The sequence below is a fragment of the Gammaproteobacteria bacterium genome (genome assembly GCA_016195665.1).
Taxonomy (GTDB): Bacteria; Pseudomonadota; Gammaproteobacteria; order SURF-13; family SURF-13; genus JACPZD01.
Genome location: JACPZD010000037.1, coordinates 1 through 57,671 on the forward strand (window position 1 = coordinate 1; position 57,671 = coordinate 57,671).

The 57,671-nt window shown below is 58.2% G+C and carries 55 protein-coding genes and 3 pseudogenes (1 of these 58 running past the window's edge); 30 read left to right on the forward strand and 28 right to left on the reverse strand.

What is annotated here, in order from left to right; translation table 11 throughout:
* On the forward strand, positions 1-111 hold a 111-nt coding region (locus tag HY028_10495; GenBank protein ID MBI3345264.1), incomplete at its 5' end, for an IS3 family transposase.
* A 76-nt stretch (positions 112-187) separates the two neighbouring features.
* On the opposite strand, the gene HY028_10500 is transcribed toward HY028_10495, so the two are convergent.
* Both HY028_10500 and HY028_10505 read right to left on the reverse strand, forming a co-directional pair.
* Positions 188-6,550 (reverse strand): type IV secretion protein Rhs, encoded by a 6,363-nt coding sequence (locus HY028_10500; protein ID MBI3345265.1) that lies wholly within the window; start codon positions 6,548-6,550, stop codon positions 188-190.
* A 69-nt stretch (positions 6,551-6,619) separates the two neighbouring features.
* Entirely contained in the window at positions 6,620-8,161 is a 1,542-nt protein-coding gene (locus tag HY028_10505) for a putative Ig domain-containing protein (protein MBI3345266.1), read from the reverse strand.
* Positions 8,162-8,476: 315 nt separating this feature from the next.
* Between HY028_10505 and tsaB the strand changes: the two genes are divergently transcribed.
* Genes tsaB through recJ form a run of 4 tightly spaced genes read left to right on the forward strand, consistent with a single transcriptional unit; the run spans position 8,477 to position 12,658 of the window.
* On the forward strand, positions 8,477-9,160 hold the full coding sequence (tsaB, locus tag HY028_10510; GenBank protein MBI3345267.1) for a tRNA (adenosine(37)-N6)-threonylcarbamoyltransferase complex dimerization subunit type 1 TsaB: 684 nt from the start codon (positions 8,477-8,479) through the stop codon (positions 9,158-9,160).
* A gap of 55 nt (positions 9,161-9,215) precedes the next feature.
* Positions 9,216-9,884 carry a class I SAM-dependent methyltransferase gene (locus tag HY028_10515; GenBank protein ID MBI3345268.1) on the forward strand — a complete coding sequence of 223 codons (669 nt, stop codon included), beginning with the start codon at positions 9,216-9,218 and terminating at the stop codon, positions 9,882-9,884.
* A 6-nt stretch (positions 9,885-9,890) separates the two neighbouring features.
* A complete protein-coding gene (locus tag HY028_10520) occupies positions 9,891-10,934 on the forward strand; it encodes a hypothetical protein (protein ID MBI3345269.1) in 1,044 nt (347 codons plus the stop codon).
* A gap of 14 nt (positions 10,935-10,948) precedes the next feature.
* On the forward strand, positions 10,949-12,658 hold the full coding sequence (gene recJ / locus HY028_10525) for a single-stranded-DNA-specific exonuclease RecJ (GenBank protein MBI3345270.1): 1,710 nt from the start codon (positions 10,949-10,951) through the stop codon (positions 12,656-12,658).
* A gap of 40 nt (positions 12,659-12,698) precedes the next feature.
* Here the strand turns inward: recJ and HY028_10530 are convergent, their stop codons facing one another.
* From HY028_10530 to pdhA, 9 genes and pseudogenes are all read right to left on the reverse strand, one after another.
* Entirely contained in the window at positions 12,699-13,580 is an 882-nt protein-coding gene (locus HY028_10530) for a peptidase S11 (protein MBI3345271.1), read from the reverse strand.
* 208 nt (positions 13,581-13,788) lie between these two features.
* A pseudogene (locus HY028_10535) lies at positions 13,789-13,875 on the reverse strand (CDGSH iron-sulfur domain-containing protein).
* A gap of 236 nt (positions 13,876-14,111) precedes the next feature.
* Positions 14,112-14,420, reverse strand: coding sequence for a pyrimidine/purine nucleoside phosphorylase (locus HY028_10540; GenBank protein MBI3345272.1), 309 nt, complete (start codon positions 14,418-14,420; stop codon positions 14,112-14,114).
* A complete protein-coding gene (locus HY028_10545; protein ID MBI3345273.1) occupies positions 14,417-15,634 on the reverse strand; it encodes an argininosuccinate synthase in 1,218 nt (405 codons plus the stop codon). Before HY028_10545 ends, HY028_10540 begins: the two co-directional genes overlap by 4 nt.
* A 5-nt stretch (positions 15,635-15,639) precedes the next feature.
* On the reverse strand, positions 15,640-16,050 hold the full coding sequence (locus HY028_10550; protein ID MBI3345274.1) for a type II toxin-antitoxin system VapC family toxin: 411 nt from the start codon (positions 16,048-16,050) through the stop codon (positions 15,640-15,642).
* Positions 16,047-16,268: an AbrB/MazE/SpoVT family DNA-binding domain-containing protein gene (locus HY028_10555; GenBank protein ID MBI3345275.1), complete on the reverse strand. Its 222-nt coding sequence runs from the start codon at positions 16,266-16,268 to the stop codon at positions 16,047-16,049. Before HY028_10555 ends, HY028_10550 begins: the two co-directional genes overlap by 4 nt.
* Before the next feature lie 33 nt (positions 16,269-16,301).
* Positions 16,302-19,469 (reverse strand): FAD-dependent oxidoreductase, encoded by a 3,168-nt coding sequence (locus HY028_10560; protein ID MBI3345276.1) that lies wholly within the window; start codon positions 19,467-19,469, stop codon positions 16,302-16,304.
* A 243-nt stretch (positions 19,470-19,712) separates the two neighbouring features.
* Positions 19,713-20,684: an alpha-ketoacid dehydrogenase subunit beta gene (locus HY028_10565; protein ID MBI3345277.1), complete on the reverse strand. Its 972-nt coding sequence runs from the start codon at positions 20,682-20,684 to the stop codon at positions 19,713-19,715.
* 24 nt (positions 20,685-20,708) lie between these two features.
* A pseudogene (gene pdhA, locus HY028_10570) lies at positions 20,709-21,743 on the reverse strand (pyruvate dehydrogenase (acetyl-transferring) E1 component subunit alpha).
* A gap of 100 nt (positions 21,744-21,843) precedes the next feature.
* On the opposite strand from pdhA, the gene HY028_10575 reads away from it, so the two are divergent.
* Complete coding sequence (locus HY028_10575; GenBank protein ID MBI3345278.1) at positions 21,844-23,355, forward strand: leucyl aminopeptidase family protein; 1,512 nt, start codon at positions 21,844-21,846, stop codon at positions 23,353-23,355.
* A gap of 130 nt (positions 23,356-23,485) precedes the next feature.
* Here the strand turns inward: HY028_10575 and HY028_10580 are convergent, their stop codons facing one another.
* Both HY028_10580 and HY028_10585 read right to left on the reverse strand, forming a co-directional pair.
* Positions 23,486-23,782: a helix-turn-helix domain-containing protein gene (locus HY028_10580; GenBank protein ID MBI3345279.1), complete on the reverse strand. Its 297-nt coding sequence runs from the start codon at positions 23,780-23,782 to the stop codon at positions 23,486-23,488.
* Complete coding sequence (locus HY028_10585; protein MBI3345280.1) at positions 23,772-24,098, reverse strand: type II toxin-antitoxin system RelE/ParE family toxin; 327 nt, start codon at positions 24,096-24,098, stop codon at positions 23,772-23,774. The genes HY028_10580 and HY028_10585 overlap by 11 nt, the downstream gene beginning before the upstream one ends.
* On the opposite strand from HY028_10585, the gene HY028_10590 reads away from it, so the two are divergent.
* Entirely contained in the window at positions 24,097-24,234 is a 138-nt protein-coding gene (locus HY028_10590) for a hypothetical protein (protein ID MBI3345281.1), read from the forward strand. The genes HY028_10585 and HY028_10590 overlap by 2 nt on opposite strands.
* 335 nt (positions 24,235-24,569) lie before the next feature.
* Complete coding sequence (locus tag HY028_10595; GenBank protein ID MBI3345282.1) at positions 24,570-25,031, forward strand: sel1 repeat family protein; 462 nt, start codon at positions 24,570-24,572, stop codon at positions 25,029-25,031.
* Here HY028_10595 and HY028_10600 read toward each other — a convergent pair.
* Entirely contained in the window at positions 24,969-25,757 is a 789-nt protein-coding gene (locus HY028_10600; protein MBI3345283.1) for an inositol monophosphatase, read from the reverse strand. The genes HY028_10595 and HY028_10600 overlap by 63 nt on opposite strands.
* 2 nt (positions 25,758-25,759) lie before the next feature.
* Complete coding sequence (locus HY028_10605; protein ID MBI3345284.1) at positions 25,760-26,095, reverse strand: DUF3301 domain-containing protein; 336 nt, start codon at positions 26,093-26,095, stop codon at positions 25,760-25,762.
* 48 nt (positions 26,096-26,143) lie between these two features.
* On the opposite strand from HY028_10605, the gene pyrC reads away from it, so the two are divergent.
* Positions 26,144-27,181: a dihydroorotase gene (gene pyrC, locus HY028_10610; GenBank protein MBI3345285.1), complete on the forward strand. Its 1,038-nt coding sequence runs from the start codon at positions 26,144-26,146 to the stop codon at positions 27,179-27,181.
* 81 nt (positions 27,182-27,262) lie between these two features.
* On the opposite strand, the gene grxD is transcribed toward pyrC, so the two are convergent.
* Both grxD and orn read right to left on the reverse strand, forming a co-directional pair.
* Complete coding sequence (gene grxD, locus HY028_10615; GenBank protein MBI3345286.1) at positions 27,263-27,589, reverse strand: Grx4 family monothiol glutaredoxin; 327 nt, start codon at positions 27,587-27,589, stop codon at positions 27,263-27,265.
* Positions 27,590-27,659: 70 nt separating this feature from the next.
* On the reverse strand, positions 27,660-28,205 hold the full coding sequence (gene orn / locus HY028_10620) for an oligoribonuclease (protein MBI3345287.1): 546 nt from the start codon (positions 28,203-28,205) through the stop codon (positions 27,660-27,662).
* 89 nt (positions 28,206-28,294) lie between these two features.
* On the opposite strand from orn, the gene HY028_10625 reads away from it, so the two are divergent.
* Genes HY028_10625 through HY028_10645 form a run of 5 tightly spaced genes read left to right on the forward strand, consistent with a single transcriptional unit; the run spans position 28,295 to position 30,624 of the window.
* Positions 28,295-29,548: a M48 family metallopeptidase gene (locus HY028_10625; GenBank protein ID MBI3345288.1), complete on the forward strand. Its 1,254-nt coding sequence runs from the start codon at positions 28,295-28,297 to the stop codon at positions 29,546-29,548.
* A 10-nt stretch (positions 29,549-29,558) separates the two neighbouring features.
* A complete protein-coding gene (locus HY028_10630; GenBank protein MBI3345289.1) occupies positions 29,559-29,864 on the forward strand; it encodes a cytochrome c in 306 nt (101 codons plus the stop codon).
* Positions 29,865-29,873: 9 nt separating this feature from the next.
* Positions 29,874-30,212 (forward strand): 4a-hydroxytetrahydrobiopterin dehydratase, encoded by a 339-nt coding sequence (locus HY028_10635; protein ID MBI3345290.1) that lies wholly within the window; start codon positions 29,874-29,876, stop codon positions 30,210-30,212.
* A 41-nt stretch (positions 30,213-30,253) separates the two neighbouring features.
* Positions 30,254-30,445, forward strand: a complete 192-nt coding sequence (locus HY028_10640) for a type II toxin-antitoxin system HicB family antitoxin (GenBank protein ID MBI3345291.1) — start codon at positions 30,254-30,256, stop codon at positions 30,443-30,445.
* Positions 30,442-30,624, forward strand: coding sequence for a type II toxin-antitoxin system HicA family toxin (locus tag HY028_10645; GenBank protein MBI3345292.1), 183 nt, complete (start codon positions 30,442-30,444; stop codon positions 30,622-30,624). The genes HY028_10640 and HY028_10645 overlap by 4 nt, the downstream gene beginning before the upstream one ends.
* A 56-nt stretch (positions 30,625-30,680) precedes the next feature.
* On the opposite strand, the gene icd is transcribed toward HY028_10645, so the two are convergent.
* Entirely contained in the window at positions 30,681-31,937 is a 1,257-nt protein-coding gene (gene icd / locus HY028_10650) for an NADP-dependent isocitrate dehydrogenase (GenBank protein ID MBI3345293.1), read from the reverse strand.
* A 159-nt stretch (positions 31,938-32,096) separates the two neighbouring features.
* On the opposite strand from icd, the gene sufB reads away from it, so the two are divergent.
* From sufB to fsa, 7 genes are all read left to right on the forward strand, one after another.
* A complete protein-coding gene (gene sufB / locus HY028_10655; protein MBI3345294.1) occupies positions 32,097-33,533 on the forward strand; it encodes a Fe-S cluster assembly protein SufB in 1,437 nt (478 codons plus the stop codon).
* A complete protein-coding gene (sufC, locus tag HY028_10660; GenBank protein MBI3345295.1) occupies positions 33,530-34,321 on the forward strand; it encodes a Fe-S cluster assembly ATPase SufC in 792 nt (263 codons plus the stop codon). The genes sufB and sufC overlap by 4 nt, the downstream gene beginning before the upstream one ends.
* Entirely contained in the window at positions 34,318-35,643 is a 1,326-nt protein-coding gene (gene sufD, locus HY028_10665) for a Fe-S cluster assembly protein SufD (GenBank protein ID MBI3345296.1), read from the forward strand. Before sufC ends, sufD begins: the two co-directional genes overlap by 4 nt.
* Positions 35,644-35,678: 35 nt before the next feature.
* A complete protein-coding gene (locus tag HY028_10670) occupies positions 35,679-36,893 on the forward strand; it encodes a cysteine desulfurase (GenBank protein MBI3345297.1) in 1,215 nt (404 codons plus the stop codon).
* Positions 36,893-37,378 carry an SUF system NifU family Fe-S cluster assembly protein gene (locus HY028_10675; GenBank protein MBI3345298.1) on the forward strand — a complete coding sequence of 162 codons (486 nt, stop codon included), beginning with the start codon at positions 36,893-36,895 and terminating at the stop codon, positions 37,376-37,378. The genes HY028_10670 and HY028_10675 overlap by 1 nt, the downstream gene beginning before the upstream one ends.
* 2 nt (positions 37,379-37,380) lie before the next feature.
* Positions 37,381-37,923, forward strand: a complete 543-nt coding sequence (locus HY028_10680; GenBank protein ID MBI3345299.1) for a NifU N-terminal domain-containing protein — start codon at positions 37,381-37,383, stop codon at positions 37,921-37,923.
* Positions 37,924-38,012: 89 nt separating this feature from the next.
* Positions 38,013-38,660, forward strand: coding sequence for a fructose-6-phosphate aldolase (gene fsa / locus HY028_10685; protein ID MBI3345300.1), 648 nt, complete (start codon positions 38,013-38,015; stop codon positions 38,658-38,660).
* Between the two features lie 5 nt (positions 38,661-38,665).
* On the opposite strand, the gene HY028_10690 is transcribed toward fsa, so the two are convergent.
* The 3 genes from HY028_10690 to HY028_10700 all read right to left on the reverse strand — a co-directional run bounded on the left by HY028_10690 (position 38,666) and on the right by HY028_10700 (position 40,997).
* Complete coding sequence (locus HY028_10690; protein ID MBI3345301.1) at positions 38,666-39,598, reverse strand: NADP-dependent oxidoreductase; 933 nt, start codon at positions 39,596-39,598, stop codon at positions 38,666-38,668.
* A gap of 18 nt (positions 39,599-39,616) precedes the next feature.
* Entirely contained in the window at positions 39,617-40,315 is a 699-nt protein-coding gene (locus tag HY028_10695; protein MBI3345302.1) for a pirin family protein, read from the reverse strand.
* Between the two features lie 337 nt (positions 40,316-40,652).
* Entirely contained in the window at positions 40,653-40,997 is a 345-nt protein-coding gene (locus HY028_10700) for a hypothetical protein (GenBank protein ID MBI3345303.1), read from the reverse strand.
* Between the two features lie 149 nt (positions 40,998-41,146).
* Here HY028_10700 and HY028_10705 point away from each other — a divergent pair, with 149 nt between their 5' ends.
* From HY028_10705 to HY028_10725, 5 genes are all read left to right on the forward strand, one after another.
* Entirely contained in the window at positions 41,147-42,859 is a 1,713-nt protein-coding gene (locus tag HY028_10705) for an acetolactate synthase 3 catalytic subunit (GenBank protein MBI3345304.1), read from the forward strand.
* Position 42,860: 1 nt separating this feature from the next.
* The gene (gene ilvN, locus HY028_10710) at positions 42,861-43,355 is read left to right on the forward strand and encodes an acetolactate synthase small subunit (protein MBI3345305.1); all 495 of its coding nucleotides are present in this window, start codon (positions 42,861-42,863) and stop codon (positions 43,353-43,355) included.
* Positions 43,356-43,454: 99 nt separating this feature from the next.
* Entirely contained in the window at positions 43,455-44,471 is a 1,017-nt protein-coding gene (gene ilvC, locus HY028_10715) for a ketol-acid reductoisomerase (protein ID MBI3345306.1), read from the forward strand.
* Between the two features lie 32 nt (positions 44,472-44,503).
* Complete coding sequence (pssA, locus tag HY028_10720; protein ID MBI3345307.1) at positions 44,504-45,328, forward strand: CDP-diacylglycerol--serine O-phosphatidyltransferase; 825 nt, start codon at positions 44,504-44,506, stop codon at positions 45,326-45,328.
* A gap of 396 nt (positions 45,329-45,724) precedes the next feature.
* Positions 45,725-47,275, forward strand: coding sequence for a 2-isopropylmalate synthase (locus HY028_10725; GenBank protein MBI3345308.1), 1,551 nt, complete (start codon positions 45,725-45,727; stop codon positions 47,273-47,275).
* 103 nt (positions 47,276-47,378) lie between these two features.
* On the opposite strand, the gene wrbA is transcribed toward HY028_10725, so the two are convergent.
* On the reverse strand, positions 47,379-47,972 hold the full coding sequence (gene wrbA, locus HY028_10730; GenBank protein MBI3345309.1) for an NAD(P)H:quinone oxidoreductase: 594 nt from the start codon (positions 47,970-47,972) through the stop codon (positions 47,379-47,381).
* Positions 47,973-48,059: 87 nt separating this feature from the next.
* On the opposite strand from wrbA, the gene HY028_10735 reads away from it, so the two are divergent.
* A complete protein-coding gene (locus tag HY028_10735) occupies positions 48,060-48,362 on the forward strand; it encodes a DUF4398 domain-containing protein (protein MBI3345310.1) in 303 nt (100 codons plus the stop codon).
* An 18-nt stretch (positions 48,363-48,380) separates the two neighbouring features.
* Here the strand turns inward: HY028_10735 and HY028_10740 are convergent, their stop codons facing one another.
* The 4 genes from HY028_10740 to HY028_10755 are packed head-to-tail and all read right to left on the reverse strand — an operon-like array spanning position 48,381 to position 52,757.
* The gene (locus HY028_10740; GenBank protein ID MBI3345311.1) at positions 48,381-50,381 is read right to left on the reverse strand and encodes an EAL domain-containing protein; all 2,001 of its coding nucleotides are present in this window, start codon (positions 50,379-50,381) and stop codon (positions 48,381-48,383) included.
* A gap of 47 nt (positions 50,382-50,428) precedes the next feature.
* Positions 50,429-51,130 (reverse strand): DnaA regulatory inactivator Hda, encoded by a 702-nt coding sequence (hda, locus tag HY028_10745; GenBank protein ID MBI3345312.1) that lies wholly within the window; start codon positions 51,128-51,130, stop codon positions 50,429-50,431.
* A gap of 8 nt (positions 51,131-51,138) precedes the next feature.
* Entirely contained in the window at positions 51,139-52,203 is a 1,065-nt protein-coding gene (locus HY028_10750) for an AI-2E family transporter (GenBank protein MBI3345313.1), read from the reverse strand.
* Positions 52,200-52,757 carry a CDP-alcohol phosphatidyltransferase family protein gene (locus HY028_10755; GenBank protein ID MBI3345314.1) on the reverse strand — a complete coding sequence of 186 codons (558 nt, stop codon included), beginning with the start codon at positions 52,755-52,757 and terminating at the stop codon, positions 52,200-52,202. The genes HY028_10750 and HY028_10755 overlap by 4 nt, the downstream gene beginning before the upstream one ends.
* 151 nt (positions 52,758-52,908) lie before the next feature.
* Here HY028_10755 and purM point away from each other — a divergent pair, with 151 nt between their 5' ends.
* Genes purM through HY028_10770 form a run of 3 tightly spaced genes read left to right on the forward strand, consistent with a single transcriptional unit; the run spans position 52,909 to position 55,363 of the window.
* The gene (purM, locus tag HY028_10760; GenBank protein ID MBI3345315.1) at positions 52,909-53,979 is read left to right on the forward strand and encodes a phosphoribosylformylglycinamidine cyclo-ligase; all 1,071 of its coding nucleotides are present in this window, start codon (positions 52,909-52,911) and stop codon (positions 53,977-53,979) included.
* Positions 53,980-53,981: 2 nt separating this feature from the next.
* A complete protein-coding gene (locus HY028_10765) occupies positions 53,982-54,650 on the forward strand; it encodes a phosphoribosylglycinamide formyltransferase (GenBank protein MBI3345316.1) in 669 nt (222 codons plus the stop codon).
* A gap of 2 nt (positions 54,651-54,652) precedes the next feature.
* Positions 54,653-55,363, forward strand: a complete 711-nt coding sequence (locus HY028_10770; GenBank protein ID MBI3345317.1) for a DUF3108 domain-containing protein — start codon at positions 54,653-54,655, stop codon at positions 55,361-55,363.
* Between the two features lie 330 nt (positions 55,364-55,693).
* On the opposite strand, the pseudogene HY028_10775 reads toward HY028_10770, so the two are convergent.
* Together HY028_10775 and HY028_10780 are read right to left on the reverse strand one after the other, a co-directional pair.
* Positions 55,694-56,987: pseudogene (locus tag HY028_10775) on the reverse strand (adenylosuccinate synthase).
* Positions 56,980-57,671 carry the 3' portion of an ATP phosphoribosyltransferase regulatory subunit gene (locus HY028_10780; protein ID MBI3345318.1) on the reverse strand. Its footprint extends 508 nt past the window's final position, so 692 of the gene's 1,200 nt are visible here — the last part of the coding sequence; its start codon lies off the right edge, out of view; the stop codon is at positions 56,980-56,982. Before HY028_10780 ends, HY028_10775 begins: the two are co-directional and overlap by 8 nt.

The following is a 57,671-nucleotide window of genomic DNA, read 5'->3' on the forward strand; positions in this document are numbered from 1 at the left end:
AGAAGCGCCCTCTTCGAGTGGATTGAAGTGTTTTACAATCGAGAACGGCTACATCAAACACTCGGTTACGTGAGTCCGATGCAGTATGAAGAAAACGCTGTTGTCCCCTAACCCTGTGTCCGTGAAATCGGGTATGCCTCATGTTCATTGTATGACTATCGTATTGATTGCTGCAGGATTGTACAGTTCAGATAGTCATACAATGAACTTGACCCCTCTGCTCAGTGCCCGTATAGCCGTATTGAGGTATTGCACCGGTTGAGGCGAGCTTGTTACCCCAGGCGTCAAAGCGGGCTGTGCCGTCGCTGCCGCCGGTGGCGTTGGTCAGTGCGATGACGCTGCCCAGGCCGTCCTGATGGTAGTACTGATTGGCTGTAGCAGTGCTGCGGATGAGCGGGTTATCGGTGCCGGGGCCGTGGGTGTAGCGGGCCAGCGGACTGGTCCAGCCGCTGTATTCGGCCTGGATGTCAGAGCCGTTGTAGAGATAGTTTGTGCTAGTGGCCCCGACGGTCTTTTGGATTCTTCTGCCTTGGTCGTCGCATTGGTAGCTCTGATTGGCCTGGCCGGTCTTACTCACTTGGCTCAGGCGATTGAGGGCGTCGTAGCTGAGGCTGGTGAGGGTGGCCCCTTCGCTCTTGGTGAGTAGGTTGCCGTTTGGGTCGTAGCTCAAGCTGGCAAGGAGTGCGCCGGTGGGACTGCCTTGGCGGATTTCTTTGAGCTGGTTGGCTGTGTCGTAGACATAGGCTGTCGTGTTGACGCCGTCGGTCTTTTGGCTGCGGTTGCCGAGGGTGTCGTAGCTGTAGCCTTCGATGAGGGTGCTGGGGACGACGGCGTTGTTTCTGACTTCGCTGAGGCGATCAAGGGCGTTGTAGAGGTATTGGTATTTGGTGAGGGTGGCGCCGATCTGTTCGGTGTGGGTGAGGCGGTTGCCGGCGGCGTCGTAGCTGTAGTCGTGTTGCGTTACGACGCTGGCGCTGGTGCTGCGATTTTGCACCTGGCTTAGGGTGTTGTCGGGGTTGTAGGTGTAGCGTGTGCTGACGCCGCTGGGGAGGGTCTTTTGGGTGAGTCTTCCGGCGGCGTCGTAGGTGAAGCCGATGAGTTGGGTCCCGGCGCCGATGCCGGTGAGGCGGCCGACGCTGTCATAGAGGTAGTCGGTGGCGACTCCTTCACCGTCGGTAAGCCGGGTGAGGAGGCTGCCGGGGCTGTAGCGGTATTGGAGGGTCTTGTTGCCGCGGGAGTCATTGAGGGTCTTGAGCCGGTGGGCGCTGTCGTAACTGTAGCGGTAGGTGACGTTGGGGCCTTGGACTTGGGTGGCGAGGCCCAGGGGGTTGCGGGTGTAGCTGACGGTACCGGCGGCGCTGCTCTGGGTGAGGAGTTGGTGGCCGTAGCCCCAGGTGTAGGTGGTCACTTGGCCTTTGGCGTCGGTGACGCGGGTGACGTTGCTGAAGATGTCATAGGCGTACTGGCGGCTGCGGCTTAAGGGGTCGGTGTCTTTGAGCAGGCGGCCGAAGTCGTCGTAGCTATAGGTCATTTGGGGGGTGAGGACGTCGCTCGCGGGGTTGGTGCCCGTGGCGTCGGTGCGGCCGGCCTCGACTTTGGTGCGCTGGCCAAGATTGTTGTAGCTGTAGCGGGTCACGGGACGTATTGTACCCAATAGGGCATCGGTGTATTGAGGCCCGACGATGCGGGTGGGTCGGTTGAGTTCGTCGTAGGTGGTGAGGGTGACGCGGCCCAGGGGGTCGGTGACGCTGACTACGTTGCCGTTGGTGTCGTAGTCGAACTGGGTGATGCGGCCGAGGGCGTTGATCTGTTGCTTTAATCGGCCGTCGCGCTCGGGGCCGTAGTAGGTGTAGTTGATGCTGTTGCCGTTGGGGTCGGTGATGCTGCGCGGCTTGCCGTCGAGGTCCAGGGTGCGGCTCACGGCGTTGCCCTGCTGGTCGTAGGCTTTGGTGATGTGGTTGTTGGGGTCGTATTCAAAGGCCAGGGTGTAGCTGTCGGGGTTGGTGATCTTGGTGATGTTGCCCGCGGTGTCGTACTGGTAGGCGGTGGTGAAGCCGCCGGCGTTGGCGCCGGTCAGTGTGCGATCGGACAGGTCGTAGCTGGCGCTGGCTTGATCCACCAGGGTGGGGACGCCCGCCACCGGGACGGTGAGCCCGGTGTTGCTGGGATTGCCGTTGGGGTCGTATTGGTAATCCCGCAACTGGCCGGCGGTATCGGTGCCTTTGATCACGCGGTCCACATCGTCGTAGACGAATTGGGTGGGGTACCAGTCCTCATTGAGGCCGGTCTTGACGCGGCCGAGGGGGTCGTAGCTTAAACTGGCGCTGTCGAATTCGGTGGCATCTATGAGGCCGTCGCCGTTCTTGTCGCCACGGCGGGTGATGCCTACCGGATTGAGTCCCTGCACCAGATTGACGGTGTCGTTGTAGCTGTATTCCAGGGTCGGGCCGGCCTGGGCGGTGAAGTCACGCACTTGTTTGCCGGTCAGGACGTTGCCAAAGCTGTCGTAGCTGTTGAGGGTCCAGGCGAGGAGATCGGTCGCCACGGGGGTGTACGTGGTGGGATCCAGCGTCGCGCCGATGCCGGCTTTGAGCCTGACGGTCTGTAACGGGTTGCCCTTGGCGTCGTATTTCACCAGGGTGTAGTTGCCGCGCGCGTCTTTGATCTTGCCGGGCTGGTTGTAGGTGTTGAAGTAGCTGTATTCGACCGTGGCCCCGGAAGGCTGGGTGATGCGGGTGACGTTGCCATTGGTGTCATAGGCGTACTGGGTGAGATAACCGGGCGGGCTGAGCTTGGAAAGGCGGTTCATGACGTTGACGCTGTCATAGGTGTAGGTGCGCTCGGCGCCGTTTTCCTCCACGATCTTGACGGGGTTGCCGTTGGCGTCAAAGTAAAACGTGCGGGTATAGCCCCGCTCGTTCACGCCGATCGCTTCACGGCGGAAGTCATTATAGGTGAAGCTGGTGGTCTCCCCCAGGGTGGTGTAGTGCTTGAAGACCCGGCCGTTTATATAATACTCGAAGGTCATGCCGTTGCCGCGCGGCAGGGTGTAGCTTTTCATCACATGATTGAGCAGGGTGTCGCTGTAGTAGCTGTAGCTGACCGGCGGCTGGGCGCCCGCAACGGCGAGCGGATTCTTGTAGGTCACCAGATTGCCCGCCGCGTCATAGACATACTGCTGGCGGCGATTGGTCCAGTCTTTGACTTCGATGAGGCGATTATTGACATCGTAGGTGAGTGTGAGACTACGACTGAGGGAGTCCGTGACCGTGGTTAAATTGTTTCCGGTATAGGTCAGTGTCAGGGCATTGCCGTTGCGGTCAACGATCTTTGAAAGCTTGGCCTTTTGTGCAACCGTGCCGGCGATATTTCCAAAGATGTAGGTGAGCCCGTTCTTCTCCCTGATACTGTATGTCCCATCGGCGTTACGAGCAGTGTTGAAGAAGTATCCCTTGGGCGGGACAAAAACACTGCCCACGGCGACGCCTGCGGTCGAGCCTGCTACCAGAATAAACTTCTTGCTGCCGGTACCATCGGTCCAGGTCACCGATGATGTGATGCCGTCGGTATCGGCCGAATCCGTAACGCCATTGGTGTTATGGTCATTGAAGGTCAGGGAATGATTAAAACTGTGTGTCCAGCCAAAGCCGAGCGGCCCGTCCTTGGCATCGCGGCTATTGTAACTGCGTTCAAAAACCACCGGCAGCCCTCCCCGGCCCTTGATAGCGAGATCGCGCTCGGTGTGATACATATTGCCGCTCACCATGTTGACCGGGTCGCCTGCAAAGGTCGAGTATGAGGTTGTGCCAAAATCAATACCTGAACTGAAATTATTGGTGACAGGGTCGGCAAAGCTATACAACGAGGGCATATTTGTGGGGTCGCTAGTGGTAAACCCGCCCGCATAACTTCCATTGATGATATAGGCGCCACTCATGGTTTTTGCGACCGTATCATTCTTCTCCGCCACCCAAACCGCGCCACGCCAGTTGTTATACTGGATTAAACTGCGCGGCGCAGTGACGGTATATCCGGCATTGATATAGCTCTGAACTGACGCCACGTAACTCGCAGGATAGTTCAAGGTGGTATTGGTGTTGCTGGTAAGCTTGGGGATCTCGGTGGCTTGATTGGCGCTGGTGATGGTCAATATTGCAATGCCCATCTCCTTGGCAAATTGCAGACCCCGCACGGTGCTCACCGCATCCATCCGGGCGTTCTCCTGCCAAATGTAGGCCTCAAAGGCAGAGGAGGAATAACCGCTGAGCTGGAACGTCTTCCACACCAGTGCGCCTGTGCTTAAATCCACAGTGCGTGACTGACCCCCCGGGACATCAATGAGAAAGCCTTGCCGCGTTATCGCGAAAGGCAGATCAAAAAGATATTTCACCTTCATCTGCGTGGCGGTAAGTCCAAGATGATTACCGCTCTCGCCCGAGCCGCCATCCAGCTCACCAATGCGTTTAGCGCTATCCGTGATGTAACGCATGTATTTGAGTCCCACCAGATGCAGATACTCGCCTTCGGTTTCTTCCAGGTTGGTATTGGGGCTCGGCGTGTTACGCACACTGGCGAGGAGTTTGGCGGCACGTTCGCGCAACAGTCTATCGGAGGCCTGGAAGGCATAGCCCTGCAAGGCGTGATAATTGGCGGCGTTGATATTATTGAACGTGATGGTCTTTATCAGGGGACTGCTCCGCTCATTCAGGCGCAAGTCCATGGTCAGACGGTTTTGTGTGGTGCAAAAGCCGACCGCCGTAGTGCCGACTGATTGATCTACACCTTCGGCCTTGATCACCGGCACCACATTGATGGTGCAGGGCAGGGCCGCCAATAGATCGGGATTGGCCTTCCACGTGTCGAGCGCGCTTTGATCGGTGGTGGTCAGCCCCTTAAACGAAAGAGTGGTACGTTTCAGCACCGTGGTGGGCAAATCCAAAGTCACCGCAGGCGCCAGAGCGGTTCCGGCTGAATTGGCGCTGGTGATTGTAAGCTTGTAGCGGTGGGCATCGGGCAGTGCGGCGACCTCGGCGGTCAGACCGGTTCCCCAACTGGTAAACTGCACCACGGTATAAGGCAGCGTGGCGGGCAACACATCCACTTGTCTGGGGAGCAACGTCCCCAGATAGCCGACATCGGACAGCGTATTATTGCTGTAATTGGGGGGCAGTGCTTTAATGCTGGCGCTAACCTGCTCCTCGTATTTCTCGTGGGGCAGCGTATTGGTACGGCGCGCCATGTAGGTGGTGTAGTCAAACGCCACGTTCGTGGCGATACCCGCCTGATAGGTTTTATCCTTAAAGCTGGGATCCAGCGGGATCCAACGGTGGCCTGACTTGTCTATGGCGTTGCCGCGGTAATTGCCATAAGGCACACAGGCCTCCACCCAGACGTGCGCTATTTGCATCCCCACCGTTGCGCCGGCGCCGCTGACCACTTTGCCATAAGTAGGATTCAACCCCTGACCCACCATGGCTATTGCCGCATCGTAGGTTTTCGCGCCGATCCAGCGCGGCCCGCGCAGATCCGTGATTTGGATCGTTCCTCTGACATAACGTGTAGGGATATTTGACGCCCTCAATAAGGCGATCAATAAAGAAGCTTGATCGGTGGGGCCACCCGCCTTGCTGTAAAGCGTGCCCATGGTTCCTTTGAGCGAACCCCAGTAGGGTTCAAATTTTATCTCATTGGAGACATATTGATAAATCTGCACCGGTGAATAATTCAATTTTTCCGCCAGCGCCCGAATTTCCGGGGTGAGTGACACGTCGCTGGTTTCGGCCAAATCCGCAGCGGTGTAGCTACAACTTGCCGCCTCGGTAGGTGTGGGGTCGGGCGCCACAGCCAGCAGGTTGTTACCCAGAAAGGCGTACATGTTGCCGGGCGTATAGGGTGAGGCGAAGTACTGCGGCGTAGTTGGGCTGGCGGGCAATTCACGTGACGCGGGCGGTTCTTGCTGAGTGAAGGTGGGAACCGGCTGCTGATTGGCGAGATCCGCCTGTTCCTTCACTTTCCCGTGCAACTCTTTCAGTTCTGCCTTCAGTTTGCCTAAGGCAAGGCCTCTCCCATTTTTTTGTTTGCTGTTGTGCACGCTGTCCAGGGCATTCGTAATTCGATCAAAGCGCTGCTCAACGGCTTGCAGGGTGGCGTCGAGTACAGCCGCTTTGCCATTTAGGCCTTGTTGTGCAAGTTTGCCCCGCGTTTCAGCAAAGTAAGCCTTGATCTCTTTGCGCAATTCAGCAAACTCGTGAAGCTTGCTGCGGATCACCATGCGCTTGGTATTGAGCGCCTCCTCTTCCTCAGACGGACTTTTGGTCTTTTTATCCTCCGCCTCGACTTGGTTGGCGAGTTCGGACACCTCATCCAGATGCTGACTCAGCTGATCGGTCAACGGATTGCCGCCAAGCTTGACGCGATCAGTCACTACTCGTTGGATGATGTCTTCGGGAAGTGGAGCGGAATCAGCCGGCGCGGCGAGTGTCGCGCCCGAACCGGCGGCAAACAGCACGATAACAAAACTCATCCGCAAAATCATGTTGGGTAGCTTCATACCATTCTCCCTTCACCTCCTGCGCATGGACGCTAAGGAGGTCAGCCGATTATTTCGATTGTTAGAAGCCTAAAAAATCTCCAGCGCAGCGGCCTTGTTTCTGATCCGCACTACGTCGTCTTGATTGATCACGCCGTTCGGCGCCCCGGCCGGGGCGACGTCACCATGGCTGAGTTGAGTCGGGGTAGGCGTAACCAGACCGGTGGCAATCTGCTCGGCCAAGGCGGTATCAGCCGGACCTACCCAGCCATCACCCGTAAGGTCGCCGTCGGCAATACCTGTGGCGGTATTCGAGACTGAGATCAGCGCAAGAAAAGTTCGGGTAGTAGCGGTCGCATCGGTGACCGAATAGCTGAAGTTATAGAGACCTAATGTAGTAGGTGCACCGCTCACCTGCCCCGTCGCGGCGTTCAGGGTCAATCCCGGCGGGAAGCTGCCGGCCACTGTCTTCCAGGTGTAAGGCGCCGTGCCGCCGCCCGACGGCAATAACAGGCTGTATGATTGATTCAATACCGCCTGCACGGCGGGGACGAGCGGAATCGTCGTACCCGGGGCGCCTTGCCCGTTGCCATCTACTAACCAACCGCTGTCCGCGACGTTAGGATTGGTGCGCAGAATCAGCTCGATGGCGTCGGGGACACCGTCTTTGTCGGTGTCCGTCAGCGGCGTCGCCAATGCCGGCAGAGCTTTGAGCGCCAAACCTGTTTGCAGCGGGTCATTATTCCAACTTCCGTCCACACCCTGCCGGCTGATCAGATAATCCAGTGCCGCTGTGGTAGCAGGGTCGGCGGGTCGCAAGGTAAGCAACGCCTGATACACCAGGGCCGTATAAAATGGGCTGCTTACGCCATTCTCGCCAAATCCGCCATCGGCGAGCTTTTTCTGACTGAGCAGCCAATTGAGGCCACGATCAATTGCCGTTTGCAAGGTATAAGAGGTCGTGCCACAGGTAAGGCTCACCCAGCCTTGGGCCAACCTGATGCCATTGATCTCAAGGATGTTGTACACCGTCGGGACAACGCCGCTCGCCACTACCGAAGCGGGCGCCGTGGTGTTCAGCGGCAGATATGACCAACTGCCGTCTACGGTTACATCACCGGTCTTTTGCGCCATTAACATGCGGCATAAGGCATTGGCGATGTCATTCGTTTGATTGGTATAGGTATATTGACTGGCGCGGATGGCGCTCAAGGCGAGAGGCGTGTCGGGAAAGCTGGTATCGTATTGGTCATACGCACCCCAGGCCACGTTTGCATTTTTCCACTTGAGCAATTGCTGAGCATCGGAGGTAACATCGAGTTGGGCCTGCTTGAGGGCGATGATCCGGCGCGATAAGGAGTCTACGCTGATGACTTTGGCGTTGCTGAGCCAGGCCACGCCCTTTACGTAAGAATAATTACTGAGCTTGGCATTGCTGAAGGCCTCTAAGGCAGCGGCCGTCGCAGGAACCTCCGTACCTGCCTTGCCCTTCCAATAGCCGTCACCGTTCTGATTTAGCAACAGCCAGGCGAGTCCTTTATTCCGCGCGGCGTCAATTTGTGCGGCGGTAGCCGCGACCACGGTGGGAGCAAACAACCCGATCACAAGGCCTACTATGATGCACCGTATCATGAATGCCTCCCTATTCGCTTTTGTTGATGAGACTTTTTGAAATCAGCTTGCGGTGATTCTTAATGCTGCTGAAAAGTTTGATCCCCAGCGATGACAGTTTGATTATGTTTCGGTGAATTTTTTCGTCCGGTCAGACAAGGTTAGCTATACTAGATCATCCGGGGGGGGGGGGCTGTGTCAAGGTTTTTTTGGGAATTTTTTTATAGCTGGACGATATTGGCTAATAATTAAGCTGGGGGTAAAGAGGTGATTCTTGCTGCTGATCAATAAATTAGGCGACAGTGGTGACATTTCTCCTGAAGCCCATCTTCAAGAATGAAAATCCTGGCATTGGATACTTCCACTGAGGCCTGCTCGGCGGCGCTGATTATCGAGACTGAGGTCCGCGAGGATTTCAAGCTTGCTTCGCGGGAACACGCCCGGCTCATCCTGCCGATGGTGGACGCACTGCTGGCCAAGGCGGGCCTAAGCTTATCGCAGCTTGACGCCATCGCCTTTGGGCGCGGCCCCGGCTCTTTCACGGGATTGCGCATCGCAGCGAGTGTCGCACAGGGTCTCGCCTTCGGCGCCGATCTGCCCGTGTTGCCCATCTCCACATTGGCCGCTCTCGCGCAGGGGGCTCATACAGACCTTGGCCTGACGCACGTGCTCGCCACGCTCGATGCCCGGATGAGCGAGGTCTATTGGGGCGTTTATCAAATCAGTAGCACAGGTGTGATGGAGTTGCACGGCGAGGAACAGGTATGTGCGCCAGGTGAAGTTGCCTTCCCCGATAAGGGCGAATGGCAAGGGGTAGGTAGCGGGTGGAAAGAGTATGGCACTGCATTGCGGGAACGTTGCGGCACACTCGTGCATACGGTGATGCCGGAGCGTCAGCCGCGCGCGCGGGATGTCGCGCTGATGGGGTTGACCGCCATGCAGCGCGGCCTTGCAGTGAGCGCCGAGCAGGCCGTGCCGGTCTATTTGAGAAACCGGGTGGCCTGGGCCAAGTGCGAATAAATTCGCACCTACATGTAGGGCCGAATTCATTCGGCCAACCTTGAAGGTAGCTAAGATGAGCAATAAAACCATCGCCATGACGGACAGACTGTACGAATATCTCGTTAGCCATTCGCTGCGCGAGCCTGAACTGTTAAAGCGCCTGCGTGAAGAAACCGCAAAAGATCCCATGGCCGTCATGCAGATCGCGCCCGAACAGGGACAGTTCATGGCGCTGTTGGTACAGTTGCTGGGCGCCAGAAAGGCGCTGGAGATCGGCGTGTTTACCGGTTACAGCTCGCTCTGTGTAGCGCTCGCGCTCCCTCAAGACGGCAAGCTGATCGCCTGCGATGTGAGTGAGGAATGGACCAGCGTTGCGCGACGTTACTGGCAGGAAGCCGGGGTGTCGCACAAGATCGAGTTACGGCTCGCTCCTGCACTGGAGACCCTGGACACGCTGCTCTCTGACGGTCAGGCCGGAACGTTTGATTTCGCCTTTATAGACGCCGACAAGACGGGCTATGATGACTACTACGAACGCACGCTGCAATTACTGCGCCCCGGCGGCTTGATCGTGCTTGATAACATGCTCCGCGATGGCCGGGTGGCCGATGCGCCGCAATGTGATGAGGCGACACTGGCGATTCACCGGCTTAATCAAAAACTCCACCACGATCCACGCATTTCCCTGAGCCTGCTGCCAATAGCCGACGGCTTGACGTTGGCGCTTAAACTGCCTACCTAGACCGGAATGGAATCACTCAATCGGCGGCTTACCCTCGTCGTTCCAGACCTGGTCGCTCCCGGCGTCCTGCCTCCCGCGACATTAGCAGAACCCTTCGCTATCGCTCTTCCCTGTACGTCACTGGACAAGGCCGTCCCGGATACACAATCACGCGCTTTAGAGCTGGAGTTATTGCTGGCGCGCGGAGAGCGAGAGAAGGCAGCGAATAATCCTGAGGAATTACTCTTTACGTTATTCACATCGGCAGCGGCTGTCCCTCTCCCTACGGCTGCGGTGACCTATCTGGCGGATACGGATCGGCGAACAGACGGCTGGCTGCTGCGCGCCGATCCGGTTTACTTACAGGCCGACAATGCCCGCGTCATCCTGCTGGGGAATGACTATCTGAACATACAGCAAGAGGAGGCCGCTACGCTGAGAGAAGTCTTACGTCCCCTCTTCGAAACCGTGGGTATGCAGCTTGAAGTATCTCATCCCAAACGCTGGTATTTACGCCTTAGAGAAAACCCCTGTATTGTTTTCCGCTCGCTGCGCGAAGTCCTCGGCCATGACATCCACGCCTATTTACCCGATGCAAAACCCTGGCGCAGCCTGTTAAATGAAGTACAGATGGCGCTGCACGAGAGCGATATCAATAAGGCACGCGAGGCGCGCGGCGAATGGCCGATCAACAGTCTCTGGTTCTGGGGAGGGGGAACATTCCCGGCCGCCGAACCGTCTCCCTTTACCAAGGTATGGAGCGATGAGCCGCTGGCTGTGGGCCTTGCGAAACTGGCAGGCGCACCCCACGCCGCGCTGCCCTCCAATGCGCAGGAGTGGTTGCATCTCGCCGACACCCCTGGCGAACATCTGGTAGTGATGCAGCGCTTGGGGCCGAATTTTTTCGAGCGCTTTAATACACAGTGGGCCGCACCGCTGTGTGCGGCGTTACGCGGACGCATGTTAAAAAGTTTGTCTTTATATGTTGGCCACGGGAACGTTTTTCACGTTAACCGCTCATTGCTTGGCCGCTGGTGGCGGCGGAGGCGGCCGCTCGCATTCTATCGGTAACCCTACCTGTGAAGATTTTAAGACAAACTACTGCACCCCTGCCCTTCCCATTGCCGGAGAATTTGCACCCGGTGGTCGCGCGTGTCTATGCGGCACGCAAGATAAAGCGCGTGGAAGAACTCCAATATGGACTGGAACAGCTCCAGCCACCCTCGGCGCTGCGCGGCATGCAGCAAGCCGTGCAGTTGCTGAGCGATGCCTTGCAGAAACAGCAGCGCATCCTGTTCGTGGCCGATTTCGATGCCGATGGCGCGACCAGTTGCGCACTCGGCGTGCGGGCACTGCGGCTCATGGGCGCGCAAGATGTACACTACGTCGTGCCCAACCGTTTTGAGTTCGGTTATGGGCTTACGCCGGAGATCGTAAACGTCGCGGCGCAACAGCAGCCCGATCTGATCATCACGGTAGACAATGGCATCTCCAGTGTGGAAGGCGTTGCGCGCGCCAAACAGCTCGGCATACAGGTATTGATTACGGACCATCATTTACCCGGCGCGCTGTTACCCGCCGCCGACGCCATCGTCAATCCCAATCAGCCGGGTGACGAATTCCCCAGTAAACACCTTGCCGGCGTCGGGGTGATTTTCTACGTGATGCTGGCGCTGCGCACTCAGTTGCGCGCCAACGGTTGGTTTTCGCAAAAAAATATCCCAGAACCGAATCTTGCGCAGTTGCTGGATCTGGTCGCGCTCGGTACGGTCGCCGACGTCGTCGTGCTCGATCACAACAATCGCGTGCTGGTCGCGCAAGGTTTGGCCCGCATCCGGGAGGGCCGTTGCCAAGCCGGCCTCCGCGCACTCATCGAAGTCTCCCAGCGTCAGCAGGGTCGCCTCACCGCAGGCGACCTCGCCTTCGCCTTGGCGCCGAGGCTGAATGCCGCCGGCCGATTGGAGGATATGTCGCTCGGCATCGAATGTTTGCTTTGCGATGATTACAGTCAGGCGCTCACTATGGCGCAACGGCTTGATGAGCTGAATCGTGAGCGGCGCAGCATTGAGAGCGAGATGCAGATACAGGCCTTGGACGCGCTAAAGGCGATGCGCCTCGATACAGAGTTGCCCTACGGGCTCTGCCTGTTCGATCCCGATTGGCATCAGGGTGTCATCGGCATCCTCGCGGGACGCATCAAGGAGCGCACCCACCGGCCGGTGATCGCCTTCGCGCTAAGTAACGAGCACGAGATCAAAGGCTCGGCGCGTTCGGTGCCGGGACTGCACATCCGCGATGCGCTGGACAGCGTGGCCGCACAACATCCTGGTCTGCTCAGCAAGTTTGGCGGCCACGCGATGGCGGCGGGACTCACCTTGCGACGCGCGGATTATGACGCCTTCAGCGCCGCCTTTGACCGCGAGGTGCGCAAGCATCTCACTGAAACTGAACTGCAAAGGGTAATGTTGAGCGACGGCGGCTTGTCAGCCGACGAGTTGCAACTGGAACTGGCCGAAGCCCTGCGCAGCGCGGGGCCGTGGGGTCAGGGATTTCCCGAGCCGCTGTTTGATGGGATCTTCGAGGTCGTGAGCCAGCGTATCGTGGGCGACAAGCACCTTAAACTGGTCTTACGCTACCCGGACGATTCAAAAATATTTGATGCAATCGCGTTCAACTTCACACACGAAGGCTCGCGGCCCTTGCGGCGCGCGCGCATTGCCTACCGTCTCGATGTCAACGAGTACCGTGGCCAGCGCAGTTTACAATTGTTGATCGAGCATCTCGAGACTGTATAAAGCCCGGTCAAACATGATCGAGAGTAAGGCGGGAAAAGACTCAGTTACGGAAGGTTAAATCTTTATTGGCGGCCAGTTTATTGCTCGCCAAGCTGGTCATTATCCATTTCCTTATACGCCTGGAATCCGCGGCGATACTGGACTTCCCCGCGGCATCGAGCAGCACCACGATGAGTGGCCGCACCAGTTGAGTCTGCATCACCAGGCAATGGCCGGCGGGTTTGATGTAGCCGGTCTTGCTGAGGCCGATCCGCCAGGTTTTATCCTTAAAGAGCGGGTTGGTGTTTTTGTATTGGACGACGCGGCCTTGCTCCAGATCGTATCTAGCGGTAGTGGTGATTTGACGTATTAGAGGATATTGATAACCAGCCTGCACCAGTTTGACCAGATCTTGCGCGGTAGAGACATTGCCATCGCTCAGGCCGGTGGCGTCTTCAAAATGGGTATCCAGCATGCCCAGGGACTTGGCCTTGGCATTCATCGCCGCGATGAATGCGTCGTAACCGCGCGGATATTTGCGCGCCAAGGCCGAAGCGGCGCGGTTCTCCGACGACATCAGGGCCAACTGCAAAAGCTGGCCTCGGGTGAGGATGCGGCCGACCGCAAGCCGCGAGCGTGAGTGACGCAGCATGTCCACGTCCTCATCTGTAACCTGGAGCTTTTGGCGGAGTGACAGTTTTGCGTCCAAGGTGACCATCGCAGTCATCAGCTTGGTGATCGAGGCGATGGGCTTCTGAGCGTCCGCATCCTTGGCGTAAAGGGTCTCTCCGGTGATTTGATCTACGATTATCGCCTGGCTCGCCGCCAGACTCAACGGCGGGTCATCTGAACTCTGATCCCTCGTTACCTCTTTCGCAAAGGCAATACTAAACAGGCCGGTAAGGATGAATACCGCAATGGATCGGCTTATTATCTTGTTCATTTTTTGGTTATCTTTATGGTTATCATTTAGTAGTTGAACCTTGGCATCGCCCCTAAAATCTTACCGCAAGACTGCCGTATTACTTAGTAAAATTTGACTCTACATTAACACTACATGCTATTTACCTGATAATGATTGCAATAGTCAAGCCAAGAGTTATGTTTAGGCTCAGTATAAATTTTAATCTGGGTTTCACTGACTCAAGAAGCTAGTTTTTCTCGTCCTTGAAATTTATATGCCAGTGCGTTCCATCACAAAACGGCTTGTTGTTGGAACCTCCGCAACGGCACAGGGCTACCCCGCGCACGGTCGAGCGCGGCTCCCTCTTTGAGTTTTGAATACCTTCAATAACATGCGGGGTAAAATCGGTGAAGTAGTAATAAGGACCATTGGGGAGACAGAAAATTTTAGGTTTCTGAGATTGTGCATTGGGTTTCATATCAACACCTCCGTGCGCGGTAACTGTCTACTACCCCCAATATTACCCCTTAATTTTCCCTAAGTCTCGACCCCGGACCAGCGGTTAATCCATCACCCAAAGTGGCACACGTAATCCACCAGATCCGTCACTTCGATATCGAACCGTGTCTTGGCCGGTATTGAAAAATTTTGACCTGCACTATGATCGCTCCACTTTCCGGCATCGCCGATTTTAATTCGGCATTTTCCTTGTGTCAGTTCGATCACCTCTGGCTCATCGGTATTAAAGCTATAGGCGCCAGGCAGCATCACGCCCAGCGTCAGACGCTTCCCGTCTGTAGTGATGACGGTGCGGCTGGTCACATTGCCACCATGATAGACATTGGCCTTTTTCCTGACTTCGACGTTCTTGAAACTCATTTTTTCTTCCTCAGCTTTTCCGCAATGCGCATGCGCAAGGCGTTTAATTTGATGAACCCGCCGGCATCGGCCTGATTGTAGGCCCCGGCGTCGTCCTCGAAGGTTGCGATGCTCGCGTCGAACAGGCTGTCGGTTTCTGATTTGCGCCCTATTACCGTGACATTGCCCTTGTAGAGCTTCACGCGCACCACACCGTTGACGGTGGCCTGTGAGGCATCCATCATCTGCTGTATAAGCTTGCGCTCCGGGATCCACCAGTAACCGTTGTAAATCAGGCTCGCGTAGCGCGGCATCATTTCGTCCTTGAGATGCGCGACCTCCCGGTCCAGCGTGATGGACTCGATGGCGCGGTGCGCCTTGAGCATGATGGCGCCGCCCGGCGTCTCGTAACAGCCGCGCGACTTCATGCCGACGTAGCGGTTCTCGACGATATCCAGCCGGCCGATGCCGTTCGCGCCGCCTATATGATTCAAGGTCTCCAGCACCCTGGCCGGGGCCATCTTCTCGCCGTTGATGGCGCTGATGTCGCCCTTGGTATAAGTAAGTTCGAGATAGCTTGCCTTATCCGGCGCCTTCTCCGGCGCCACCGTCCAGCGCCACATGCTTTCCTCCGGCTCCGCCCACGGATCTTCCAGCACGCCGCCTTCGTAAGAGATGTGCAACAGATTCACGTCCATGGAATAGGGAGACTTCTTGCCGCGCTTCATTTCCACGGGTATGCCGTGCTTCTCCGCATAGGCCAGCAGTTTTTCACGCGAGGTCAGATCCCACTCGCGCCACGGCGCAATCACGTGCACGTCGGGTTTCAGTGCGTAATAGCCCAGCTCAAAGCGCACCTGATCGTTGCCCTTGCCCGTCGCGCCGTGCGACACCGCATCCGCGCCGGTCTGGTTGGCGATCTCGATCTGGCGCTTGGCGATCAAGGGCCGCGCGATGGAAGTGCCGAGCAGGTATTCGCCTTCGTAAATCGCGTTGGCGCGGAACATGGGAAACACGAAGTCGCGCGCAAACTCCTCGCGCAGGTCGTCAATATAGATTTCCTTCACCCCCGCCGCCTTGGCCTTGGCGCGCGCAGGTTCGACCTCCTCGCCCTGGCCGATGTCGGCGGTGAAGGTCACCACCTCACAATGGTAATTCTCCTGCAACCATTTGAGGATGACGGAGGTATCGAGACCCCCGGAGTAGGCGAGTACGACTTTTTTGGGGTTTTTCATAGAGATCATTTTGTTGCAGGATCGAGTAATTGCAGGCCCTTGAAATAAGGGCGGTAAAAACCACGGTCACGGGTAAGTATACGGTCAGCCTGATGCAGCGCGTGCGCGCCAATCAAGAAGTCGGCCAGTACGCGGCTGCGCTTACCGCCTCGCGCCCTATAGCGCCGCCACGCGGCGGCGGCCCGCTCAGCGCTTTGCTGATTCAGCGTAGTATAGGCTACGCCCAGGGTTTCCATGGCCATGTGGAAAGCGGCCTGATCGCTGAACGCAGCAGACGTTTCCGCCCACACCACCTCACACGCCACTAATGTCCCCTCGCCCAGACAACGGCGCAGTAGTGCGGCGGATTGGGTGCAAAAACGAGGATCGTTACGGAATACATCCAGCAGGACATTCGTGTCCACCGCGGTAATCACGCCTTCCCCCGCACCTCTTCCAGAAAGGCGTCGGTGGTCTTATCCATTCTGAGACAGCCGATTACCTGGCTCACCACGTCTGTATCTTTGGCCTTCACCGCCACCAGCTTGCCTGCTTCCACGGTGAAATCCAGTTGCGCGCCTGGGCGCAAGCCCAGCCTGTCGCGCAGGAGTTTAGGGATGGTTACTTGGCCGCGTTCTGCGATTTTGGCTTTCATGTTATGAAATACTAAATCATATTACATACCTTTTCAATATGATTTTCCGGCGGAAACCTTCTGCGTGCGGCGCAGGCGTGATAACAGTCTTCTCACCATGTCTCCAAACAGCTCGGTTTGGGTGGGGTGCGGGTGTATCGCGTGCGCCACCTGTTCCAGCGTCATGTCGCCGGCGACCATCATCACCGCTTCGCCGATTAAAGTGTCGGCGTGGTCGGCGAGGAAGTGCACGCCGATGATGCGACGCGTTTTCTTGTCGGCGACCAGTTTAATCAGGCCCAGCGTCTCGTTGGTGATCATGGCCTTGGCATCGATGCTCATGGGCACTTTGACTTCGACGGCGTCTATGTTCCTGGTCTTGGCCTGCTCTACCGACAGGCCTACGAATGCGGCCTGCGGGCGGGTGAAGATGACGCCGCAGTCCTTGTCCTGGTTGTACCGGGCGTCTGCGCCGATGATGTTCGCTGCGACGACGCGCCCCTGCGTGGCGGCGGTGTGCGCGAGCATGTAGCCGCCGATCACGTCGCCCGCCGCGAAGATGTGCGGCACACTGGTGCGGCAGCGCGCATCGGCTTTAATCACACCCTTCTCGACCGCGACAGCGGCCTTATCCAGTTTAAGCGGCTCCAGTACCGGGCGCTTGCCGGTCGCCATGAGCACATAGTCGCAGCTCAGCGTGTGCGTTTTATTTTCCGCATCGGCGAAACTGAGCTTCATCGCGCCGGGCTTTCCTTTGATGTCCTGCACCTTGGCGGAGACGTGCACGGTAAGGTGCGGGTCTTTATTCAAAATGTCGGCGAGATTTTTGGCGATCTCCTGCTCGACTTCGGCGAGCAGGCGCGGCTGGCCTTCGAGCAGCGTGACCTCGCTGCCGAAGTCCTGGAAAATCTGCGCCATCTCGACGCCGATGGCGCCGCCGCCGACGATGGCGAGTTTTTTCGGCGCTTGTTTGAGCGTCCACACCGTGTCGGAGGTCAGCACACCGCCGTTTTTCAGGCCTTCCTGTGCACCGGGAATCGGCGGCACAAACGGCGGCGCACCGGCGGCAATCACCGCACAGCCGAAGGTGATGTGCTCGCCCTTGGAGCCGTCGCCTTGCGGCGCACGCGGGTGCGGATCGCTACCGTTGGCGGAGGTGTCCACAAATAAACGATGGTCGGTTTCGAAACTGGCGAAACCCTGGATGAGTTTGATCTTGACGCCGGTGTCGGTCTTTTTCGCCATCTCGCCGCGCGTCTCCAGCACCTTGCGCCGCGTCTTTTCCAGCAGTGCGAAATTCAGCTTGCCCCCGGTGGTGCCTTCGACACCGAGATGCGCGTCGTGCGTGCGGTCGCGCAGGCGGTCCGCCGCCGCGCGCCACGCCTTCGACGGAATGCAGCCGCGCCACAGGCATTCGCCGCCCGGCAGCGGCGCGTCGTTCACCATCGCTACCTTGATGCCGTGTTCGGCAAGTTCGCGTGCGCAGTCTTCGCCGCCCGGCCCACCGCCGATGACGACGACGTCGTAATCCCATTTGCCTTCGGGTATTGCAGGACCGAGCGTTCCCATCCAGCTCTCCGGTTGTTCGATATAACCTTTCAAGGTATTGAGAAACAGCGCCACCTCCGCACCGTTCACCACGCGATGATCGGCGGTCACGGTGAGCGGCATGCCCTGTTCCTGTGTCGTGGCGATGGCGAGGATGGCCGCCGTGCCGGGGGTGGGGATGGCGTCGAAATAACTCACGCCGAGCATGCCCATGTTGGAAATCATGAAGGTCGGATTGGCGTACTCTTCCGGCTTCAGGCGGCGCACGCGTGCGCGCTCGACCAGGTCTTTCCAGGAGGTATTTAATTCATCGAGACCACGCGACTCGCAGTGCCTGAGCACCGGCACCACGAGGCCGCCGCTGTCCGCCGAGACCGCGATGCCGATATCCACATCGTCGCGCTCGACCAGTTTGTCCACCGGCTGATAGGCCCAGTTGACGGTCGGATGTTTTTTGATCGCCTCGGCGCAGGCCTTGGCGATGAGCACGGTGAGCGACACGCCTTTGCGCTTCGCCGCCTTGATGAGATTTTCCGGCTTGGCATGCAGCGTGACATGGAACGTCGGCATGGTGAGCGCCGCCGTCATGGAGTGAGTCACCGCACGTTCCATCGCGGTCATGGCGCGGCCATGCCCCGGTACCTGAACTTCCGGCATCACGTGCGCGGGGATTTGCGGCGCGACCTCGCTCGGACGCTCCAGCGGCTGCGCGCGGCGCACGTCCTGCGCGGTGATCACGCCGTCCGGGCCGCTGCCCTTGAGCGTGTTCAGATTTACGTGCAACTCCGCGGCGAGCTTGCGCGCCTGCGGGGTCGCCTGTTTGTTGTCGGGGCGCGCGACGGGTTCGCTCGGCTCGGCGCCCATGAGCGGCGCCTTGTGTCCCGGCGCGGGATGCGCGGCGGCGAGGCGATGCCGCTCCTCCTGTTCCGACGGGCTGGTGACATTGTCCACCGCGCCCTTGCCCATCACGGCGAGAGCGGTGTGCACCACGTCTTCTGATTTATCCACGAGATAGGCAAGCGCGCCGCCCACCGCCACCACGCTGTCCACCGGCGCGATGGGGCCGGACAGGAAGCCGGCGCGGAATACTTCCACGTCCATGATGGCCTTGTCGGTCTCGACCTGCGCGACGACATCGCCACGCTCGATTTTGTCACCTACCTTTTTAGTCCAGCCGACCACGACACCTTCAGTCATGGTGTCGGAGAGTTGCGGCATCTTGATAACATGGGTCGGTCGCTCCCGGCTTCCTGCCTCCCGCGACACTAGCACATCCATGTGCGTCGCCGCTTGCGGCGCTGGGGTTGCAGCAGGCTGAGCAACAGCCTGCGCTGGCGCCGCTGTTTCGGTGAGCTTGGACGTTTGCTTTACCTCTACTCGCGTTGCGGCGGCTGGAGCCGGAGCAGCCCCCTCCGCCTGCACCTCGGCGGCGCTCGCCACGAGATAGCCTATCGGCGCACCCACTGGCACAACGCTGTTCAGCGCCGCGCGCGGACCGGACAGAAAACCATCGCGGAACACTTCGACATCCATGATGGCCTTGTCGGTTTCCACCGTCGCCACCACGTCGCCGCGCGAAACTTGATCACCGATATTTTTTTCCCAGCTCACCACGACACCTTCGGTCATGGTGTCGGAGAGTTGCGGCATTTTTATGGGGTGGGGTTCGGACATAGGCGCCAGTTGAGGGTTTTTAGTTTAATTATTCAATCAAGTGTCCCAAAACAAAATCCCCCTCGCTGGTGACGGGAGGGGGATTTCAATTTTTACGGGCACCTCTAAAAATGCGTCTTTTGCTCCATATACTGCGTTGCAGCTTGTCTCCGCTGCTCACATACTGACGTGTATGCTGCGCTGCTCGACGGCGCTGCGCCTTGTCTTGTAGCAAAATCCATCATTTTTAGAGGTGCCCTTACCTTACACCTTGCCGAACAATTTAAGCACGGCGTTCACCACATCCTGCGCGTTGGGAATCGCAGCCTTTTCCAGTGTGTGGTTGTAGGGTATCGGCACACTGACGGCGGACACACGCACCGGCGCGGCGTCCAGCTCGAAGAAGCACTCCTCGTTGATGATGGCCATGACCTCAGCACCCACGCCCACCGCCGGTTCCGCCTCTTCCACGATCACCGCCTTGTGCGTTTTGGAAACGGATGCCTTGATACCCGCGCGATCGAGCGGTGAGAGCGCGTAGAGGTCAATGATCTCTGCATCGATGCCGTGCTGTCTGGATAAAATCTCGGCGGCCTTTAAGCACCAGTGCACGGAGATGTTATAGCACAACAGCGTGACATCGCGTCCGGCGCGCGCAACCTCGGAGCCTTCCAGCGGATGGAAGTATTCGCCCTCCGGCACCTCGCCCTTCATGTTGTACATGAGTTCGTGTTCGTTGATGAACACCGGGTCGTTGCAGCGCAGCGCGGATTTGAGCAGGCCGTAGGCCTGTCTTGGGTTCGATGGCGTCACCACGCGTAGGCCCGCAATACCCATAAACACCTTTTCCATGCGCGCCGAGTGCTGCGCGCCCAACTGATGCGCGGTGCCGCCCGGCGAGCGGATGACCACCGGCGCGGTGAGTTGCCCGCCCGACATGTAACGCACCTTGGCGGCGGAGTTGGCAATCTGGTCGAGCGCGAGCCAGGCGAAATTCACCGACATGATCTCGATGATGGGGCGCACACCGGCAAACGACGCGCCGATGCCCAGACCCGTATAACCGTTTTCCGAAATCGGCGTGTCCATCACGCGCTCGGCGCCGAATTTGTCGTACAGCCCGTTCGTAGCTTTATAGGTGCCGCCCACCACGCCGATGTCCTCGCCCATCGCGATCACGAGCGGGTCGCGCGTCATCTCTTCATCATGCGCGCGGCGAATCGCCTCCCAGTACATGATTTCCTTCGTGCCGCCCTTGGGCGCAGGTTTGCCCTTCACCCACGGATCGTTTTCCGCGAGCACATATTTTTCCAGTTCGGCAGCCTTCGGCTCCGGCGACTCTTCGGCGAATTTGATGATGTCGTCTTCGATGTGCTTGATGATCTCGTCATCTAGCGCCTGATAGTCTTTTTCGCTGTACTGTTTGGCCGAGATCAACCGGTCGCGTAGCATGATGATCGGATCGCGCTTGCTCCATTCGCGCTCTTCATCTTTCATGCGATAGGCATTGGAATCGGACATGGAGTGTCCGCGATAGCGGTAGGTCATCAGCTCCAGAAAATACGGGCCATTGCCGCCGCGCACATGGTCCACGGCGATTTTTGCCGCGGCATACACGGTTTCAATGTCCTGCCCGTCGGCCTGCGCCGCGGGAATGTCATACGCCGCCACGCGCCTGTATTGATCGAGCACCGACGTGGAGCGCTCGATGCGCGTGCCGATGCCGTACAGATTATTTTCGCACACGAACAGCACCGGCAGATTCCACAGCTTCGCCATGTTGAGCGTCTCATGGAAGGTGCCTTGATTGTTCGCGGCGTCGCCCAAAAAGCAAATCGCGATCTCGTCGCCGCCCTTGAGCTTGATCGCCTTCGCCATGCCCGCCGCGAGCGGGAACGGGCCGCCCACCAGGGCGTAGCCGCCCATGAAGCGGTGCGCCACATCGAAGATGTGCATCGAGCCGCCGCGCCCTTTGCACACGCCGGTCTCCTTGCCGTACAGCTCCGCCATTACCGCCTTGGGGTCGCTGCCGCACTTGATCGCGTGCACGTGATCGCGGTAACCGGTAATGACATAGTCATGCCCGGGGCGCGCCGCCTCCAGCACACCATGGGCGCAGGCCTCTTGCCCCGGATAGAGATGCAAAAACCCGCTGATCCTGCGCTCGACATACGCCTCGTAGCAGCGCTCTTCGAAACGGCGCGCAAACAGCATCTCGCGCAGCAGACGCTTCTTGTCAGCCACACTTAAAACGTGCACTGCGTGAGCCTCATCCAGCGGTTTTGTGATATACATAGGTAGGATCGTCCTCAAAGCTTAACCGCGATATGATCAGGGTTTTGGCCACCAAGGTCAAGGAAAACCGCCCTCACGCAACCGTAAGAGCAAGCCGTTCATGCAAAATAAAATCAAGCTAAAACAACACACTAAGCCCTTAACCTCCCGTGAGGCCGACGGCCTCTCTCAGCTTATTATCGTCATTCCCAAGGCACAGGTTAAGGGCGGATGGCCGGAATTTCCGTACGCCGGCACACTCAAAAAACGCCTCTCCAAAGCCGACACGGAGGGTCTCGCCAGCACACCCTATGTGACCGACCTGCCCAATCCGGTGGGCACTCATGTGGCGCTGGGGGCGGTGAACGAGGAAATGACCAGCTTCGAATTGCTCACCCTCGCCCGAAAATTAGCAGGCAGCGCACTGGCTCGCCATCCTGGCCGTGTCACGCTTTGCCTCGCCGGGCTTAACGACACTCTCGGCGCCCGAGTAAGCGAGGCCCTGGTAACCGCCCTGCTGGCGGGCGCGTATTCGCTCCCGCACTTCAAGACCAAGAAGGACAAGCGCACGGAGCTTGCTACGATTGAGCTGTACGGACTAGCCGCGATGCCGGATTTCCGCCGCAGCTACGCCGAAGCCGAAGGGAACAATCTTGCGCGTCACTTGACCTCCCTCCCACCCAACGAACTCACGCCGGCTACGTATCGCCGGCGCGTAACGGAGCTGGCGCGCCACCACGGCTGGCGCATGCGTTTCCTCGATATTGCCGCCCTTAAACGCCTGAAAGCGGGCACCTTTCTCGCCGTCGCACAAGGCAGCCCCAAGCCCGATGCGGGCATCGTGCATTTGCGTTACGAACCCGCTCGCGGCAGCCGCAACCCTGCTGTGGCGCTGGTCGGCAAAGGCGTCTGCTTCGACACCGGCGGCACCAACCTCAAACCCGCCAAGCATATGTACGGCATGCACGAAGACATGGAAGGCAGCGCGGTAGCGCTTGGCACGTTACTCGCGCTCACCGAGCTTAAGGTGAACTTTCCCGTGGACTGCTGGCTCGCGCTCGTGCAAAACCACATCGGCCCCAACGCCTACAAACAAAACGACGTAGTGCGCGCCAGCAACGGCACGACCATAGAAGTAATCCACACCGATGCCGAAGGCAGAATGATATTAGCCGACACCCTGGCCTTGGCCAGCAAGAAAAAACCCGGTTTCATGATTGATTACGCCACCCTCACCGGCGCCTGCGTGTACGCATTGGGAACGGCGTACAGCGGCGCGTTCACCAATCGCCCCAACCTGATCCCCACACTGATCGAAACCGGCCGCACCAGCGGCGAGCGCGTCTGGCCGTTCCCTATGGACGAAGACTACGACACGCAACTCGAAAGCAAAGTCGCCGACATCAAACAGTGCAGCACGGAAGGCGAAGCCGATCACATTTTAGCTGCACGGTTTTTGAACCGCTTCGTAGACAAAACCATCCCCTGGCTGCACGTAGACTTGGCAAGCGGCAATCACAAAGGCGGCCTGGCCCACATCCCCACCGACATCACCGGCTTCGGCGTGCGCTACACGCTCAATTTATTACTGGATCAAAACGTGTTGACTCACGCGCGCGGCAAGTCAAAATGATCGAAAAGCGCAAGGGTTAGTTTATGCAGGCCGGCTCAAGCCGAAGGCGGAGCCGACAAACTCAACTGAGCCTCTTCTCCCGCTTGCGGGAGAAGGTGGCCCAAAGGCCGGAAGAGGGAGAACGCAACCCTTACGCCGCCCGATGCAGCGCACGGATCGCCGCTTCGGGATCAGCCGCCACAATCTTAAGCAGCGCCCGCGCCGCCCCCGTGGGGCGTGACCGTTTCTGTTCCCAGTTTTGCAGCGTGCGCAGACTCACGCCGATGAGACGCGCAAATTGCGCCTGAGAAAGCTGCGTGGCTTCCCGCAAGGCTTTCACCTCCGGCTCAATGGCCTCGGTTATCCGGCCCTTGCGCGTCTCGCCGCGGCGATGCTTGCCCATCCAGCGCACGCTCTCTAATAATGCCTCAAATGCCTTATCCTCCATCTCGCACCTCCTGCTTCATCACGGCCGCTAACCGCTTGACTTGGTCCGGCGTCAAATCACTCTGCACATTCTTGAGATACGCAAACAACAAGTAAATCCGCTCCTGATCCACCCAGTAATAATAAATCACCCGCGCGCCGCCACGCTTGCCGCGCCCGCCCAACCCCCAACGAAGTTTTCGCAAACCCTGCGCGCCGGGGATTACGTTCCCAGCCTGTGGGCGCTCCACTAACAACGCCTGCAAGGCCGCCAGCGCCTCGTCAGAGACATGCTCGTCTACAAACCGGCTAAAAGCGGGAGACTCAACAAAGAGCATGCCTTCATTATACGCAATTCGCGTACCTGCGCAAGCGCGGGCCACTCATAAAGACGACCTCGCCCACATCCCCGCCGACCTCACCGGTGTCTGGATACGCTACACGCCCAATTTGTACTGGAAACAAACGTATTGACTCACCCACGCGGCAAGTCATAATGGTTACATATGAAGAAGGCTAAACACGACGAGCTTCGCTCCGAGTGCAGCCGAGAGGACCTTGGAAAAGGTGTTCGAGGCAAGTATCTAAAGGCCTATCGCGCAGGCGCAGACCTCGTATTGCTCAAGCCGGAGGATGAAGGTACTGGGACTCGCTTGGTGATTTAGCGGCCTGGTCAGTAAGAGTGCGCTGATCCAGCGGGCATATTGCCCTCAACTTGAGCATAAAGCAGCCGATATAATGGTAATCTCCAAACCTCACCTACTTTGCGCAGCCTATTCATGAAAAAATTCAGGTTACAAATTATCACGCTGGCGCTGCTCTGGATTGGGCTAATCGGAACCGCGCTCCCGGCGAGCTTTCACGATGGTGTAGCGGCGTATGAACGGGGTGATCTTGCCAAGGCTTTACAAGCCTGGCGGTCGGCTGCCGACCAAGGGGATGCCTTGGCGCAATATAATCTCGGTGGGCTCTATGCCAATGGCAGAGGGGTCCCCAAGGATTTGACCGAGGCCGCCAAGTGGTATCGCAAAGCGGCTGAGCAGGGGAACCCGCTCGCTCAATATTATTTGGCCACGCTTTACGAAAAGGGTGAGGGCGTGAATCTGGATCGAGCCGAGGCGGCGAAGTGGTACCGCAAGGCCGCGGCCCACGACGTACCGCAGGCTCAAGAGGCCCTGGATCGTTTGGCGAGAGGTAAACACCCGCCGCTATATCTTCAACCACGCCCGCCACTCTCCGAACAGTTGCTCGTCAAGGGCAGCAACCACTGAACGGGGCTGTCCCGAGGCACAGGCAACCGCTTCACCTTGCAACGTCCGCGCATGACCTCCAGCCTCGGCGAGTATCAGACTTCCCGCCGCATAGTCCCACTGCTTCTGGCCACCGTGCAGATAGACATCAAACCGGCCCGCCGCCAGCCAGCACCATTCCAGGACAACGCAGCCAAAATTACGTTGCGAAAGATACGGCGGTTGCTGCGCCAATCTGGCGGAGAGCGGGGCGGTTAGGCGCTTGAAATCCACCACCGCTACGCTGCGGTTGAGCGGGGTATGTCGGGACTTGATCGTGAGGGGTGCTTCATTGAGCCACGCTCCCTGCCCCCTTCTCGCCGTGAAACATTCATCGCGTAGCGGATCGTAGACCACTCCCAGCACCGGTACGCCGTCTTCCAGCAGCGCCAGGGAGACGGCAAAGAAGGGAATCCCCGAGGCAAAATTGGTGGTGCCGTCCAGAGGGTCGAGACACCACAAGCCCGCCGCATTCTGACCGCGCAAGCGTTCCTGCTCTTCTATCGGCATTTCCTCTCCGAGCAGGGGATATTGCGGCCAGCGCTCGGCCAAGCCGCGCTGTAGGCATTGCTGTAAACCGATGTCGGCTTCTGTCACGACACTGCCGTCGTGCTTGATGTCGCGCGCGATGTTGCGAAAGCGCGGCAACAGCTCTTGCCTCGCACCTTCGATGACAATCCCACAGACTTCCTTCAAATCGGGCAGCATGGTCAGTGCAGATGCCCGCTCGCGCCCAACTCGCGTCCCGGCCAGTTCAGGTGCAGGATTTGCAGATGATCGCCCAGCATCACAATATAACCCGTGTGGCGCTGCACGCCGTTATCGCTGAACTCGAACTGATAGGTTCTGTTGACCCTGAGTTGGCCGCGGCCATCCCGGCGCAGACCAATGTGCGACGCACTCACGGTGTCGTCGAGGAACTGCAGCCCTTCACGCTGACAAGCCTGCCGACTGAGTTTAATCGCGTTTTCACGCACCCGCAAACTGGCTATAAAAAACCATCCGCCGAGAACCAGCAGCACCAAGAATCCTATCAGTTCCAACATCGCGCCCTAATAATGCACTACAATATAACCAAAATATCCGGACTCACAATGAAGCAGCTCACCCTGATTCGGCCCGACGACTGGCATCTGCACCTGCGCGACGGCGCGATCATGCAGGTCGTCTTGCCGCATACCGCGCGCCAGTTCGCACGCGCCATCGTGATGCCCAATCTCAAACCCCCAGTGACCACCACCGCACAGGCTTTCGCCTATCGTGAGCGCATCCTGGCGGCCTTGCCCAAGGGCAGCCGCTTTGAGCCGCTCATGACGCTCTATCTTACAGACAATACCCCACCCGGAGAAATCGCCACCGCCAAGGCGAGTGGCCGGGTGTTTGCGGTGAAATATTATCCCGCGGGAGCGACTACGAACTCGGATTCCGGCGTCACCGATCTGCGCAAGGCCCATGCGACCCTGGTAGCGATGGAACAGCATGACCTGCCACTGCTGGTGCACGGCGAGGTAACAGACCCAAGCGTAGACATTTTCGATCGTGAGCGGGTTTTTATCGAACACGAACTTATCCCCCTGGTCAAAAAATTCCCCAGGCTGCGCGTGGTATTCGAGCACGTAACCACCGCCGAGGCCGTGGATTTTGTTACTTCCGCGCCCGCTAACATTGCCGCGACCATCACCGCCCACCATCTATTACTCAATCGTAACGCAATGTTCAGCGGCGGCATCCGTCCCCATCACTATTGCCTACCGGTGCTCAAACGCGAACGGCATCGGCTCGCACTGATACAGGCTGCCACCGGTGGCAATCCGAAGTTTTTTCTCGGTACCGACAGCGCCCCGCACCCGAAAAGCGCCAAGGAATTGGCCTGCGGTTGCGCCGGGATATACACCGCCCATGCGGCACTGGAGCTGTATGCCGAGTCGTTCGAACAGGCCGGAGCGCTTGATAAATTGGAAGGTTTCGCAAGTTTCTTCGGCGCGGACTTTTACCGCCTGCCGCGCAATGCCGAACACATCACACTTACCAAGGAAACGTGGCGAGTTCCCTCCGAGTACCCCTTGGGCACGGAGTCGCTGGTCCCGTTACGCGCCAGTGAAGAAGTGAAATGGAAGTTGCTGGGTAATTAGAAATGATCTTGAGGAAACCGGCGCAGATGAACTGCGCGCGGCGTGCTGCTGAAAAGACAGGGGGCGATACGCCCCCCCTGTTTAATTCTTGGTGGCGGCCTTGGTCTCGGCCAGCATCTTTTGCAGCTCGCCGCTCTGATAAAGCTCCAAGGTAATATCGCAGCCGCCGATCAATTCACCGTTGATGTAAATCTGCGGGAAGGTCGGCCAGTTTGCGTAGCGCGGCAGGTTCTGAAAAATCTCCGGGTCTTCCAACACATTCACGTAGGCGAACTCCGCACCCGCCGCCTTGAGAGCCTGGGAGGCGCGCGATGAAAACCCGCATTGCGGCATCTGCGGCGTACCCTTCATGAAGATAATCACCGGGTTGCTTTCAACTTGCTGTTTAATTCGCTCTAGAACATCCATATAGGCACCTTTAAAGAAGTAACACAACTCCGGCTATTGTAACAAAGTCGCATAAGCCCTACAAACCCCTTCATATTTTGAAAAATCGCTCGCGGTAATATTGCATCTCACGAATCGAGTCGCGCACGTCATCCAGGGCGAGATGGGTGGGGTTCTTGACAAAACCGTCGGCCAAGGCGGGCGCCCAGCGGCGAGCGAGTTCCTTGACGGTGCTCACATCCAGATTACGATAATGAAAATATTTTTCCAGTTCCGGCATGCAGCGGGCCAAAAAGCGCCGATCCTGGCAGATGCTGTTGCCGCACATCGGTGATTTGTTGCGCGGCACGTATTTCTGAATAAACTCCAGGGTGCGCTGCTGGGCCTCTACCTCATCCGCCAAACTGACGCGCACGCGCGCGACCAAACCCGATTTGCCATGCTGTTGAGTATTCCAGTTATCCATCTTGTCCAGGATTTCATCCTTCTGATAGATGGCGATAACCGGCCCTTCCTCCAGGATATTGAGCTGGCTGTCCGTGATAATGGTGGCGATTTCAATGATTTGATCGGCATTGGTATCGAGCCCGGTCATCTCCAGGTCTATCCAGATTAAATTGTTGGGGTCTTGTGCCATACTTAGGTCTCGTGCCGTCGTTTGTGGTCTCGTTCGGCATTGTAACAGAGGCCAAGCTTTTATATATTGTGTAAGGAAGGACCAGCACCATGAATCTCTTCAGCGTATTATTCTTGATTGTGTTATCGGCCGGGATGGCGGTGCAACTCTGGCTGGCCCGACGGCAGATCGCTTACGTTTCCCGTCATCGCGATCGGGTGCCCGCGAGCTTCGCCGCCCAGATTCTCCTCACCGACCATCAAAAGGCCGCGGATTACACCCTGGCCAAGACCCGCTTCGGACAGATGGAGATCGTCGTCGGAGCCCTCTGGCTGCTGGTCTGGACCCTGGGTGGTGGACTTGACCTGTTAGACCAGATGTGGCGCAGCCTGGAGATCAATCCCTTGCTCACCGGCGTAGGCTTCATGATCAGCACCTTCGCACTGATGGCCTTGTTGGACCTCCCCTTCTCCCTCTATCGCACCTTCGTGATTGAGCAGCGATTTGGTTTTAACCGCACCACCCCAAAGCTATTCACCGCCGACCTCGTCAAACAGACCCTGCTCATGCTGCTGCTGGGCGTGCCCTTCGCCGCCGTCGTGCTTTGGCTGATGGAAGCGTCCGGAAACTTGTGGTGGCTGTATGTCTGGCTGGTATGGATGGGCTTTGCGCTGTTCATGATGTGGGCCTATCCGGCCTTCATCGCGCCCCTGTTCAACAACTTCAAAGAGCTTCAAGACGGCGGCCTGGTGGAACGCATCCAGTCATTGCTTAAACGCTGCGGCTTTACCAGTAAGGGCGTGTTTGTCATGGACGGCTCGCGCCGTTCCGGCCACGGCAACGCCTATTTCACCGGTCTTGGCACGCATAAACGCATCGTCTTTTTCGACACGCTGATGGACACCCTTGAGCCCACTGAGATCGAGGCGGTGCTGGCCCACGAGCTTGGCCACTTCAAGCGTAAACACGTGCAAAAGCGCATGGCCATCATGTTTGCGATGAGTCTCGCCGGACTCGCCCTGCTCGGCTGGCTCATCGAGCAGCCTTGGTTTTATGAAGGGCTCGGCATCACGCAACCCTCACGGCATACGGCGTTGATACTTTTCCTCCTCGCCATGCCCGTGTTTACCTTCTTTTTGTATCCGATCCTGGCCTATTTTTCGCGCAAAGATGAATTCGAGGCCGACGACTTCGCCGCCCAGCAGGCCGATCCGCGCGCGCTGATCGAGGCCCTGGTGAAACTGTACAAGGAAAACGCCAACACGCTGACGCCCGATCCGCTCTACTCGGCCTTTCACGATTCGCATCCGCCCGCCACGGCGCGGGTGGCTCACTTATTAACCAAGGTTCCGCATCCCGCCTGAGGAGGTTGTTATGAAAAGATATGGATTTAAGGCACTTTCTATCGCGGTTTTATTAGCACTCGCCCCGCTCGCCTATGCCGCCGACGCCAAAAACGGCCAGGCACTCTACGAGGCCAACTGCACCTCCTGCCACGTCAAACTCATGGGCGGCGACAAATACGCCATCCACACCCGCCCAAACAGCATCATCCATTCGCTGGACAGCCTTAAAAAGCGCGTCAAATTTTGCGAGAGCAGCAATGGGATGAACTGGAATGATACACAGATAGACAATGTGGTCACCTATCTCAATGAAGCGTTCTACAAATTCAAGTGAGGCAATGCCATGAGCGATTTAACGACTAAACACTGTAAGGTCTGTGAAGGCGGCACACCGCCGCTGACTCCGGCTCAGGCGCGCGACTTGCTAAGCCGGGTCACCGGCTGGTCGCTGAATGAAACCGGCGCCGAGATCAGCCGCACCTATCAATTCAAAAACTATTATCAGACCGTGGCCTTCGTCAATGCGCTGGCGTGGGTCGCGCACCAGGAAGACCATCACCCCGATCTGGAGGTGAGCTACAACAAGTGCAAGGTGCGCTACAGTACTCATGCCGTAAAAGGGTTGACGGAAAATGACTTCATTTGCGCTGCGAAGATTGATGCGCTACTGGCGAGAGCATAAATCTATTTAATTTTAGAATTTATTTGGAGGATTTAGCACCTATGGATAAGCATCTTACGATGGTGTACTGGAAAGGCGATCAATTCTGGCTGGGCAAGCTCGCCGAACACCCTGAAATCATGACCCAGGGGGAAACGATTGAGGAGTTGGAAGAAAACTTGAAGGATGCTTATTTATCTTTGGTCATGGAAGATGTGCCGGAGCATTATCAGACCAAAGATATCGCCCTGTGAAACGCAGCGAGCTGATTCGTCAGCTTTCACAAGCAGGGTGCGTGTTACTGCGCCATGGCGGGCGCCATGATATTTATTTCAATCCTGCCACAGGTCAGAAGCAACCAATACCACGTCATAATGAAATTGATGCGGTTTTAGCAAAGCATATCAAAAAATATTTGGGTTTGAAGCTCTAACAGGCTGTTGAAAAAGAGATTTTCAACAGCCTGCTAACCTGTTGTTCCAAGCAATTTTACATATTGGCGATCACCGCCTCGCTGAAGCCTGACGTGCTGACGCGCGTCGCGCCGGGCATGAGGCGGGCGAGATCCACAGTGACGCTCTTAGCAGAAATCGCACCGGATACACCCCTGATAATGAGATCAGCCGCCTCAGACCAACCCAAGTGGCGCAGCATCATCTCCGCGGAAAGAATAATCGAAGCGGGATTGAGTTCGTTTTTGCCGGCGTATTTCGGTGCGGTGCCGTGCGTGGCCTCGAACATGGCCACGGTATCGGATAAATTGGCGCCCGGGGCCATGCCAATGCCGCCTACCTGCGCGGCGAGCGCGTCGGAGATGTAGTCGCCATTCAAATTGAGCGTGGCGATGACGCTGAACTCCTCGGGGTGCAATAAAATCTCCTGCAAAAAGGCATCCGCAATCACGTCTTTGATAATAATTTCTTTACTGGTTTTTGGATTGTTCATCCGGCGCCACGGGCCTTTATCTATTTCCACCGCGCCGAATTCGCGCTTTGCCAATTCATAACCCCAGTTTCTGAATCCGCCCTCGGTGAATTTCATGATGTTGCCCTTGTGCACCAGGGTGATCGAATCGCGGTTGTTGTCTATGGCGTATTGAATTGCCTTGCGCACCAAGCGCTCGGTGCCTTCGCGCGACACGGGTTTGATGCCGATGCTGGAGGATTCGGGGAAACGTATCTTTTTTACGCCCATCTCGCGCTGCAAAAAATCAATCACCTTTTTGACTTCCGGCGTGCCCGCGGCCCACTCGATATCGGCGTAGATGTCTTCCGAATTTTCCCGGAAGATCACCATGTCGGTCTTTTCCGGATTTTTCAGGGGGCTGGGCGTGCCGGTGAAATAACGCACCGGGCGCAGGCAGACGTACAAGTCCAACTCCTGGCGCAGCGTGACATTGAGCGAGCGCATGCCGCCGCCGACCGGCGTGGTGAGCGGACCCTTAATCGAAACCGGAAACTCGCGTATGGCGTGCAGGGTTTCATCCGGCAACCAGGTATCGGCGCCATAGGCGGCAACCGCTTTTTCGCCGGCATAAATTTCCATCCAGGCGATGGATTTATCATTGCCATACGCCTTGACGATTGCGGCGTCCACCACACGCCGCATCACCGGCGTGATATCCACCCCTATGCCGTCGCCCTCGATAAAGGGGATGATCGGCCGGTTGGGCACGTTCAAGGAGTGATCGGGATTGACCGTGATCTGCTCGCCGTGGGCGGGAATGACGATTTTGCTGTAATTCACTGTGGTTCCATAGGCCCAATAAAGAGGGGGGATTGTACCATTCACCCATGCCGCATTGGCTGACCCAAAAATACTTGACTGAAACGCTCAGTTTAACTACAGTAATAACCTAGTAATTTACTCAGGAATAGCCCTACAAACCGCAAGGTAATTAGTAAGATGAGCGACACACTGCAAACCCTGGTCAGTCAACCCTACCGATACGGTTTCAAAACCGACATCGAGGCCGAGACTTTGCCCAAGGGCCTGAACGAAGATGTTATCCGGCTGATTTCAAAGAAGAAAAATGAGCCGGAGTGGATGCTAGAGTTTCGCCTTAATGCCTACCGCCATTGGCTCACCATGTCGGAGCCGGCCTGGGCCAATGTCCACTATCCCAAGATAGACTTCCAGGACATCAGCTACTACTCCGCGCCCAAGCCCAAGAAGAAGCTCGCGAGCCTCGACGAGGTGGACCCGGAGCTGTTGCGCACCTTTGAAAAGCTGGGCGTGCCGCTCCACGAGCAAAAAGCCCTGGCCGGTGTCGCCGTGGACGTCGTATTCGACAGTGTGTCGGTGGTGACCACCTATAAAGCCAAGCTCGCCGAGGCGGGGGTCATCTTCTGCTCCTTCTCCGAAGCCGTGCAGAATCACCCGGAACTGGTCAAGAAATACCTGGGCAGCGTCGTGCCGAGCGGCGACAATTACTATGCGGCGCTCAATTCGGCCGTGTTCACCGACGGCTCGTTCTGTTACATCCCCAAGAACACCCGATGCCCGATGGAGTTGAGCACTTACTTCCGCATCAACACGGAGCAGTCTGGCCAGTTTGAGCGCACCCTCATCATCGCCGAGGAAGGCAGCTACGTGAGTTACCTGGAAGGCTGCACGGCGCCCCAGTTCGACACCAATCAGTTGCATGCCGCAGTCGTTGAATTGATCGCATTCGACAACGCCGAGATCAAATACTCCACCGTGCAGAACTGGTACGCCGGCGACGAGAACGGCGTGGGAGGCATCTATAACTTCGTCACCAAGCGCGGTATGTGCAAGGGGGTAAACTCCAAGATCTCCTGGACCCAGGTCGAGACCGGCTCGGCCATCACCTGGAAGTATCCGAGCTGCATCCTGCAGGGCGACAACTCGATCGGCGAGTTTTATTCCGTCGCGCTCACCAATCACAAGCAACAGGCCGACACCGGCACCAAGATGGTTCATATCGGCAAGAACACGCGCAGCCGGATTGTGAGCAAGGGCATCTCGGCGGGCGAATCGTCCAACAGCTACCGCGGCCTGGTCAGGATCACGCCGAAGGCCGCCGGCGCGCGCAATTACTCGCAATGCGATTCGCTGCTGATCGGTTCGCGCTGCGGCGCCAACACCTTCCCCTACATTCAGGTGCAGAATTCCACGGCCCAGGTCGAACACGAGGCGAGCACCTCCAAGATCGGCGAGGATCAGTTGTTTTACTTCGCACAACGCGGCGTCGGCAGCGAAGAGGCGGTCTCGATGATCATCAATGGCTTCTGCCGTGATGTCTTCAACCAGTTGCCGATGGAGTTCGCCGTCGAGGCCACCAAATTGCTTGGACTGAAACTGGAAGGAAGTGTGGGATGATTATTCCGAATAGTAAAACATTGCTCGAAGTGCGTGACCTGTCGGCCTCGGTGGGTAGCGTCGAGATTCTGAAGGGCATCAACCTCACGATCTGCGCGGGAGAAATTCATGCGATTATGGGGCCCAATGGCTCAGGCAAGAGCACCCTCTCCAAAATCCTGGCGGGTCATCCGTCTTACACGGTAACCGGCGGCGAGGCGTTGTTCGAAGATAAAAATCTCCTCGCACTCGCACCGGAGGAACGCGCCCGCGCCGGTGTGTTTCTGGCCTTTCAGTATCCGGTCGAAATCCCCGGCGTGAGCAACAGCGCCTTCTTGCGCCTGGCCTATAACACCGTTCAGGCGCAGCGCGGCGGTGACGAACTCGATCCGCTCGAGTTCGATGACTTTGTGCGCGAGAAAATAAAGCTGGTCGAAATGGACGCCGGCTTCCTGGATCGTGGCGTCAATGAAGGCTTTTCGGGCGGCGAGAAGAAGCGCAACGAGATCCTGCAAATGGCGCTGCTGGAACCGAAGCTGGCGATACTGGATGAGACTGACTCGGGGCTCGATATTGATGCGTTACGGATCGTCGCCAACGGCATCAATCAGCTCGCGACACCGGACAATGCCATTTTATTAGTGACCCATTATCAACGCCTGCTCAATTACATCACCCCCGATTTTGTCCACGTCATGGAGGGCGGCAGGCTGGTCAAGACCGGCGGCAAGGAGTTGGCGCTGGAGCTGGAACGACTCGGCTATGACTGGGTGCGCGACGAACATGAAGCCGCCAGGGCGATGGTATGAATGCAAACACGGTGCTGGCCCGGGGGTCTGATCTCGGCAGCCTGCTGAGAGCCACGCCCGATAGTACTCCACAAGGACCGGGCTGGCTGAACCGGCTGCGGAGCGAGGCGGCCGCGCGCGCGGCCCAACTCGGACTTCCGACCAAGCGCGACGAAGAGTGGCGTTACACCGACCTTGCACCGATGCTGAACCATTCATTCGAATCGGCCACATCGTCGCCCCTCTTGGCACTGGCCGATATCGAACATTTTATCATTCCCGAAGCGGCCACAAGCCGTCTGGTGTTCGTGGATGGCGTGTTCGCACCTGCATTCTCTTCGTTGGACTATCTGCCCGCGGGTTTGCGTGTGACTCGTCTTGCTGAGGCATGGTCCAGCCACGAGATGATCGTCCATGCCCACCTCGCGCGTCATGTAAATTTTCAGCACGACGTATTTGCCGCGCTCAACACCCGCTCTTTCAGCGACGGCGCCTTGATTCTCATCGGCAAAGACCAGCGCTGCCCCGTGCCGGTTCACTTGCTGTTTGTGACCACTGCCCATGATTCTCCTGTGGTCATCTCTCCGCGTTGTTTGGTAATTGCAGAACCGGGCAGCGAATGTACCCTGATTGAGGACTCTGTGAGCCTCGGCGATAGTGTCTACTTCAACAATATGGTCACCGAAATCGTCGTCGCGGAGAATGCCCAAGTCACCCATATCAAACTGCAACGCGAAGCGAGCAGTGCGTTTCACATCGCCCATAGCGGTGTGACCCTGGCGCGTGACGGGCGTTACCATTCCAACACGGTGATGCTGGGCGCGCGTCTGTCGCGTTTCAATCTTAGCGTCACCCAGACCGGCGAAGGCGCGGAGTGCACGCTGGAGGGTCTGACCCTGATCACCGGTCAGCAGCTTGCCGACACCCATAGCACCCTCGTACATACCCAGCCTCACGGGACGAGCCGGCAACTGCACAAGTGCATCGTGGACGGCGCGGCCCATGCAGTGTTTAACGGCAAGATCGTTGTACAGCAGAACGCGCAGTTGACCGACGCCGCGCAGTCGAGCCGCAACCTGCTGTTGTCCGCCAGGGCCAGGGTGGATACCAAGCCGCAACTCGAAATCTTCGCCGATGACGTCAAGTGCGCGCATGGGGCGACCGTGGGGCAACTCGATACCGAAGAAGTGTTTTACTTGAAGAGCCGGGGTCTGGATGAACTCGCTGCGCGCAATCTCTTGACCTATGCCTTCGCCGCAGAGGTCATCGCCAAGATCGCCGTGCCTTCCGTAGTGGAACGGTTACAGCGTAGCGTACTCGAACAGACTCAGGATACGTCATGAGCACTCAACCTCTTCACGTCGCACAACGCACCGATCTGGATGTGGACCGGATCCGTGAGGACTTTCCCATCCTGCAGCGCCGCTTCCACGACAAGCCGCTGGTCTATTTGGATAATGCGGCGAGCAGTCAGATGCCGAAGCCTGTGATTGATCGGCTGGTGCGCTATCAGACCCAGGAGCACGCCAATGTGCATCGCGCCGTGCACCACTTGAGCGAGATCGCGACGGCGGGCTATGAGGGCGCGCGCCGCAAGGTCAGGCAATTTCTCAATGCGGGAGACGAGCGCGAAATTATCTTTACTCGCGGCACCACCGAATCCATCAATCTCGTCATGCACGGCTATGGACGCCCCTTCATCGGCGCCGGTGACGAGATCATCCTATCCGCTATGGAGCATCACTCCAACATCGTGCCGTGGCAGATGCTATGTCAGGAAAAAGGCGCGAAGCTGCGCGTCATTCCCATGAATGACAACGGTGAGCTGTTGCTCGATGACTACAAAAAATTGTTCAACGAGCGCACCAAGTTCGTTGCCCTCGCCCACGTCTCGAACGCCCTGGGGACCATCAATCCGGTGCGCGAGATGATTTCAATCGCGCACCATCACGGCGTGCCCGTGCTGCTGGACGGGGCTCAGGCCGCGCCGCATTTGACCGTTGACGTCCAGGCGCTCGACTGCGATTTTTACGCCTTTTCAGGGCACAAGATGTACGGCCCGACGGGCATCGGTATCCTCTATGGCAAGGCGGCCTTGCTGGAAAAGATGCAGCCTTATCAAGGCGGCGGTGACATGATTCTGAGCGTCACCTTCGAGCGCACGACGTACAACACCATCCCCTATAAATTCGAGGCCGGTACACCGCCTATTGCGGCGGCCATCGGCCTGGGTGCGGCCATTGATTATGTCGCTGCGATCGGCCTCGACCGCATCGCTGCGTATGAGGAGGAATTATTAAACTATGCGACAGCGCAACTCAGCGCCCTATCAGGCGTGCGCCTCATCGGCACTGCGCACCACAAGGCGGCCGTGCTGTCGTTTGAAATTGACGGTATCCACCCCCATGATATCGGGACGATACTCAACGAAGACGGCATCGCCATCCGCGCCGGTCATCACTGTGCGCAACCCGTCATGCAGCGCTTCGGTGTACCGGCCACGGCGCGCGCCTCGTTTGCGTTTTACAACTCCTTCGAGGAGGTGGATGCGCTGGTCGCTGGCATCAAGAACGTGCAACGGATGTTTAGCTGATGGACACCAAACAGCTCTACCAGGAAGTGATCCTGGATCACAACAAAAAGCCGCGTAACTATGGTGCGCTGGAGAATGCCAATCGCCGCGCGGAAGGACACAATCCGCTGTGTGGCGATCACATTATCCTGTCGGTGCGTGTCGAGGATGAGCGCATCGAAAATCTCGCCTTTCAGGGCGAGGGTTGCGCGATCTGCAAGGCCTCGGCCTCGATGATGACCGCCTACGTAAAAGGCAAGACGCTGCAGGAGGCGGACCAGATGGTGCAGGAGTTTCGCGAGATGGCCACCGGTAAACTCAATGTCGCCCATCAGCCTCATCACCTGGGCAGGCTCACCGTGTTCGCGGGCGTGCGCGACCTGCCGGCGCGTGTGAAGTGCGCGATTCTGCCCTGGCACACACTGCATGCCGCATTCAGTAATGAACATGTGGCCTCGACCGAAGGGGCGGATGAACCTATGAAGGCTATCGTCGGAAACGTATAGTCATGCCGAAAATTGCAGAGATTGAAAGTACCCCGAATCCCAACGCGATCAAGTTCGTGTTGAAGGAACCGCTCACCTTTGGCGTGAAGCGTTCCTATGACAGCGCCGCCGCCGCGGCAAACGATCCTTTGGCGGCGACCCTGTTCGGCTTCCCGCACGTCACCAACGTGTTTTACGTGGACCACTGGGTTACGGTCACCCAGGACGGCGCGGCCTCGTGGCCGGAATTGTTGAAGCAACTCGCCGTGCCCATCCGTGCGGCGCAGCCGGCCAGCGCTCAGACGGCCGAGTTTCAGAGCGCTCCACCGTCCATCATCGAAGATCCTCGTCTCGCCGCAATCAGCGCGCTGATTGATGAGCACATCCGGCCCTATCTGATGAGCGACGGCGGCGATCTGCAACTCCTGGAGCTGGACGGCAATCTGCTCAAGGTGCGCTATCACGGCGCCTGCGGAACCTGCCCCAGCTCACTGGCCGGCACCCTGTCCGCGATTGAAAATTTGGTGCACTCGATTGAGCCGGATATCGAGGTAGTCGCTGAATAAGCAAGGTTGAGCCGAAAAACAACAAAAGCTGGCACTAATCTTGTAGTCGTTATTGACACCCCTGATCTTTCAGGCATGAGGACACAGATATGAAATTTTTTATAGACACGGCGCATATCGAGGACATCCGCAAGGCCGCCGAACTCGGCATGGCCGACGGCGTCACCACCAATCCCTCACTGATGGCCAAGGAAAGCGGCATCAGCTTTCACGAACAGATCAAACTCATCTGCGACCTCGTCAAAGGCCCGGTGAGCGCCGAAGTCACGGCCCTTGACTACGCGGGGATGCTCAAGCAAGGCCAGGAATTGGCCAAGATCGCGCCGAATATCACGGTCAAGGTGCCGCTCACACCCGAGGGCCTGCGCGCCTGCCGCGCCCTGTCCGATGCCGGCACGATGGTCAATGTCACGCTTTGTTTCTCCGCCGCCCAGGCGATCCTCGCCGCCAAGGCGGGCGCGACTTTTGTCTCGCCGTTTGTCGGCCGCATTGATGACGTCGGCGAACACGGGATGGAATTGATCGCCGAGATCGTGGACATTTATAACAACTACGACTGGAAGACGCAGGTATTGGTCGCTTCCATCCGCCACCCCACGCACGTGATCGAAGCGGCGCGCATCGGGGCGCATGTCGCCACGATGCCATTCAAGGTGCTGGAGCAGATGTACAAGCACCCGCTTACCGCCAATGGCCTCGATCAGTTCCTCGCAGACTGGAAAAAGAGCGGGCTCTAAAACTTTTAATCCGCTACGCGCAGCACAATTTTCCCGCGCGCGTGGCGACTCTGGCTCAGGATGTGCGCCCGGCGGACTTCGCTCAAGGGCAGCACGATCTCAACCACCGGCTTGACGTGACCTGTGTCTATCAACTCGGCAATCTGCCCAAGCTGCGCGGCGTTGGGTTGCACGAATACGTAAGCCGAGCGTAACCCTCGGGCGGCTGCATCATCCGGCACGGTAAGCGCGAGGATGGAGACCAGAATGCCGCCTTTCTTCAGCACCTGCCAGGAGCGCTGCTGCACCTCTTCGCCGACGGTGTCGAATACTACGTCGAGATCCTGCACCTCATCTTCAAAGCGTGTCTGGGTGTAATCAATCACCTGATCCGCGCCGAGGCTACGCACCAAATCGGCATTTCGGGCGCTGGCGGTGGCGATCACCCGCGCGCCCTTCCAGTGCGCGAATTGCACCGCGTAACTCCCTACCCCGCCCGCACCGGCATGTATCAAGATGCTTTGTCCGGCGGCCAATTTCGCCGCATCGAACAAGGCCTGCCAGGCAGTGAGGCCGGCGAGCGGCACGGCGGCGGCGTGGATGAAGTCGAGTGATTTGGGTTTCAGCGCCACCTCGCTGGCGCGCACCGCGATGTATTCCGCATAGCCGCCGTCGCGCGCAATGTCCGGGCGTGCATACAGCGCATCACCTATTTTGAATAGCGTAACGCCGGGGCCAAGCACCTCGATGACACCCGCTACATCCCAACCGAGAACCAGCGGCAGACGGTGTTCAACACGTCCTCGCAACCGGCCCTCGCGTATCTTCCAGTCCACGGGGTTGATTCCCGCCGCGTGCACGCGGATCAGCACCTCACCGGCAGCCGGCACAGGGACAGGCGCGTCTTCCAGGCGCAGCACTTCCGGACCGCCATACTCATGGATGCGCACCGCCTTCATGGTCGCCATATCATTTCCTTATGTTAGATCGAACAACAACACTTCCGCTTGCCTGGCATCACTCAAACGTACCTCGTGTTCATCCTCAAGCATCACACCATCACCCGCATTTACTTTTTTACCATTGACGCTGAGCGCTCCGCGGGCAACCTGTACATAAGCACTGCGGCCGGGGGCAAGCATGTGGGTCAACTCATCGCCCCCATCGAGCAGACTGGCGTAGACAAAACCGTCATGCTCTATTCGCACCGAGCCGTCGCGCCCGTCGGGTGAAGCGATGAGACGCAATCGATGCTGCTTCTCGCCCGGCGCAAAGTATTTTTGTTCATAGCTCGGGGCCACGCCGGTTTTGTCGGGAATGATCCAAATCTGCAGCAGATGCACAAATTCGCTTTCGGAGGCATTGGACTCGCTGTGCGTGACGCCCATGCCCGCGCTCATGCGCTGCACGTCGCCCGGGCGGATTACCGAGCCGTTGCCCATGCTGTCCTTGTGCTGCAGCGCGCCTTCCAGGACATAAGTGATGATTTCCATGTCGCGGTGGCCGTGCGTGGGGAAGCCTCCACCGGGCGCGACACGGTCTTCGTTGATGACGCGCAGACTCGCAAAACCCATGTGGCCGGGGTCATAGTAATCGGCGAAGGAAAAGCTGTGATAGGTGTCGAGCCAGCCATGATGGGCGTGACCGCGCTCGGCGGCCTTGCGTAACGAGATCATAGATCGCTTCCTCTCAAAATCTGTGTATGGTTCATGTTACGCCCCCTGTCAATGGGGTTGGCTGCGAACCGTTTTCCCCGGCAAAGCGGGTTAAGGGTGCCTCTAAAAATTCGATCAAGACGCGAGGGCAAGGCGGAAATGCGCGAAAAAGCGGTCGCTCCTGCGCATCCCTGCGCCCGCGACATTGGTGCATCCCTGCACGGCACAGTGTACACGTCGTACATGAGCATTTTGAGCGCATTTCCAACGCACAGGGACGTGCTAGTGTCGCGGGAGGCAGGACGCCGGGAGCGACCAACGCGGCCATCGTGGCTTTAGCGGATTTTTAGAGGTGCCCTTAAAACGTCCCCCCATCCCAGCCCCACATCGAGCCGCTCGCACTGGCGAACTCGATATAGACACGATCCTTAGGAATACCCAGCTCCTTTTCCAGAAGGTCGCTAAGCGTCTTGGAGAGTTCCTTGGTCTTGGCCTGCGGTAAGCCGACGCTTTTAAGCTCCAGATAGGCAAGTGGTGCATCCGTCCCGGCGAAGAACATCGGCGTGGACGGCGCCATGGCCACCATCACGTAAGATTCGGGCTTACCCAGGTGTAAGGCGACGGTATAGGAGGCCTTTTTAAGCAGGTCCTGGACGGCCCTGGGCTGCATGGGGATATTGGTCTGCACTTTTAAATAAGGCATGAGGGTTCCTCGAATAATGTTTGCTCAATATGAAGCCATAATTACGCATTTTCTACTGTTATTACTTGACCTTATCGGTTATTCTAAGTAGTTTTCCGTAATACTAAAGCAATTTAGTCAAGAATGTTTATTTTCGAGGAGTTTACAACGTGGAATTGACGGGTGCTGAGATCCTCGTCCGCTGCCTGAAAGACGAAGGGGTCAAGTACGTCTTCGGCTATCCGGGGGGTGCGGTGCTGCATATTTACGATGCCCTGTACAAGCAGGACGACGTACAGCACATCCTGGTACGCCATGAGCAGGGCGCTGCCCATGCGGCGGACGGCTATGCGCGCTCGACGGGCAAGCCGGGCGTGGTGCTGGTCACCTCAGGCCCCGGCGCGACCAACGCGGTGACCGGCATCGCCACGGCGTACATGGACTCTATCCCGCTGGTCATCATCACTGGCCAGGTGCCTACGCCCGCCATTGGCAGCGACGCCTTCCAGGAGGTGGATTCGGTGGGTATCACGCGCCCGTGTGTGAAGCACAATTTTCTGGTCAAGGATGTGAAAGACCTCGCAACCACTATCAAGAAGGCTTTTTATATCGCCACCACGGGCCGGCCCGGACCGGTGGTGGTGGATGTTCCCAAGGATGTGACCGCACACAAGACCGACTATGTCTATCCCAAGAGCGTAGCGCTGCGTTCATACAAGCCGGTGGTCGAGGGCCATCCTGGACAAATCAAGAAGGCGGTCGAGATCATCCTCGCGGCGAAACGTCCGATGATCTACTCGGGCGGCGGAGTAATCCTGGGCGAGGCCTCTGAATCGCTCACCGAGTTCACTCGGATGTTGGGCTATCCCATCACTAACACCTTGATGGGGCTGGGCGCCTATCCGGCCACCGACAAGCAATTCATCGGCATGCTCGGCATGCATGGTACTTACGAGGCCAACATGGCGATGCACGACTGCGATGCGCTGATCGCCATCGGCGCGCGTTTCGATGACCGCGTGGTGGGTAAAGTGGAGCTGTTCTCGCCGGGTTCCAAGAAGATTCACATAGACATAGACCCTGCCTCGATCTCCAAGAGCGTGCGCGTGGACGTGCCCATTGTGGGCTCCGTGGACAATGTCCTGAAGGAGATGATTAAACTCATCAAGGCCGCAAAAAAACGGCCCGACCCGGCCGCGCTGAAGTCCTGGTGGAAACAGATTGATGAGTGGCGCGCCAAGGATTGCCTGCGCTATGACCACAAGAGCAAACTGATCAAGCCGCAGTACGTGCTGGAGACGCTCTATAAGCTCACCAAGGGCGATGCCTTCGTCACTTCGGATGTCGGCCAGCACCAGATGTGGGCGGCGCAGTTTTATAAATTCGACAAGCCGCGCCGCTGGATCAACTCCGGTGGCCTGGGCACAATGGGCTTTGGCCTGCCGTCCGCAATGGGCGTGCAGCTTGCCCATCCCAAGTCCACTGTGTGTTGCGTCACGGGCGAGGCAAGCATCATCATGTGCATCCAGGAACTGTCCACCTGCAAGCAATACGGCCTGCCCATCAAGATCATCAACCTCAACAACCGCTACATGGGCATGGTGCGTCAGTGGCAGGAGTTTTTCTACAAGGGCCGTTATTCGCACTCCTACATGGACGCGCTGCCCGATTTCGTGAAGCTGGCGGAGAGCTTCGGACACGTCGGCATGAAGATCGAAAAGCCCGCCGACGTGGAGCCGGCGCTCAAAGAGGCCCTGAAGCTTAAGGATCGGCTGGTGTTCATGGACTTCATCACCGACCAGACCGAAAACGTTTATCCCATGATCGAGGCCGGCAAGGCGCACAACCAGATGCATCTGTCTCCTGATCGGGAGCTGGCCTGACATGCGTCATATCATTTCCATATTGATGGAAAATGAGGCCGGCGCCTTGTCGCGCGTCGCAGGATTATTTTCCGCGCGCGGTTATAATATCGAATCGCTCACGGTCGCCCCAACCGAGGACCCTTCGCTGTCGCGCATGACGCTGGTCACGCGCGGCACCGAGGCGGTCATCGAACAGATCACCAAGCAGCTCAACAAGCTGATTGATGTGGTGAAACTGCTCGATCTTACGGAAGGGCCGCACATTGAACGCGAGATGATGCTGATAAAGGTCAAGGCGCTGGGCAACGAGCAGCGCGAAGAGATCAAGCGCTTGGCGGATATTTTCCGCGGCCACATTATTGATGTGACGGATTCGAGCTACGTAATCGAGCTCACCGGCGCCGGCGAAAAGGTAGACGGATTCATACAGGCGCTCGACAGCAAGACGATACTCGAAGTGGTCCGCTCCGGCGTCTCCGGCATCGCACGCGGCGAAAAGAGTTTGAAGGTGTAAAAACCCGGGCTCACGCAAAGCCGCAAAGAACGCAAATTTATCACAACCTACTTGGCGTCTTGGCGCCTTTGCGTGCAATGAATTACTCAGGAGAAGCAAATGAATATCTACTACGACAAAGACACCGACCTTTCCATCATCAAAAAGAAGAAGGTCGCCATTATCGGTTACGGTTCACAGGGCCACGCCCATGCCAACAATCTCAGCGATTCGGGCGTGGACGTGGTGGTTGGGCTGCGCGCTGGTTCCGCCTCCGAAGCCAAGGCCAAGAAGGCCAAGCTTAAGGTCAAGGAAGTCGTGGATGCCGTCAAGGGCGCGGATGTGGTGATGATTCTCGCGCCGGATGAACATCAGGCCAGACTGTATCGTGATGTCATCGAGCCCAATATCAAAAAAGGCGCGGCGCTGGCCTTTGCGCATGGGTTCAACATCCATTTCGGCCAGATCGAGCCGCGCGCCGATCTGGATGTTATCATGATCGCGCCCAAAGGTCCGGGCCACCTGGTGCGTTCCACCTACACCCAGGGCGGCGGCGTGCCCAGCCTGATCGCCATCCATCAGGATGCCTCCAAGAAGGCGCGGGCACTGGCCTTGTCTTACGCCTCGGCGATAGGCGCGGGCCGCGCGGGCGTCATCGAGACCAACTTCCGCGAGGAAACAGAGACTGACCTGTTCGGGGAACAGGCGGTGCTGTGCGGCGGCGCGACGGCGCTAGTGCAGGCGGGCTTTGAAACCCTGGTCGAAGCGGGCTATGCGCCGGAGATGGCCTATTTCGAATGTCTTCATGAGTTGAAACTGATCGTGGACCTCATGTACGAAGGCGGCATTGCCAACATGCGCTACTCGATCTCCAACACCGCCGAGTACGGCGACTTCACGCGCGGACCACGTATCGTCACCGAAGAAACCAAGCGCGAGATGAAGAAAATCTTGAGCGAAATACAAAACGGCGAATTCGCTCGCGAGTTCATTCTGGAAAATCAGGCCGGCGCGCCCGTGATGAAGGCCAAACGCCGTCTCGGAAAACAACATCAGATTGAGATCGTCGGCGAAAAACTGCGTAGTATGATGCCTTGGATTAAGGCCAATCGTTTGGTAGACAAAACGAAGAACTAAACCGCTGCTCGCCCGGCCTACGGACAACGCCTATGCAAGAGCACGCTCACCGTCAGACCGATCCGGAACCTGCTCCACTGGAGCCGCCGCCCAAACGGCGGCGTGGCATTTATCTCCTTCCCAATCTGTTCACCACGGCGGGGCTGTTTGCAGGCTTCTACGCTATAGTCGCCGCCATGAACGGGCACTTCGAACCCGCGGCGGTGGCCATATTCGTCGCAATGGTGATGGACAGCATTGACGGCCGTGTGGCGCGCCTCACTCACACACAAAGCGATTTCGGCGCAGAGTACGACAGCCTGTCCGACATGGTCTCGTTCGGCATCGCGCCCGCCTTGGTGATCTATGCGTGGGCATTGTCGAGCTTCGGCAAATTGGGCTGGCTCGCGGCCTTTATCTACACAGCGGGCGCCGCGCTGCGTCTCGCGCGTTTTAATACCCAGGCGGAGATTGCCGACAAGCGTTATTTTCAGGGACTCGCCAGCCCCGCGGCGGCGGGCATCCTTGCCGGACTCGTCTGGGTGGGTCACGGCTATGGATGGGAAGGCAAACCGGTCTTTATCCTCGCGTTTGTCCTGACCATCCTCATCAGCGCGCTGATGGTCAGCAACATCCGCTATCACAGCTTCAAACAACTCGACCTCAAGGGCAAAATTCCCTTCGTAAGCCTGCTCATCATCGTCCTGGCGTTTGTCCTCATCTCCAGTGAACCGGCTTCTGTCCTGTTCGCCATTTTTCTGCTCTACGCCGTATCGGGCCCGGCCATGACGCTCTTGCACCTGCGGAAAAAACGTTCGCAGCGCCAACACCCCGAAACCCCCTCTCCGCCGCCTGATTCCAACGGGCTTGAAAACTAACCCGGATTCACCTATAGTGAATAGTCATGATTAGCGCAACCTACATATTCACTCCCTATGCCCCTCCCTGCGGGCAGGCAGGTTTGCGCACGCCTCACACGTTCTCGCTCCGACTGCTGCCCTAGGGCAGACACGTCACACCCGCACCCCTGGCGAGGGGATCACAAATACGCGACTCATCCAAACAAACCCACACGGCGCAGGCCGGTTGCCATTTCTGGCGCGTCGTGTAGCATGAAGTGAACTTGATCTCGCGCCGCGAGGGTAACCAATGGGAGCCAGTTGCACTTTTCTCCTGCCCTCACTCCAACTCTCTCCCAGAGGGAGGGAGGGAGGGAGGGAGGGTATTGGCGCCCGCGATAAAACCGCAGGGATAAATTTGAATCTGGAGCGCACATGAACGATAAATTAATTATTTTTGACACGACGTTACGCGACGGGGAACAAAGTCCCGGCGCCTCGATGACTCGCGATGAAAAAATCCGCATCGCGAAAGGCCTGGAGCGCATGCGGGTGGATGTGATCGAGGCGGGCTTCCCGTTTGCGAGTCCCGGCGACTTTGAATCCGTTCAAGCCGTGGCGAAGGCCATCAAGGACAGCACCGTCTGCGCCCTCGCCCGCGCCCTGGACAAGGACATAGACCGCGCGGCCGAGGCCCTGAAGGGCGCCAGGTCGGCACGCATCCACACCTTCATCGCCACCTCACCCATCCACATGAAGATGAAGCTCAAGATGGAGCCTGAGCAGGTGCTGGAACAGGCGGTGAAGGCGGTACAACGCGCACGGCAATATACCGATGACGTGGAGTTTTCACCGGAAGACGCCGGCCGGTCCGAGATTGACTTTCTCTGCCGCGTATTAGAGGCGGTGATCGCCGCCGGCGCGCGCACCGTGAACATTCCGGATACCGTGGGTTACAACCTCCCCCACCAGTTTGGCGCGTTGATTAAAACGCTACGTGAGCGCGTGCCCAACTCGGACAAGGCGGTATTCTCGGTCCATTGTCACAACGACCTCGGACTCGCGGTGGCCAATTCGCTCTCCGCAGTGTTGAACGGCGCGCGGCAGGTCGAGTGCACCATCAACGGTCTCGGCGAGCGTGCCGGCAATGCCGCGTTGGAGGAGATCGTTATGGCCGTGCGCACACGGCGTGATCTATTCACCTGCGATACGAGTCTCGACACAACCCAAATCGTGCCGTGCTCGCGCCTGGTATCCGGCATCACCGGTTTCGCCGTACAGCCCAACAAAGCCATCGTCGGCGCGAACGCCTTCGCCCATGAATCCGGCATTCATCAGGACGGCGTCCTCAAGCACCGCACGACCTACGAAATCATGCGTGCCGAGGACGTGGGCTGGATGACCAATCGCATGGTGCTCGGCAAGCACTCCGGACGCAACGCCTTCCGCACCCGTATGCAGGAGTTGGGAGTGGTCTTTGAAGCAGAGGAAGATCTCAATGAGGCCTTCGGGCGCTTCAAGGATCTGGCCGATAAAAAGCACGAAATCTACGACGAGGATTTGCAGGCGTTGGTGACCGACGCCCATCTCGAGGCGGAGAATGAGCGCATCAAGCTGGTGCTTCTTAAGGTGTGCTCGGAGACCGGCGAAACTCCGCAAGCCGAACTCACCTTATGGGTAGACGGCGTAGAGCAACAGGCCACGGCTACGGGAGGAGGTCCGGTGGACGCCGCCTTCAAGGCGATTGAAAAGATCGTGAACAGCGGCGGAACCCTGCAACTCTACTCGGTGAACAACATCACCAGCGGCACGGACGCGCAGGGCGAGGTGACGGTGCGCGTGGAAAAGGGCGGCCGGATCGTGAATGGCCAGGGTTCGGATACCGACATCGTAATCGCCTCGGCCAAGGCTTATATCAATGCGATGAATAAGATCATCCAGCCCAGCGAGCGGGCCCACCCTCAGACGGCGGATCAACCGATATAGGCTCACTCACGCCAAGTTGGTAGGGTGGGCACGCTGCTTGTGCCCACATGCCAACTGCATTTGATTCCGCGTGGGCACAAACAACGTGCCCACCCTACCCCCATTAAGTTTGTAATTTGAGCGCCGTTTCGGCAAGACGTTTGCCCAAGGCAAGGCACAGGCGTTTTTCTTCATCAGTGATGGGCAGCTTACTGTCGGGTCCGGCCAGGTGGCTGGGGCCGTAGGGTGTGCCGCCGCTGCGTGTGGTGGTGAGGTCGGGTTCGCTGTAGGGTGTCCCGAGTATCAACATGCCGTGATGCAGCAGCGGCAACATCATCGAGATGAGAGTGGTCTCCTGGCCGCCGTGCAGGCTCGCTGTAGAGGTAAATACCGCTGCGGGCTTGCCGATCAAGGCGCCGGACAGCCACAGCGAACTGGTGCCGTCCCAGAAGTATTTGAGCGCCGCCGCCATGTTGCCGAAGCGCGTCGGGCTGCCCAGCGCAAGCCCTGCGCATTCTCGCAAATCATCCAGCGTGGCGTAGGGCGGCCCGGAAGCGGGAATGTCATCCTCGACCGCCTCGCACACGGTTGAGACCGCCGGTACGGTGCGTATCCGGGCGTGCATGCGACTCACCGTCTCGACGCCGTGAGCGATATGCTGCGCCATCTGCGCCACACTGCCGTAGCGGCTATAGTAGAGTACCAGGATGTCTGCCATAAGTCTTGACTGGGGTAAGTTTCAGGCTGAATATACCATGATCTGATCGTTTTCTTCCATGCGGATTGCGCCGCAAGGTATAGCATCATGAATCGCCGTCATTGTTTCAAGCTGGTTATCCTGCTAATAACCACAGTACTGGGCTGCGCGAGTATTCCTACTCAGGAGATGAGCGATGCGCGCCAGGCCGTGCAGGCGGCGCGCGACAGCGGCGCGGAAGTCTACGCCACCGAGGAACTCAATCAGGCGGTGGAGCTTTTGAACAAGGCCAAGAATGCGCTTGAAGAAGATGCCTATGAACGGGCACGCAGCGACGCCGTGGCGGCTAAGCAAGCGGCCGTAAAGGCGCGCTCTAAGTCCTTGGAGAAAAAGGCTCCTCAAAGTCCGTAAACGTCGCGCGCAGCGTGATCAGCCTTGCGCCGGATATAGTTGCCGCTCGGCGTGTTCTTTGAAGAATTCGGTGCAACGCTCCGTCTGTAGCGGGCGGCAGATATAATAGCCCTGCGCTTCATCGCACAGCAGCGATATCAGGCAATCCAACTCGTCCTGTGTCTCTACACCTTCCGCAATCACTTCCAGTTTGAGACTGTGCGCCATCGCGATGATGGCGGAAGCAATGGCCGACTCATCCCGTCTGTCGGGACTGATGCTGGTGACCAGGGAGCGATCAATTTTAATACGGTCAATGGGAAAACGTTTCAGGTAAACAAGGGTCGAGTATCCCGTGCCGAAATCGTCAATGGCTATACGCACGCCCAAATTGTGTAACTCCTGCAGGGTGTTTAAGGTATGCGAGGTATCGTCCATAAGCACGCCTTCGGTGATTTCCAGTTCCAGGTATTTCGGCTCCAAGCCAACGTCCTGCAAGACCCGTATCACCAACTCCACAAAGTTGCCCTGCTTGACCTGATTCGCGGAGACATTCACGGCGACGCGCAATTTCGGCTGTCCCGATTTGTGCCATTCCTTTAGCTGTGCACAGGCTTTCTTGAGCACCCACTCGCCCAACGGGACTATCAGGCCGGACTCCACGGCAATGGAAATGAATCTGTCCGGCATCAACAGGCCCAGATCGGGATGTTGCCAGCGCACCAGCGCTTCCACCGCGACTATATTGCCGCTCAGCAAATGCACTTCGGGCTGGTAGTGCAGCAGCAACTCGCTGCGCTCTATGGCCCTGCGCAATCTGCTTTCAAGAGACAGCAGCTCTTGCGCGCGCTCGTTCATCGCGGGCATGAAGCGTTGATAGCGCGCGCGCCCCGCCTCCTTGGCGGCATACATAGCGATATCGGCGTGCTTCAACAGGGTATCTACGTCCTCCCCATCTTCCGGATAGATGCTGATCCCTATGCTGGGCGTGGCGTAGAGAACCTGCTTGTCGAGCTTGAACGGGCTGGACAGGGATTCGAGGATATGATCGGCCACCTGAACTGCGCCGCCGGGATCGTTGATTTCAGGTAGCACCAGAACAAACTCGTCACCGCCGCGCCTGGCCACGGTGTCGCCCGAGCGAACCGTGGTCAGCAAACGTTCTGCGACGGCTTGCAGCAGACGATCGCCCATGCCGTGGCCCAGCGAGTCGTTGACCGTTTTGAAGCGGTCCAGATCAATAAACAGTATTCCGATCTTGCCTTGCCTGCGTTGGGCATAGTTAAGCGCGCGGCTGAGCCTGTCCTGCAGCAGCATGCGGTTGGGCAGTCCGGTGAGAGTGTCGTGGTACGCCAGGTGCCATATCCGCTCTTCCGCGCGCTGCCGCTCGCTGATCTCGGTTTTAAGCTCCCGGTTAGCGGCTTCGACCTGATGTTTAAGCGACAGTTCTTGCGCGAGATTGGTGTTTTCGTACTTTGTCTTTATGTTATCCACGATGCCCCGGTTAACGAGGAAAGATGAACTGGTGATGGCGCCCATGTACACCAACATTAATATACCGAGCGAGAGATGCTCCGCGTCACCCTCCAGAAAAAAACTCACGGTAAGTGGCAGCAGGCAGGGCAATAGAAATCCCAGATAGATGCTCCTGAATGCGGACAGCGGCACTACGGCCGCCGAAGCTACGCCCACCACAATCAGGATGGCGATAACCTCATATACAGGCTTGTGATCGTGGAGCAAGGCGAGTCCCAGCAGACCCCATGCGAGACCCGCCAAGGTACTGCCTGCCGCGAAGAGCCTGGCCCAGTAAACGGCGCGAGAGGGAGGCGGGGCGGCACGATAATAATTTTTAGTCAGTAAGACCCTACCTGCGGCAATCAGTGCGATCACTAACAGTAGGTACAATACGGTGGTATCGAGCGGCCTCCACAATACCGCGGAGAGGCTTAACACCACACCTATCGTCAACAGGGCAGTGGGAATGGACAGCCGATAGAGTACCTGTACTCGTTCCGCAAAAATCTGCTGAGCATCCACAGAAGGACGCTCCGTTAGCCCTGCCGTATCGTTTTTAGGAAACCTTATCAAGACATTACCTGCTTAATGAGCTCGCGCACGAAGGGTATTGTCAGTTTGCGCTGCTGGGCCAGTGAACCGATATCCAGGTGCTGCAACAACTCAAACAGCTTCGGCATGGCGCGCGGCCAGTGGTGGAGTAAATAGCGGCCCACCTCTTCGGGTAAATCCATGCCGCGGCTGCGGGCGCGCAACTGGAGGGCGCGCAATTTATTTTCATCATTGAGGGGGTGAAGTTGAAATATCAAACCCCAGCTCAGGCGCGAACTGAGATCGCGCAATGCAAGTCCGAGTTCCGCGGGCGCAGCGTTCCCCGTCACCCGCAGATGCGCCCCGCTGTCACGGATACGATTGTAGAGATGCAACAGTCCGGTCTCCCACTCCGGCCGCCCCGCTATCGCCTGGATATCATCTATACATACCACGTCGAGATGCTCCAAACTTTCGAGCACGGCGGGGGAAATCGTGTCCGCCTCCGCCAATGGCAGGTAGGCCGCGGTGGTATGCTGGTCAGCGGCGTGCTGACAAGACGCATGAAGCAAGTGCGTCTTCCCCATCCCGGCGGCGCCCCATAGATAAACGAAACGCTCATTGCTGTGTATCAGCCCCTGCAAGGTCTGCACGGCTTCCAGGTTGCGGCCCGCGACGAAATTGGCGAAGCAGGCCCCATCGGGCAGCGCAACGGGCAAGGGTAGCTGCACCGGAGACATCGTCCTGCTCACTCCGGTGGCGTGGCGCCGTATAAGCGGCTGCTCAGATAGCGCTCATGCGCGTGACGTAATAGCACCATGATGACGGCGGCGGCGGGCAGCGCCAGCAATACGCCGAAAAATCCGAACAACTGGCCGCCCGCCAGCACGGCGAAGATCACCGCCACGGGATGCAGGCCGATGCGCCCGCCGATCAGCCAGGGCGACAACACCAGACCCTCGGCGAGCTGCCCGATGATAAATACTATGACGATAGGAAGCAGATGCACCACATCGTGATATTGCACAATGGCCGCAACGCCCGCCGCGAGCAGTCCTATGATGAATCCCAGATAAGGGACAAAGCTCAGCAGACCCGCGATCATGCCTATGAGCAGAGCGAGATCGAGACCGGCGAGCCACAAACCCACCGAATAGATCACGCCTAATCCGAACATCACCAGGAGCTGGCCGCGCAGAAAAGCCCCCAACACTTCATCACTCTGCCTTGCCAGACGCACCGCCACTGGCTCGATGTTGAGCGGCAACAGTTCCCTGATGCGCGCCATCAGAATATCCCAGTCTCGCAGGAGGTAAAATGTCACCACCGGGATGAGCAGCAGGTTGACAAGCCCCGCCAGAAACGCCAGGCCGGAGTGCGACAGCGAGGTCAATACACCGGCCGCCAGGCCACCCGCCTTCTGCCAGTTCTTGGCGAGTGTCTGTTGCAGCACACTGAGATCAAGATTCGTCTGCTCCAAGCCAAAACGCGCCAGCAGCCATGGCAGCGCGGTGTTTTGCAGCCAATCCAGATAACCCGGGAGTTTGCCGATGAACAGGGTGATCTGCCGCTCCAGCATGGGAACAAAGATCAGCAGCAGGAGCACGATCATTACGAGTAATGCGGTGAAGACGATGGCCGTGGCGAGCCCTCGGGATAGTTTGTACGTTTCCAGCCTGTCCACCCAGGGGTCCACCAGATAGGCGAGCAGCGCCGCGACAAAAAACGGCGTCAACACCGGCGCGAGCAGATACAGCAAACCCGCGGCGATAACGATGGGCAGCAGCAACAGCCATTTGTTGGAATCGGTCACTGGGGGCGCCTCTTCGCCCGCAGGGCACGCACACCCCATGTCCACACGTAGCTTAGCCCGCTCAACAGCGTGGTGACCAGCACCAGATAGACGAGCGCGGCGACCAACCAGGCGGGAAGGATTAACACGCTATGAGTCACTAACATGGCGAGTATCAACACGATCTGCGCGAGGGTATTGAGCTTGCTCAGCAGGCTGGGTTCGAGCTCATAACTGCCGATGAGATAATGATACGCCACACCGCCGGCCACGATCACCAAGTCCCTGCCCACCACCGCCATCACCAGCCACAGCGGGATCTCGCCCAGCCAGCCCAGGACGAGATAGGCGCTGACCAGTAACAGCTTATCGGCAAGCGGGTCCAGGATGGAGCCTAGGCGGCTGCCCCACCCGTAGCGCTTTGCGAGATAACCGTCCAAGGCGTCGCTGACCCCGGCCACGGCGAACAACACGAGCGCCGCGCCATAGTACTCGTTCAGCAGCAGCACCACCATCGGCGGCACGAGCAGTATGCGACCAAGACTGATGGCATTGGGAATATTGCTAGCTTGCATAGATACTCAGCGACTACGCTGTCTACCCCCTTAATTCCAAGACTGCACGCTATGCGAGGACGGCTTGCAAGTCAACAGGAAGGGTTCCGTTGCTCAGTTTGCAGTCGTCGCAACACCCCTATACCATAACACTCTTTGATCCGGAGCCCTTGTGAAGAAACGCCCCCCCCTTCGCCCCCCACAGGACACTCCTGCGCTCAGTTACCGCGACGCGGGGGTGGACATTGACGCCGGCCATCGCCTGGTCGAACGGATCAAGCCGATTGCGGCCCGCACCCGCCGTCCGGGTATCTTAGCCGGAATCGGGGGCTTTGGGGCCTTGTTCGAGCTGCCGCCGGGCTACCGCGAGCCGGTGCTGGTGTCGGGCGCCGACGGTGTGGGGACTAAATTGAAGCTGGCCCTGGAGATGGGCCAGCACGACACCATCGGCATAGATCTCGTCGCCATGTGTGTCAACGACGTGGTCGTGCAGGGCGCCGAACCGCTGTTTTTTCTTGATTACTATGCAACCGGACGGCTTGATGTGGAAGTGGCCACGGCGGTCATCGAAGGCATCGGTCAGGGCTGCGAACTGGCCGGCGCAGCGCTGGTCGGCGGCGAAACCGCCGAGATGCCCGGCCTGTATCATGGCGGTGATTACGATCTGGCCGGCTTTTGCGTCGGCATCGTCGAAAAATCACGCATCATCACCGGAGACTGGGTAGCCCCCGGCGATGCGCTGATCGGCATCGCCTCCTCCGGGCCGCACTCGAACGGTTATTCGCTGATACGCAAAATTATCGAAGCCTCAGGCGCGAATCTTGCGCAAGACTTCCACGGCCGGAGCCTCGGCGAAACGTTGCTGGCACCGACCCGTATCTACGTAAAACCCCTGCTCAAATTATTCGAGAAGGTGAAGGTGCATGCCCTGGCGCACATCACCGGCGGCGGCGTTTCCGAAAATCTGCCGCGCGTGATGCCGGAAAACACCTGCGCCCTGGTGGATACCTCAAGCTGGCCGCGTCCGCCAATCTTCACCTGGCTGGAACAACAGGGCCGGGTGACGGCCGAGGAGATGTACCGCACCTTTAACTGCGGCATCGGGATGGTGGTGTGCGTGGCGGAAGAGGATGCGGAACAGGCCTTGGAATTGCTGGAGGCTGAAGGCGAAACCGCCTGGCGCATCGGCCAGATCGCGGCAGCGAAACGGAGCGGCCCCGCCCACGTCCTGTTCCGAGCGTGAAAATGACCGCGATGCCCTGTGTGATTCTCATCTCCGGGCGTGGGAGCAACCTCCAGGCCATCGTGCACGAAGTGGTTGCAGGCAGGCTACCGCTCGAGATCCGCGCGGTCATCAGCAATCGTCCCGAGGTTTCGGGCCTGGATCTGGCTCACCGCGCCGGCCTGGTCACTCAGGTGCTCGATCATGCCCAGTTTACCGATCGTGAAACCTACGATGCGGCCTTGCTGACCCTGATAGACAGTTACCAGCCTCAATTGGTCATACTGGCCGGATTCATGCGCATCTTGACGGCGCGCTTTGTCCGGCATTACCGGGGGCGCCTGCTCAATATCCATCCCTCACTGCTGCCCGATTTTCCGGGGCTGGACACCCATCGCCGCGCCCTGGCCGCCGGTGCGGTCGAGCATGGCGCGAGCGTGCACTTCATCACCGAGGCGGTGGACGGCGGTCCGGTCATCCTGCAGGCCCGCGTCAAGGTGCTGCCGCATGACAACGCCAAGACGCTCGCCGCGCGGGTGCTTGCCGAGGAGCACCGCATCTACCCGCAGGCGTTACGCTGGTTCGCCGAGAAACGCCTGTGCCTGGAACAACGCGGCGGTCGCGACTGCGCGGTGTTGGACGGTGAGCCCCTGGAGATTTCCGAACACTTGCCACTCAGCGATGTCGAATAAGAATGGGTAAACATTCTCTCGGTGCGGTGGTGTTGTATCTTATCGGCACTTGTAGCGCGGCGGCCGCGCCGCAAGCCTTTACCGCGCAGTACACCGTCAACAAGGGCGGGATTCCCATCGGGGAGATGACACGCACACTGAACCAGCAGGCCGGCGGCCGGTACAACTACGAATCAGTCACCACGGCAAGCAGATTATTGAGCCTGCTGGTGAAGGATAAAATCATCGAGCAGAGTCTGTGGGATTACCACGACGGCGCGATCCGCGCACTCGAATACCGCTACGAAAAAAGCGGCGGCAAGACACCAAAAAAAGTTCAGCTCATTTTCGACTGGGATCAACGGCTGGTCAAAAACGCCCTGGACGGCGAAACACGGGCCATGCCCGTGGCTAAGGGGCTGACCGACATCCTGCTCTATCAACTGGTCCTGATGATGGATTTGAAGGATGGAAAAAAACCGCTCGAATACCCCATCGCGGACAAACACAAATTCAAGACCTACCGCTTCGACATCACCGGTGAAGAAACGCTGGACACGCCGCTAGGCAAGCTCAAGACCGTCAAGGTGCAGCGTGTGCCCGGGCCGGACAAGAAGACCACCCTGATCTGGTGTGCGCCGAGTCTCGACTATCTGCCGGTGCGGATTGAACAGGACGAGCAGGACGACGGCGAATTCAGCATGGTAATCAAATCCGTCGAGGGGCTGCGTTAAACCTAAAAGCATCTATCTAACCGCCCAGAGCCGACAGAAAAATACCCAGATAAATATAATTTACCGCAGAGGACGCAGAGGAACACAAGAAAAATACTATTTACGATCAAGGATGCAAAGGAATAACATTAAAAAGGTTTTGTTTCTCCGCGTCCTCTGCGGTGAACAGAAAAATACCCAGATAAATATAATTTACCGCAGAGGACGCAGAGGACGCAGAGGAACACAAGAAAAATACTATTTACGATCAAGGATGCAAAGGAATAACATTAAAAAGGTTTTGTTTCTCCGCGTCCTCTGCGGTGAATCGTTGTTTTGAATAAGAATTACTCAATCGAACGGATGCCGTAACACGATGGTCTGCGCCCGATCCGGGCCGGTGGAGACGATATCTATCGGTGTCTCGGCAATCTCTTCAATGCGCTTGAGATAGGCGCGCGCATTTTGCGGCAGTGCGTCGTAGCCGGTAACGCCAACGGTGGATTGTTGCCAGCCCGGCATCTCGATATAGATCGGTTCGCAATCGGAGTAGGCCTCCGCACCCACCGGCGGGGTCATGCGCTCCACTCCACCGCAGCGGTAACCGACGCACAGACTGATGGATTCCAGCCCATCCAGGACATCCAGCTTGGTGATGCACAGTCCCGACACGCCGTTGATCTGATTGGAGCGGCGCAACGCGACGGCGTCGAACCAGCCGCAGCGACGCGCCCGTCCCGTGGTCGAACCGAATTCGTTGCCGCGCATGGACAGATGCGCACCCATCTCATCGAACAACTCGGTGGGAAACGGGCCGGAACCCACCCGCGTGGTATACGCCTTGGTAATGCCCAATACATAATCTATGCGGGTCGGCCCGACGCCGCTGCCGGTGCAGGCGCCGCCCGCTGTCGTGTTCGAGGACGTAACATAGGGATAGGTGCCGTGATCCACATCGAGCAGCGCGCCCTGCGCGCCCTCGAACAATACGCCGTCGCCTCGCTTGGCGTGCTGGTGCAGCAACTCCGGAATGTCCGCCACCATCGGCGCGATCACTTCCTGCAGGGCCAGCGCCTCATCGAGCACCTGATTGAAAACGACGGGCTCGGTGCGATAATAATTTTGCAGCACGAAGTTGTGATAGTCGAGCACCTCGCCGAGCTTGGCGGCGAAGCGCTCGCGGTGAAATAGATCGCCGAGGCGAAGCGCGCGGCGCGCGATCTTGTCTTCATAGGCGGGGGCCGATGCCACGCCCGGTGGTGCCGATCGCCGCCTTGCCGCGCGCCAGTTCACGCGCGTGATCGAGCGCGACATGATAAGACAGGATCAACGGGCAGGCCTCGCTGATCTTGAGACGGTCGCGCGCCGGGATTCCTTTTCTTTCCAGCATCTCGATCTCTTCGAGCAGGGCCTTGGGCGACAGCACCACGCCGTTGCCGATCAAACAGGCGACGCCGTTGCGCAGGATACCCGAGGGGATGAGGTGCAGCACCGTCTTTTCGCCCTCGATGACCAGCGTGTGGCCGGCGTTGTGGCCGCCCTGGAAACGCACCACCGCCGCGGCGCGATCGGTGAGCAGGTCCACCACTTTGCCCTTACCCTCGTCACCCCATTGGGTGCCGATAACCACCACATTCTTACCCACTCTTTGCATGCTCTGTCTCGACGACGGTCCACATACCCTTACGCTGCTCCAGTCTGCGGTCGCAGCTCAAGTCCGTGACATCTCCCGCCTGCCCCGGCAGCGCCCAGATGACGCGCTCGCCCTCCTCGCGTAATTCCCTGACCGTGTTGCGCAAAACGGGATCATCGCTCCATGGCGCCAGGATGCCACTCACGTGCGCGACCGCCGGGCCGGGACTCAGCGCGATCAGCGTCTTGAGATCGGCGCTGAATCCGGTGGCCGGGCGCGGCTGACCGTAGAGATGTCCGACATCATAGCGTCCGCCCTGCGCGACGGCCTGTCCGTGGCCGGGCACAAAGGCGGCGAATACCACGCCGGTGTGATAGTGATAGCCGCGCAATTCGCCGAGATCGAAGTGCAAAGGCGCCTCCGGCAGATAGCGGCCGGCGGCCTGTGCGATCGCCTGCAGATCCGCCAGGGCACGCTTGACCTCTGCCCCCGCACCGTGCAGTACTCTCTCAGCTTCGGCGAGGACTTCAACGCCACCGTTCAATTCGGCGAGACCGAGTAAGCGCTGCCGTTGTTCGGCTGTAACCTTTAACTCCGCCAACAGACTTTGCATCTCCGGCGCCGCCTTGCGTTGCAGCGCATCGAACAAGATGGCTTCGTGCGTGGCGTCGAGCCCGGCCTCGCGCGCCAAGCCGC

Bases quoted from the DNA above. Each gene is read 5' to 3' on its own strand.
- HY028_10500 (MBI3345265.1), bottom strand. From the start codon at position 6,550: ATGAAGCTACCCAACATGATTTTGCGGATGAGTTTTGTTATCGTGCTG.
- HY028_10505 (MBI3345266.1), bottom strand. From the start codon at position 8,161: ATGATACGGTGCATCATAGTAGGCCTTGTGATCGGGTTGTTTGCTCCC.
- tsaB (MBI3345267.1), top strand. From the start codon at position 8,477: ATGAAAATCCTGGCATTGGATACTTCCACTGAGGCCTGCTCGGCGGCG.
- HY028_10515 (MBI3345268.1), top strand. From the start codon at position 9,216: ATGAGCAATAAAACCATCGCCATGACGGACAGACTGTACGAATATCTC.
- HY028_10520 (MBI3345269.1), top strand. From the start codon at position 9,891: ATGGAATCACTCAATCGGCGGCTTACCCTCGTCGTTCCAGACCTGGTC.
- HY028_10530 (MBI3345271.1), bottom strand. From the start codon at position 13,580: ATGAACAAGATAATAAGCCGATCCATTGCGGTATTCATCCTTACCGGC.
- HY028_10540 (MBI3345272.1), bottom strand. From the start codon at position 14,420: ATGAGTTTCAAGAACGTCGAAGTCAGGAAAAAGGCCAATGTCTATCAT.
- HY028_10545 (MBI3345273.1), bottom strand. From the start codon at position 15,634: ATGAAAAACCCCAAAAAAGTCGTACTCGCCTACTCCGGGGGTCTCGAT.
- HY028_10555 (MBI3345275.1), bottom strand. From the start codon at position 16,268: ATGAAAGCCAAAATCGCAGAACGCGGCCAAGTAACCATCCCTAAACTC.
- HY028_10560 (MBI3345276.1), bottom strand. From the start codon at position 19,469: ATGTCCGAACCCCACCCCATAAAAATGCCGCAACTCTCCGACACCATG.
- HY028_10565 (MBI3345277.1), bottom strand. From the start codon at position 20,684: ATGTACTGGGAGGCGATTCGCCGCGCGCATGATGAAGAGATGACGCGC.
- HY028_10575 (MBI3345278.1), top strand. From the start codon at position 21,844: ATGCAAAATAAAATCAAGCTAAAACAACACACTAAGCCCTTAACCTCC.
- HY028_10580 (MBI3345279.1), bottom strand. From the start codon at position 23,782: ATGGAGGATAAGGCATTTGAGGCATTATTAGAGAGCGTGCGCTGGATG.
- HY028_10590 (MBI3345281.1), top strand. From the start codon at position 24,097: ATGCCTTCATTATACGCAATTCGCGTACCTGCGCAAGCGCGGGCCACT.
- HY028_10585 (MBI3345280.1), bottom strand. From the start codon at position 24,098: ATGCTCTTTGTTGAGTCTCCCGCTTTTAGCCGGTTTGTAGACGAGCAT.
- HY028_10600 (MBI3345283.1), bottom strand. From the start codon at position 25,757: ATGCTGCCCGATTTGAAGGAAGTCTGTGGGATTGTCATCGAAGGTGCG.
- HY028_10605 (MBI3345284.1), bottom strand. From the start codon at position 26,095: ATGTTGGAACTGATAGGATTCTTGGTGCTGCTGGTTCTCGGCGGATGG.
- pyrC (MBI3345285.1), top strand. From the start codon at position 26,144: ATGAAGCAGCTCACCCTGATTCGGCCCGACGACTGGCATCTGCACCTG.
- grxD (MBI3345286.1), bottom strand. From the start codon at position 27,589: ATGGATGTTCTAGAGCGAATTAAACAGCAAGTTGAAAGCAACCCGGTG.
- orn (MBI3345287.1), bottom strand. From the start codon at position 28,205: ATGGCACAAGACCCCAACAATTTAATCTGGATAGACCTGGAGATGACC.
- HY028_10625 (MBI3345288.1), top strand. From the start codon at position 28,295: ATGAATCTCTTCAGCGTATTATTCTTGATTGTGTTATCGGCCGGGATG.
- HY028_10630 (MBI3345289.1), top strand. From the start codon at position 29,559: ATGAAAAGATATGGATTTAAGGCACTTTCTATCGCGGTTTTATTAGCA.
- HY028_10635 (MBI3345290.1), top strand. From the start codon at position 29,874: ATGAGCGATTTAACGACTAAACACTGTAAGGTCTGTGAAGGCGGCACA.
- HY028_10640 (MBI3345291.1), top strand. From the start codon at position 30,254: ATGGATAAGCATCTTACGATGGTGTACTGGAAAGGCGATCAATTCTGG.
- sufB (MBI3345294.1), top strand. From the start codon at position 32,097: ATGAGCGACACACTGCAAACCCTGGTCAGTCAACCCTACCGATACGGT.
- sufC (MBI3345295.1), top strand. From the start codon at position 33,530: ATGATTATTCCGAATAGTAAAACATTGCTCGAAGTGCGTGACCTGTCG.
- sufD (MBI3345296.1), top strand. From the start codon at position 34,318: ATGAATGCAAACACGGTGCTGGCCCGGGGGTCTGATCTCGGCAGCCTG.
- HY028_10675 (MBI3345298.1), top strand. From the start codon at position 36,893: ATGGACACCAAACAGCTCTACCAGGAAGTGATCCTGGATCACAACAAA.
- HY028_10680 (MBI3345299.1), top strand. From the start codon at position 37,381: ATGCCGAAAATTGCAGAGATTGAAAGTACCCCGAATCCCAACGCGATC.
- fsa (MBI3345300.1), top strand. From the start codon at position 38,013: ATGAAATTTTTTATAGACACGGCGCATATCGAGGACATCCGCAAGGCC.
- HY028_10690 (MBI3345301.1), bottom strand. From the start codon at position 39,598: ATGAAGGCGGTGCGCATCCATGAGTATGGCGGTCCGGAAGTGCTGCGC.
- HY028_10695 (MBI3345302.1), bottom strand. From the start codon at position 40,315: ATGATCTCGTTACGCAAGGCCGCCGAGCGCGGTCACGCCCATCATGGC.
- HY028_10700 (MBI3345303.1), bottom strand. From the start codon at position 40,997: ATGCCTTATTTAAAAGTGCAGACCAATATCCCCATGCAGCCCAGGGCC.
- ilvN (MBI3345305.1), top strand. From the start codon at position 42,861: ATGCGTCATATCATTTCCATATTGATGGAAAATGAGGCCGGCGCCTTG.
- ilvC (MBI3345306.1), top strand. From the start codon at position 43,455: ATGAATATCTACTACGACAAAGACACCGACCTTTCCATCATCAAAAAG.
- pssA (MBI3345307.1), top strand. From the start codon at position 44,504: ATGCAAGAGCACGCTCACCGTCAGACCGATCCGGAACCTGCTCCACTG.
- HY028_10725 (MBI3345308.1), top strand. From the start codon at position 45,725: ATGAACGATAAATTAATTATTTTTGACACGACGTTACGCGACGGGGAA.
- wrbA (MBI3345309.1), bottom strand. From the start codon at position 47,972: ATGGCAGACATCCTGGTACTCTACTATAGCCGCTACGGCAGTGTGGCG.
- HY028_10735 (MBI3345310.1), top strand. From the start codon at position 48,060: ATGAATCGCCGTCATTGTTTCAAGCTGGTTATCCTGCTAATAACCACA.
- hda (MBI3345312.1), bottom strand. From the start codon at position 51,130: ATGTCTCCGGTGCAGCTACCCTTGCCCGTTGCGCTGCCCGATGGGGCC.
- HY028_10755 (MBI3345314.1), bottom strand. From the start codon at position 52,757: ATGCAAGCTAGCAATATTCCCAATGCCATCAGTCTTGGTCGCATACTG.
- HY028_10765 (MBI3345316.1), top strand. From the start codon at position 53,982: ATGACCGCGATGCCCTGTGTGATTCTCATCTCCGGGCGTGGGAGCAAC.
- HY028_10770 (MBI3345317.1), top strand. From the start codon at position 54,653: ATGGGTAAACATTCTCTCGGTGCGGTGGTGTTGTATCTTATCGGCACT.